The organism is Paraburkholderia sp. BR14312 (genome assembly GCF_040948675.1).
Taxonomy (GTDB): domain Bacteria; phylum Pseudomonadota; class Gammaproteobacteria; order Burkholderiales; family Burkholderiaceae; genus Paraburkholderia; species Paraburkholderia nodosa_A.
Map to the genome: position 1 here is coordinate 1 of NZ_JBFPKI010000020.1, position 57,671 is coordinate 57,671.

The window sequence follows — 57,671 nt, forward strand, 5'->3', positions numbered from 1 at the left end:
TCGCGTTATCGCCTCGCAGATTGCTTCGGCATCGGCCGCGTCGGTCTTGTTGCTCTTTACGTAAGGCCGGACGAACTGCGGGGCGATCAGTCGAACGGTGTGTCCGAGCTTGGTGAGCTCACGCCCCAGTAGTGCGACGAGGCGCACGCTTCCATGCCGATTACACACGGTTCGAGCGTAGCAAAATACCGAAGTACATTCGCGCGTCTTAGCTGTTTGCGTACAACGATTTCGCCTTGCGAATTCACTGCGTGAACCTGCATCACGCTCTTGGCCAGATCCAGTCCAACAGTCGCTATATTCATGATGAACGCTCCTTTGCCGTGGACGTCACGACTTCTCCACTTTGGCATAAACCGCTCGCTGGGTAGCGGGAGTCGTCCATCACATCAGAGCCTCTTGGCCTCGTACCCCGGCAGCATTCCTCGGGTGGCAAGCAGCGTCTGGCTCACATAAGTAAAAGGGGTGACCCGTATTTGCGAACCCTGCTGATCCACGGCGCACGCGCGGTGGTCCGGATGTGCCAGGGAATCCAGCGACGCGCCTCTACGGCGATCGATCCCTAGCTGGAACATTTATTGGCCCGCAAGCATCCTAACCAGGCAGCCGTGGCGCAGGCAAACCGGAATGCTCACATTGCGTGGGCGTTGCTCGCAGGCAACCGCGTGTACCGCTCGCCAGTTACCGCAACATGAGCAGCGTATCGAATCGTTCGAAGTCCTCTCCTCACACGACGGTTGCACAAGGCAAGCATGCATGATGGCGATATAGGTCAGACCTCGATGAGTAAAGCCTGATAGTCGGCCCGGGCATCAAGCCCGATGTTCAGATGAGGACCTCACCGGCGCATTCCATCAAGGCTAGGGCGATGCCCAATTAACGGGCCGAATATAAGGATGCAACCGATCTAACCGTCAGAATGCAAGCTCTCCTGGGCAAACGGGTGGTGCCCATATAAGGCCCGACTAACTAGTCGAGTCTGAAAAATTCGAAGAGCCCTGTGCAGCAAGGGTTTAGAGCGGAAAGTTGTTGATGGATTTGCAGGATCCTGGCAGATTATGGGTGGTTTCCTGCAAATTCTGTCGAGGTCTGGATGGGTCCGAAGACAGCGGTGAGCGAAGGCGATTTGTTCCGGCAGCCTCCGCGCGAGCAGATCAACCTGAAGCATCCGCTGGTGCGTCTGGCCGATCTGATCAACTGGGATGGATTGAATGCGTCGATGAGCGCGAGCTTCGTCTCACGCAAAGGTCGGCCGGCCACACCACCGAGGCTGATTGCTGGTTTGTTGTATCTCCAGCATGCGTTCGATCTGTCGGACGAGGAAGTGGTCTGGCAATGGGTCGAGAATCCTTATTGGCAGGTCTTCACTGGCGAAACGTTTTTGCAGACTGAGCCGCCGATTGATCCGTCGAGCCTGACGCGTTGGCGCAAGCGCCTTGGTGAAGCCGGAGTTGAGGAGTTGCTAGCCGAGACGATCGAAGCAGCGAAGCGCGCGGGCGTGATCAAGGCCTCAAGCGCGAAGCGCGTAATTGTCGATACGACGGTCATGCAAAAGGCGATCGCCCATCCAACCGATTCGCGCCTGCTCGAGCGGTGTCGCGAACATCTGGTGAAGGCTGCTGCACGGCACGGATTGAAGCTGCGGCAGAACTACAATCGCGAGGCGCCGCACCTGGCGCGTCAAATTGGCCGCTACGCGCATGCGAAGCAGTACAAGCGCATGAAGAAGGCGCTTCGCACGTTGCGCTCGCGCGTTGGGCGCGTGATGCGTGATGTGGAGCGTCAGCTTGATTCAGTCGCCGACACTGGGCGCATCGCGTTGCAGGAGTTGATCGGTCGCACGAGGCGGGTCCTGTCGCAAAAGCAGAAGGACAAAAACAAGCTGTACGCACTGCATGCGCCAGAAGTCGAATGTTTGGCGAAAGGCAAGGCTCGCACTCCCTACGAATTCGGTGTGAAAGTGTCGATCACGACGACACACAAGGAAGGGCTTGTGGTTGGCGCCCGCTCGATGCCGGGTAACCCATACGACGGTCACACGCTGGCTGAAGCGTTGGAGCAGGCGGCGATCCTGAGCGATGTGAAGCCCGAAGTCGCCATCGTGGATCGCGGTTACAAGGGTGTCGCTGTCAAGGGAGTGAAGATCTATCACCCGGGACTGCGGCGCGGTATCACGCGCCAGCTGCGCGCAATGATCCGACGACGAAGCGCAATCGAGCCTGCCATTGATCACATGAAGACGGACGGTAAACTCGATCGAAACTGGCTCAAAGGCGCGCTCGGTGATGCGATTCACGCTGTGCTGTGTGGCGCCGGCCACAACCTGCGCATGATCCTCAGAAAGCTGCGGATTTTTTGCGCCCTTGTTCTGTTCGCTTTGCTCAGCCGCTCGACCAGTGTCGTCTTCGAGGCATGAGGGCTAGCGCCGCGCAAAACGAATTATTCAGGCCGGACTAACTATGCACGGTTAATTTATGTGCATACATACGTTGCAGGATATTTGTTTTGATTTTATAAATTAAAATATTCTTTAGTTACGATATTAAAATATTAAATTTAATAGGTAATATGAATTGGTCGATGCATTTAGTTGTTGTATGATTTATTCGTGAATTGCATTTTTATTTGATAATCAATTTAGGTGAGGAGAAATGGAAAATCGAGAAATCGAAAAAGGTGAGATGCGAGGCGGTGGGGTACACAGTTTTTTGTTCTTAATCTCACTACAAATTCGTTTCCTGATGGAGCTAAAGTCACTTGGTCAAATAGTGATTCAAACGTCTCTCTTGATGTTGGCAAACTACCTCCTGGTATTTCTTCTCCGATGAAAGTTTTTTTCCGGCATCAGGGAAAAAGGATTATTGGCAGTGGTCTATGAGAGGTCGGAAATATCAAATGAATTGCTATGATTCAGATCGCTATGTTGTCGTCACTATTAGTAGCTATGGTATTGGAGTTATACCTACCGGCACGAGCCCTGACACGTGGGGGTGGTAGTTCCATTGGATTATGTTTATGAGATAAAAGGATTTCAGGATGAAGGTGTGGGCAATTTTTACTTTTCTGATAATCTATTGTGCGAGTAATGCGTTTGCGGCAATTAATGATCGCCGTGTGGTCACCTGGAATCTCCAAGGCGCTAGCGCAAGCACAGAGAGTAAATGGAATGTTAATATTCGCAATGTTTTGCTTGGAAATCAAGATGGCGGATCGGCACCCAATTCAAGGCGCATAGACGTTATGACGATCCAGGAGGCTGGATCGTTACCCGACTCTATAACGGTTAATCCTCCATTGCCATTGGATGGCCGGCTAGTAAATCCTGATGGGGTTGTTGCGCCTATAAACGAATATCTCTGGAATTTGGGTACGCGAGCAAGACCAATTAATTATTACGTTTATTTCTCTAGGGTTGATACTGGAGCTAACCGAGTAAATCTTGCGATTATTAGTAGGGATAGAGCTGATCAAGTACTGTTGCTTAGGCCCAGAGCATGGTCGGGAGCAAGGCCAATATTGGGAATAAGACTCGGGTCGGATTATTATTTTGGAGTTCATTCCCTGTCAAATGGAGGGTCGGATTCCGGAGCAATTGTTGCACGAGTTTGGGAATACTTCAATCAAAATCAAATTGCTGATCAATGGTTGATCAGTGGTGATTTTAATCGTAATCCAGATTCACTGAGAGGTCTTCTCCAGAGAAATTATCCGCAAGAATATAGGAATGTGACTTTTCAGAATCAGGACCGACCAACCCAAAGAAGTGGCGGTAATTTGGATTATGGGGTTGCTGGGCAGATTAATAATCCATCTGGTGGTCCTAATTTTAACTGCAATTTGTTTACTCCAAGCCTAATGGGTCAATTGGCATCAGATCATTCTCCTGTTTTACTTTGGCCTAAAAAGTAGGTGGCAAGATGAAAAAGAATAGATATTCAATTTTGTTTTTATTTATGGGGTACTCTTTTTCGCAGGAGAAAATTGCAGATGTTGTTTCGGTGAGTAATGTTTTCACTGGACAATTTTTAACAACTATTTATAACAGTGCTGGAGGGTATGTTTATGCATATTCGGCATGCATTTTCATATAGAAATGATAATTCTCGGCAGAATTTTACGATGACTTATTTAAATGATGGAGCCGTGAATTTCACGTATAAACCAATTGGATCATGTTTGAGTGATTATGATAATGGTTATAGTGTGGTCGATGGAAAGTGTGACGACAATTTGAGAAGAGATCAATGGGAGATACTCCCGGTTGATACTGGAGCAGTGCAGCTGAAGAATGTGTATGCCGGGAAGTGCTTGAGCGTTGATGACAGTGAAAGCAATTCATCCTTGAAATATGTGGATTGTAGTACTACGGGAAAATCTGTTCACGCGAAAGATATGTGGATTATCTCGGCTCCGCGTGGTAATGGTGCTGCCCCGTGATCCGATTGGATTGTTACGGATGTCCTATGGTATCGGTCTGCCCCAGTATTGGTCCGATTTGGGATCAGATATTTCCGGCTCCTTTGAACTCGTCGTTGCAGGCTAACGCTTGCAACGACGGGCGAATTTGGCGAACGTCTCAACTCAATGCAAGATAGATGAGATTATGATCGACAACGAAGCCTTTTCGGGTTGTGTCGCGTTAAGGACGATGCGACGATCAGGCGCCTGAGATGAAGAGGATTGCTTACATCACGAGAGAATAGAATTGTTCGGCTGCAGTCGAGGCGACGCCATCGTCACACATCTGCCCCTTGCGGATCATGTGTGCGATCTCTATGCCAGACAGGGTGATGCGCGCACAGCGGAAATCCTTGAACCCCATCATCGGTTTGATGATGCGTTTGATGGCACGGTGATCCTGCTCGACGACGTTGTTTAGGTATTTGTTTTGCCGGACCTTGATCGGCGTTAAGCGCTCGGCAATGAGCGCTTCAAGCGCAACCAGATTGGCGCCGCTCCTGTCCACGGTGATTGTCTCGGGCTCGCTGTTCTGTTCAATCGCCTTCTCGAAGTAGCGGCGCGCCGCGGCCTTGTCCCGATGGGCGCACAGCAGGAAATCCACCGTGTTGCCCGCTTTGTCCACGGCACGGTACAAATATTCCAATGGCCTTTTACCTTGACATAGGTCTCATCGACGCGCCAGTGCTTGCCGACAGGCCGTTTGCGTTTGCGGATGCTTTTTCAAACACCGGCAGCAGCTTGATAACCCACCGGTGCACGCTCGAATGGTCCACCTCGATACCCCGCTCGGCCATCATTTCTTCGAGGTTTCGTAGACTCAGTCAGTACGCCACGTACCACCGGACGCACAGCAGGATCACATCCAGCGGGTAGTGCAGCCGCTTCAGTACCTTGCCAATGCCCTACGGGCCCATCCGCCACCCTCTCGCCTTCGGTCCACTTCCCGGGTTCTCCGGTTATAGAACCTACCTTGCTCCGACGATTTCGCGCCGGGGCGAGGAGGGCTTCTCCAGTTGCTTAGCGTGTCCTTGTCATCGTGCCGTCGCTTACACACACCCCGCCGAAGTGAAGTAGCCGTATCGGTCAGATTTCGGCTACCCATGCTGCCTTCGCCTACACAGTGAGGGCTCGGCCTTCGGATCTATTGTTTTCGAGGCCACATCCGCGTTCACTTTGGTTACGGCCCGATGACTCGCGCGGCCCCCAAGGGGCCGCCTGTCGATAGGCTTCAGAGTCTTGGTTTCCCGCCACCCTGCTATTCAAGCTACGGGGCGCCTGACTTTTACCCCGGCAGGACTGGCTCCTGCTGAACACGCCAGCCTTAGCTGGACGCACGCTGCGTCACCTGATTCATCTGCACTCCATGCGACCGTACTTCCTCGGCAGACCGCATGGCAGGTCCGGTTCTGTTGCAATAGCGGAGGCTGGTATGCTGCGGGACCTTACAGGATGATGTGAATGACAATGAAAGCGCTGAGTCCAGCGGTAGCCAAAGTGCTGAAGCGGTTGCACTATCCGCTCGAGATAATGTTGGTGTGCGTGCGTTGGTACGTGGCCTACCCGCTGAGCTTGCGCAATCTTGAGGAGATGATGTCGGAACGCGGGATCGCGGTCCCGATCATTCGACCGTGCACCGGTGGGCCATCAAGCTTCTGCCGGTGCTTGAAAAGGCGTTCCGCCGCTGCAAGCGCCCGGTCGGCAAGAGCTGGCGGATGGACGAAACCTATGTGAAGGTCCGGGGTACATGGAAGTATCTCTACCGCGCCGTCGACAAGGCCGGCAACACGGTTGACTTCCTGCTGCGAGTCGAGCGGGACAAAGAGGCAGCCCGACGGTACTTCGAGAAGGCCATCGATCAGAATGGCGCGCCCGAAACGGTAACCATCGACAAAAGTGGTGCCAATCTGGCCGGGCTGCGCGCCGTGAACGCCGAGCGTGAGACGCCCATCAAGATCCGCCAGGCCAAGTATCTCAACAATATCGTGGAACAAGACCATCGGGCGATCAAGCGCCGTACCCGACTCATCTTGGGATTCAAGGAATTTCATTGTGCCCGCATCTTGTTGAGCGGCATTGAACTCATGCATATGATCGCCAAGGGGCAGATGGAAGGCGCAGGCAAACTCAAGCCATCGGCCGCCCGGCAATTCTACTCGCTGTCGATGTAAGCAATCCTCATCATATCGTTATCGTTCGCCCAAATCGCCTTACCGCGACAGAACCGGCAGCGCGAAAGACGAGACTGCTTCTCGCAGAATGACGACCTGATCCCTGAGCGAATGCGCGGCCGCAGCCGCCTACTCGACCAGTGCAGCATTCTGCTGGGTCACGTGGTCCATTTCGCCAATAGCCCGGTTCACCTGCTCGATGCCTGCACTCTGTCCGCGAGATGCATCACTGATTTCTTCCAAAATTTGTTTCACGCGCATCACCGACGCGACGATTTCCGTCATCGTCGAGCCGGCGTTGGCGACGAGCACAGCGCCTTCCTCAACGCTAGTTGTCGACGCTCCAATCAGCACCTTGATTTCCTTCGCCGCTGTTGCTGAACGTTGCGCGAGGCTTCGCACTTCTGCTGCAACGACTGCGAAGCCTCGCCCCTGCTCACCTGCACGCGCCGCTTCGACCGCGGCGTTTAGCGCGAGTATGTTGGTCTGGAATGCGATTCCGTCGATTACTCCAATGATGTCGCCGATCTGTCTTGAACTGTCCGTGATATCGTCCATTTTGCGGACCACGTCCTCGACTACGCAGCTGCCGCGGGTCGCAATGTCTGCGGCTTCGGTCGCCAGATCGGCAGCGAGGGCCGCGTTATCGGCGTTATGCTTCACATTCACGGTCATCTCATCCATGCTCGATGCAGTCTGCGTTAGTGCAGCCGCCTGTTCTTCCGTCCGCTGCGACAAATCCGCGTTGCCAGCCGCGATTTCGACTGCTCCGGCATTGATATTCTCAGCACCGTGGGACACTCGCCAGATGGCTTCGATGAGACCTCTTTGCATCATGTGGAGCGCGCGCAACAAGCTCTCTCCGTTGTGATGCATCACCGGAACAGAGGTAGCAAGATCGCCGCGCGCCATGCGCTGCGTCGCTGCGACTGCTACTTCTAGCTCACCGCCGAGTGACCGTTTTATGCTTCGTAAGATGAGCAACATCAGAACAGTGGAAACGGTTCCCAAGGCGACCGTGACTCCAATCCAGCGGATAATCTCATTGTAGAACGCTTTTTGGACGTCATCCATATACATGCCGGTGATGAGAATCCAATCCCACGCCGCGAAGCGGAGCGCGTAGCCTGTTTTCGGTACGCATGCCTCACTCCCTGGTTTGGTCCACAAATATTCGACGAATCCGCCCTTGGCGTGGCTAGCCACGTTCGCTAAATCGACGAAGAGATGCGTGCCTGCCTTATCTGTGAAGCTCGCCATGTTCTTGCCGACGAGTTCAGGCTTGAATGGGTGCATTAACGCCACCAACTGAGAATTGATGACGGTAAGGTAGCCGTCGGTGCCATACCGAATCGACGAAAGCGCTTCCAAGGCCTGCTTTTTTGCATCATCCTCGGTGACCATACGCTGCTGCGACAGCTGATGGTAGTGGCTAACGATCGAGTTGGCTTCTTCAATCAGTAAGGTGAGCTGTTCCTGACGATCCGAGATCATCATAGCCCGGTGTTGCCACGCACCGAACACGATAATCATGATGGTCCCCACCCACAGGACGAGAATCGTCGAGGTAAGTTTTCTGTTGAGAGTCATCGCGCAAGCCTCTTTCCGATTAATGGAGACGCCCTTCCTTCGTCACAGGATGAAACGCCGGACTAGTTGGGCCGCTTCACCACTGCTTACAACAACTGCATCCAAGTCGCGCAGCTCCACCTAATGCTGAGTGTGGGCTTTAGACGCTAGACAGTTCCAAAGGCATAAAACGTCACCTTCAGCGTCTCCTTCAACGCAGTACATGATCATCGATATCGGCCAATTTCTCGGAAAAGTGCTGTCATCTAATCCTGATTGTTGCGTAAGGATTCACGCAGTGGATTTGCAAGGCCACATCCTCATACGCAAACAGCTGAGGCGCACGGATGTACTTCGGTATTTCGGAACGCTCGAACCGTGTGTGATTGGCATTGAATCGTGCGGCTCGTCACACTACTGGGGCCGGCAACTCGCGAAGCTCGGACACACCGTTCGACTGATCGCCTCGCAGTTCGTCCGGCCTTACGTAAAGAGCAACAAGACCGATGCGGCTGACGCCGAGGCAATCTGCGAGGCGGTACAACGACCGCGTATGCGCTTCGTACCGGTCAAGACGCAGGCGCAACAGACGATTCTGTCGCTGCACCGTGCCGGTGCCGGGTAGGCAAGTGGTTCTGTCGCGGTAAGGCGATTTGGGCGAACGATAACGATATGATGAGGATTGCTTATATCGACAGCGAGTAGAATTGCCGGGCGGCCGATGGCTTGAGTTTGCCTGCGCCTTCCATCTGCCCCTTGGCGATCATATGCATGAGTTCAATGCCGCTCAACAAGATGCGGGCACAATGAAATTCCTTGAATCCCAAGATGAGTCGGGTACGGCGCTTGATCGCCCGATGGTCTTGTTCCACGATATTGTTGAGATACTTGGCCTGGCGGATCTTGATGGGCGTCTCAAGCTCGGCGTTCACGGCGCGCAGCCCGGCCAGATTGGCACTACTCTTGTCGATGGTTACCGTTTCGGGCGCGCCATTCTGATCGATGGCCTTCTCGAAGTACCGTCGGGCCGCCTCTTTGTCCCGCTCGACTCGCAGCAGGAAGTCAACCGTGTTGCCGGCCTTGTCGACGGCGCGGTAGAGATACTTCCATGTACCCCGGACCTTCACATAGGTTTCGTCCATCCGCCAGCTCTTGCCGACCGGGCGCTTGCAGCGGCGGAACGCCTTTTCAAGCACCGGCAAAAGCTTGATGGCCCACCGGTGCACGGTCGAATGATCGACCGCGATCCCGCGTTCCGACATCATCTCCTCGAGATTGCGCAGGCTCAGCGGGTAGGCCACGTACCAACGCACGTACACCAACATTATCTCGAGCGGATAGTGCAACCGCTTCAGCACTTTGGCTAGCGCTGGACTCAGCGCTTTCATTGTCGTTCACATCATCCTGTAAGGTCCCGCAGCATACCAGCCTCCGCTATTGCAACAGAACTCATGCGCGAGCACGATGTCGTGCTGTGCATCCAGGACGCCACGGGGCTGGACTTTAACGGACAGCAAATCAGTGGCCTGGGGCCGCTGAGCTACGAGGCGCAGCGCGGCATGTATCCGCATCCGACCTACGCCGTCACTACTGATCGCGTGGCGCTGGGCGTGATCGATGCGTGGATGTGGGCACGCGAGTCCAAGGATGCCGATGGCCGCCGTGGCGGCATCACGGAAAGCACGCGCTGGGTTGAAGGTTACGCGCGCATCGCCGAGATTGCCGCCCAGTTGCCGGGCACGCGACTAGTGTACGTGGCCGATCGCGAGGCGGATATCGCGGCGCTGATGCTGCGCGCCGACGAACTCGGGACACCTGCGGACTGGCTGATTCGTTCGTCGCACAATCGTAGCCTGGATGGTGGCGACAAGCTCTGGTCGAAGGTGCTCAAGACGAGGGGCGTGGGCGAGGTCCAGTTCATGATGGCCGCACGCGTGGGTCAGAAGGCCCGCACGGTCAGACAGGTGCTGCGCATGAAGCGCGTGACGTTGCCGTGCGGTGTGACGGTGACGTGCGTCATCGCAAAGGAAGTTGATCCGCCTGCTGGCGTCAAACCGGTCGAGTGGCGCTTGCTGACCAACCGCGCGCCGGTCGGACACGACGATCTGGTCGAACTCATCGACTGGTACAGAGCCCGGTGGGAGACAGAGATTTACTTCAACGTCCTGAAGAATGGTTGCTGCGTCGAGGAATTGCAGTTGGGCAGCGTTGAGCGGGCGCTTGCGCTGTTCATGATCGTGGCATGGCAAATTGCGTATCTGATGCGTATGGGCCGGACATGTCCCGACCTTGATGCGACGCTGTTCTTCGATCCTGACGAGATTCACGGTGCCCACCTGCTGCTGAAAATACGACGACCGTCGAAACCGCTCGGACTCAACGAAATGATCCGACTGGTGGCGCGGTGCGGTGGCTTCCTCGCTTGCAAAGGCGACGGCGAACCGGGCGCAAGGCCGATATGGCAAGGTCTGGAGCGCGTCATGACGACAGCGGAAACTCTACGCGGACTGCGCCATGAACTCGCGTAGTCCGAGATGTGTATGACGCGGTGAGCTAGATCTCCGTCAGCGGAGAAATTGCAGTCGCTTGCAGACGCTCTTGACGTCAGTCAGAGCTTTCTATTGGAAGATGACGTCGAAGCGCCCGAGCAGCATCACCTCGATGAAGCCTTGTATCGCAACTACAAGAAGCTTGACGCGGACGCAAAAGGCCGACTTCGAGAAATTCTGGATGCACTAAAAAGCTAAAATTGCCGACGGACACGTTGACGCCAGCGAGGCTCCATTTCGCTTGACTTGACCAATGTCCTGAACCAGTTCGCCACCGCGCACGGCGAACAGCGCTTCACGGTAGATGTTGAAGTGCTCGCGCAGAGCGTGCATGAGGTTTTTCAATGGACGGGAGCCTATCTCCCGCGTCGTCGGGACCGACATCCCCGGCTTTGATGGGAGCCTATCTCGGGGATGACCGTGGTTGGGCGCTTCTCTACAACAACACGATTGGTTCTCGCGGCCGCATTCGCTTCACCGAGGCACACGAACTTGGACACTATGTCCTCCTCCGGAAGTTCCAGCAGAAGTTCCAGTGCACCGACCGATGACATGGACGACTGGCAGGCCGACGGACACCGAATTGACCAAGAGGCGGACAACTTTGCGGCCAATCTGCTGATGCCACTCAATCTGCTGATGCCACTTGGTGATTTCCGCAAGCAGATATTGAACACGGTCGACTTTGGCTGAACCACGTTGAGAAGGTTCTGGTGCAAATAGGTAGACGCGTTGAGAAAGCTCATATAGGTAGGATAGCTTATTTATAGAACAGAACCGCATTCCATACGGCGGGCGCAGCGGCCTCCTTGAGGCCGAGCTTCGCGAGATCGAACTGCCCCTTGCGAATACAATGCGTCAACTCGATTCCTGCAATCGTGGTCGCTGCGCTCCCGAATCGTTTGAACCCAAGCATCACGTTCGTTCTGGACTTGATGTGGCGATGGTCTTGCTCGATCACGTTGTTCAGATATTTTGAGGACCGGACCTTCGTGTCTTCAGGCAGCAGACCATCGGCCTTCATTTCGCGCACCGCGCGGTGCGAGGCGGCATAGCCCATGTGGTTATACACAACTTGACGATTCGAAGGCGATGCTGGAATAGCAAAGTAGTCGGAAGGGGTTGTTAACGACGTGGAATTCGCGTTTACTCTCGGATTTCCGGCATGAAGATTCGAGACGACGCGGGGGCATGGGTGGACGAGGAATTCGAAACGCTGGATCTGGGTGATCCACGGCGAGACCGGCGCGCGAAGGAACTGGTCAAACGGTTTGCCAGTCGGCCGACGGCCAGTATCCCGGGCGCGTGCGAAGACTGGGCCGAGACGATGGCGGCCTATCGCTTTCTGGGCAATGAGCGCATCGACTGGCGCGACATGATGCAGCCGCATTGGGATCGCACCACCGCGCGCATGGGGCGGTTGCCGGTGGTGCTGTGTATTGCCGATACGACGGAGCTGAAATTTAACGGTCAGGACATCGAGGGTGCCGGGCCGCTCAGTTATGAAGCACAGGTGGGCATGTACCTTCACGCGACCTACGCGGTGACGCCGGATCGCGAGCCACTGGGCGTAATTAATTCGTGGATGTTTGCGCGCGAGCCACGCGATTCAAACGGCAGGCGTGGCGGCGTGAAGGAAACTGTGCGATGGATAGAAAGCTACGAGATCGTCGCCGAACAGGCGGGCAGCTTGCCTGATACGCGGCTGGTGTACGTGGCCGATCGTGAAGGCGACATCGCCGCACTCATGCAGCGTGCGCAGGAACTGGGTGAACCGGCGGACTGGCTGATCCGCTCGCAGCACAATCGCGCCTTGAAGGACGAGGAAAAGCTGTGGGACAAGGTACACGCGAGTCACGCGCTTGGCCATATCAGCTTCGTGTTGCCCGGGCGCAGTGGCCAGAAGGCGCGCGAAGTGAAGCAGGAACTGCGTAGCCAGCGCATCACGCTGCCAGGGCGAGCCGGCATCACGCTTACCTGCATCGAGGCGTATGAGGTGGAAGAAAGCGGTACCAATCTGGCTGCGCTTGATGCGCTGAACATCGCACGGACGACGCCGATCAAGGTTCGCCAGAACAAGTACCTGAACAACATCATAGAGCAGGATCATCGAGCTATAAAACGCATCGTGAGGCCGATGATGGGCTTCAAGGATTTCCGGTGCGCGCGCATCATCCTTTCGGGCATCGAGGTGATGCACATGATCCGCAAAGGGCAGTTGAACAACGGCGGTGGACTCGAACGGTTGCAGAGCAGTTCTATTCGCTGGTCATATAAGCATTCCTATCGATTAGGAATTTTCTCGACACTTCATCCTTATCGCGACACTACCGGTCGACGTGCTGCAGCGCGTGGGCCAGCACCCGGCGTCGCGCGTGCATGAACTCACGCCGCGAATGTGGAAATCGCTCTTCGCCGGCAATCCGCTGCGCGCGCCCTTCATCAGGGCGTCTGAGATTGCAAGGACGTCGGAGAATTACCGATTACGGTCAAAATGACGGCCGGCGAATAGCCCGTCCAGACTCTTCAGCTTGTTCATCGCGGCTCCTCAACTCGGTCAGGGCGACACTCTAACCGATCCTTGAGCGCTATTTGCACCACAACCTGGATCGCACTTCAAAATGAGTCAATATTAACATTTCTTAATCTCATAAAAAAAACATTTTATATCGTTACGAATGGCAATTGGTGATATCGTGTCACTTATTTTGAATGGTATACATAATTCAATTTTTTGAGCCTTGTGCGCAGCAATGAATTTGCGCAATTTGCAGCCATCCCGCCTGGCCCTTGATGGCCGTCGGTGCCGACATGGATCATGGTCGTTGACTGGTGTTTTGCTTGCAAAGAGAAAGACATGGATTTCTTTCCCGAAAATGTTCTCCGCGCTGGGTTGGTGCTATGCATTCTTTATGCAGGATCGGCTCGTGCCGATTTATCGAAAACTGTCCTGGACTCCGCCCGACCCGATGATGTATTGACCGGCAAAATATTCTATGCGGGAGCTGTCACGCTTCAAAAGACCAATGACTTGGTTTCGGCGTTGGATGAGCTGAACGTGAAATATCCGAGACTAAAATCGATATACCTTTACATCGATAGCCGAGGCGGAAAAATGAGTGTCGCGCAAATTGCGTACCGCGCAATTCAGAGCTAAAGGGTGCAGGTAGTAACAGTTACGTAATTTGGACGTGGTAATGTCGTCCGCAACGATGTTGTTTTGCGGCGCCCGGAGTCTTCTCTCCTTTCCTAGTGCGCACTTTCTTCTGCATGCGCCGAGCCGAGATTTCAGCGGCAGCATTCAGCCAGATGAGCTGACTCGCCTGCGGGAAGACGTGGGGGACGCTAGGGCGATGCTCCCGGATATTTACGGTCAGTGCACGAAGATGGATCGCAAAAAGATAAACTCAATAACCTATAGCGAAAATAATAGAGAACTTCTCGCTCCCGCGGAGGCGTCTGCCAAGGGAATGGTGACTGGAATGGCTCACGAAATTGTAGATGCGCCCATGTCCTATTACGTAAAAGACCGCGCGCAATAAAGTGAGGGGCTATGTCGGTCATCGGGCTTATGACAAGGGGCTACGTACACGCGCGAGGAGTGCGGCCACCTCGCGTTCGAATGGATCGCGGCAACGTACATCGCGCTCGTCGAGCGTGGCTTGCTGAGGGTCGTCAAATGAGCGTTCTCAGCGCCAATCGCGGGCAATGCGGGCCACTGAAAATCAGTGGCGCAAGATTGTCGCGCTGATGCTGATGAAGTTACCTGGCAAGAAGGCACGTATCACGGGGCGGGACGTCATGGAACCGCGGGGCAGTTCTGGACGGCAATGGGCGAACTTGCATGGATTCGACCACGGCTGAGCCGTGCGAGGGCGTGCGCGTCCGCGTTCTATCGGGCAACACCTACGGAGGCAGCATGACCTGCATTGTGGCGCTAACAGATGGCAAGAAGGTCTACATGGGTGCGGATTCGGCTGGATCGGGGGGGGGGCATCACCGTGCGCGCCGACCCCAAGATTTATCGGGTGGGACCGTTCCTGATCGGCTTCACCACATCCTTCAGGATGGGGCAGCTGCTGGGCCATAGTCTGACCGTCGCGCCGCACCCTGAAGGCACCGATGTGTTCGCCTTCATGTGCACGACGTTCATTGATGCGGTACGCGCTTGCTTTACCCGCGGCGGATTCGCGCGCAAGGACGGCGAACGTGAATCGGCTGGCACTTTTCTGGTTGGGTACATGGGGCGCATCTTCCAGATTGGCGGCGACTATCAGGTTGCTGAACGCGCCGTGAACTTCAATGCCTGTGGTAGCGGCGAACAGGCGGCGCTTGGCTCGCTGCATACCACCGTCGGTATGCCGATGCGGCCGGAAGTCAGGCTCGAACGCGCCTTGGCCGCGGCGGCCGAATTTTCAACGGGAGTCCGTGGCCCGTTCCGGATAGAAGTGCTGAACGATCAGAGCACTCGACGATTGAACGAAGAAGAGGTAAGCGACGTTTGATGGTTGTGGTGCAAATAGCGCTCAAGGATCGGTTAGAGTGTCGCCCTGACCTATTTGCACCGGAGCCAGTTCGCCTGCATGGCGTTCGGCGGCGCTTTCCAAACCTTACCAACCAGAGGGGACAATCTTTGAAACGCCTCGGTTTTGTGTTCATCGTGGCGTTGCTACGCACGCTTTCCGGACTTCCTTACAAATTCGTCGCAAGGCTTGGGATGGTTGTCGGCACTGCGCTGTATGCGGTTCCGAGCCGCCGCAAGCATATCGTGCTGGTGAACTTGCGTCTTTGCTTCCCCGGGAAGACCAGCAGCGAACATCAGAAGCTCGCAAGAGATCACTTCCGCCACGTTGTTCGCAGTTATCTCGAGCGCGGCATCCAGTGGTTTGGCAGTGCGCAGTCGATCCGGGATATCGTCCAGATCGAAAGCAAAATTGATCTCGACGACGACGCGGCACCGCCCACCATCTTCATGGGATTTCACTTCGTGGGCATTGAGGTCGGTTGCATGCTCTCCTCGACGCGCCTCCCGGTTGCCTCGCTGTACACGCGTATGTCAAGCACGGCTCTATGCGCGCTGGCCAAGCGGCAACGCGGGCGATTCGGGGCAGAAATGATCGAGCGCGCGACCAGCGCCAAAAAGATCGTGGCATTGTTGCGTTCCGGCAAACCCGTCATGCTCGCGGCGGACATGGACCATGGCGTCGACAGCTCTGTTTTTGTCCCTTTCTTCGGCGTTCCCGCCTGCACGCTAACGGCCGTTTCGCGTCTCGCGAGACTGGGGCGCGCGCGGGTCGTTCCGTTCGTGACTGAGGTGCTCCCGAACTATCAAGGGTATAAGTTGACGGGCTCTGTCAGGTTGATGGAGAGCGGGCGGTAGAATGACGTAATGAAGAAGACAAAACCGCTTTATCACGGCCACCGCTTCCCTGCCGTCGTCATCAGCTGCGCGGTTCGCTGGTATTTCCGGTTCAGCCTGAGCCTGCGCGACGTCGAGGAGTTGCTGCTCGAGCGTGGTGTTGTGGTCACGTATGAGACAATCCGTTGCTGGTGCGACAAGTTCGGCGCCAGATTCGCCCAGTGCGCCAAGGCGGCGCGGCGCAAGCCGGGCAGTACGTGGCACCTCGACGAGATGTTCGTGACGCTGCGCGGCGAGCCGTATCTGTTGTGGCGAGCGGTCGACGAGCATGGCGCTGAACTGGACGTGCTGGTGCAAAAGCGGCGCGACAAGGCAGCGGCAAAGCGGTTCTTCCTCAGGGTGCTGCGTTCAAACCCGGTGCCGCGCAAGATCGTGACCGACCAGCTGCGCAGCTATCCGGCGGCGAAGTTGGACATTCCTGAGCTTGCTCATGTGAAGCACGTTTTCGTCGAAGCGGCCGCACGCGTGAACAACCGTGCCGAGAACAGCCACCAGCCGACCCGCAGGCGGGAGCGCCAGATGTGCGGTTTTCGCGATGCGCGTCGCACGCAGGCGTTTCTTTCGTGCTTCGGCCCGATCCGGCAGCACTTCGCGTTGCCCAGACACCAGATGAACGCGGCATGTCATCGTACCGCGCTCCAGAAACGTTTCGCGACGTGGCATGGTTGGACTGTCACTGCGGCCGGAGACAGGGTTATCTAATCAGGATAACTACTCGTATGCCACAAAGACAGACTACATCGGCCAACCTGACAGAGCCGCAGCCGCTTGTACTTTCTCCGAGCCCACCGCATAAGCCGTAGGTCGATGTAGCTGAAGAGGCTGTGCATCGCCGTCCGATAGAACGCCCCATAGTAGTTCCACCACCCTTGTATCGTCGTGTTGCATTGCTGCGCAAGTTCATCAAGCGTCGCCGGTGTTCGTCGGTGTATGCGCCAACTCCGCACGGTATGCCTCATCCTCTTCAGGGCATCTGTTGCAGCTCGCAATTTCCGCTAGCGGTGTCCACAGAAGCGCTAGCCTGGCCATTAATTCAGCTAGCGCCTTGCCGGGGTAGCGATAGCTGCAGTCCTCGCGATAACGATTTATCGCCCTAAGTGCTGCGGCAAAATTGGCGGCATTGCGTAAAACGGACGCCGGTAACGTCTCAAGTGGCGCATGATGTACCCTGCAATAGTCCGCTGTCGGATCGAGCCATTCTCTCTTCCAACGCGGAGCGCATACATCAGCATCGTTGAGTACAAGGCAGCGGAAACAGTATGGGAGGCGTTGACGGTTCGTCATCCAACCAACCGGTGTCCCGATCGACTTCAGGCGGCCATCTTGTAAACGAGCCAGCCTCGAGAGCCGTTCGAGTGTAGACGCGTCGAGTGTCGGAAACAATATCCACCCCGCAGTGCCAAGCGTCGGCAACGCGCTCGGAACGCTCCTTTCCCAGAGCATTCGAACACTTATCTGATATCGGGCCGCAACCCGACCCAGCCAGCCACCAAACGCCTCCTCAAAAAACGGTCTCGGGGCGACCGGCCACGGAAGCACAGAATCAGGCGGCGTCTCGCGCGACATGCTCGAGATGTGACATACCAATGAACTCGTCGCCGCTGCGAATCGAGAATTCGGCCGCGTCGTTCAGAAGGGTCGATATTTCGCCCGTTAGCCCGCCGCTCGCGCTCAACACGAACTGAACGATTTCGCGTCGCGTCAGATCGGATGGCCTGCGCAGCGGAAGTACACGCTCAAACGCCGCCAGAAGGCGCCTGAGGCTATCGCTTTCCCTCCAACGTGGGATTTCAAACGGTCGGTAGCGACTATACATCTGGGCATCTGTCTGGAGGGCCAGTACAGCGTCGCGAGTGCCGACCAGAACCATGCTGATCTGCAGGTCATTCGCGAGATATTTGAGCAGATTCAGGGATGCGCGTTGCTCCCGATAGGTACCGGCAAGCAGGTGATGTACCTCATCGACAATCAGGACCCGGGGTGCCACGCGTCGCAGAATGTCACAAGCGAGCCTCTCCAGCGAAGCCAGACCAGCTGCGGGATTGTGGGGAGCGCCGAGCTCGAACAGCAGGCCCGAGTAAAACCTGTGCTGATCAGGTGTCGGAGGCATCTGCATGGCGACGACTGAACATCTTTCGACGCCGCTCCGCTCATAGAACTCGCTGGGATGCGCGCGCTTGAATTTTGCAGTGATCTTCGTCTTGCCGATGTTTGAGTCGCCGTGGATGAGCAGGCATGGCATGCGGTCACGCCGCGGCGTCTCGTGGAGACGCTCCAGGAGTTGCAGCGCTTCGCTGGCGCGAGGATAGTCAATCCACCGGTCGCGAAGAAGGCTGCGTATTCGTTCCTCGGTTCCCAACCGGGCCTGCTCTCTCGCGGTTGGGAGTAAATGTGACAACACGGCCTGCTTCATGTTGCACCTCACCATTGCTCGACGTCATAGGCTTTCACCGGAGAGTCGTAGTCGACCTGGTCTTTCTCATTCTCAGAATCCTGCTGTCTGAGAGAAAGATCGTTGAATGCCTCGATCGCCGGCAAGCGCCGCGGGCGCGGACGCCGATGTGCCCTTGTCCCGCGGGTGGCATCGGCAATTACACGACGCTGATCCTCTACTGCGCGAAAAATCATGCTCTCGGAGATCGAACGTTGCCCTTGCACCCGAATGGATTTCAGCGCGGTCCGTTGTTCGAATAGCGAGATAGACGGGCGCCGCAAGTCAGCATAACGAACCTCAAAATATTCCTTGCCTCCTCCACTCACAAAAATCCGTGAAAGATCTTCGGGATGGTACCGAACACTCACCGAGCGTCGAGTTTCTCGCCAGGCGGCGAACAACGGATGCCAGTAACGAATACGGAAGATCGTGAGGCCGTCCGCCTGTATTGTCCTTTGCGCGAAAGGCAGGAACCAGATCAGGAACCGCAACTCTGCGTCGCCTGCCGCCGGCAACTGTTGCGTATCGGCCGAATGCGAGAGTGCTCGCCAGGTATCCGATGGCGTCGCGCCCAGAAGACCACGATGAGGACTCTGGTGATATCGTCTTCCTATCTCGATCGCGAGCCATCGCTCGAATTCCCCGAGCGTTAGCGCTGCGCCCTTCTCTGCCTGCCGTGCCTTACGTCCTTTCGTAGAAGAGCCAGTCGCACCGGGCAAACCGCGAACGCGCTCCATTATTGTCCGGTTGAAACGTTCGATATGACCGCCGAAGTGCGGCCGCCCAACCGGACGATACATCAGATCGATACCGTACTCGCGACAGCCGCTTCGAAGCGCCCGGCTCTTGAACTCGGCAGCATTGTCGAGATGCAAAACGCGGGGAATACCGCGCATGGGCCACACTGCCTCGGCCCGAATCTTTGCAAGCCATGGTGTCTTGGACAATGCAACTCTTGTAAGAAGCAACCCAACCGTAGCCGCCCCCGGTCTTTCCATGCCGACGTAAAAGCCAAGTACACATCTCGTGGCAACGTCCAACGCAACCGAAAGCCACGGGCGGCCGATCACCTTTCTGTCCAGCTCACCGACCAGCAGCACATCCGCTTGTGTATGGTCGACCTGCACAATGTCCAGGGGATGGTGAGCCCGAAAAGTTCCAGGCGCAATCTGCGATTCAGGAAGTGCGGCACGCCGCAGCGCGTCCTGCTCGCAATACTCTGACCATCGCCGGGCCACAGTTGACCGGCTGGGAGGCTCCACCCCCGCGGCGACGCATCGACGTCGAATCTCAAGTACAAGATCGGTTGCAGGATGCGCTAACTGAGGCTGCGCCGGTAGCCAACTTTGCACAACCTCTTCGATTATGTTGTCGACGGCCGGACTCAAACGGCGACCGCCCGGCGTCGGACCACGGTGCTGAGGGTCGAGAGCGCTAGTCACAGGGTTCGCCAAAAATCGCTGCCGCAGCCGGTAGACAGTTGTCCAGTGGACGTCGAATAGCTGTCCGGCCCGCTTTGCCTGAACGCGCGTCAGCGGCCCCCGCCCGAGCGGCCGTAGCACTGCCGCTACCTTCTTGGCACGACTGCCTGTCTCGTCAGAGGATGCCATGGTGCCCTCGCCCGCGCGCTTGATCGCGCTAGCGGAATTAAAGGACATCGCAGGCGCGCTAGCAAAATTAGCGGGCGTCACCCGCCCGAATCGTTGCACAAATGCAACGGAGGCGTAATCGTCGGAATCGGGCTGTATTGCTTGTCCGGCGCCAAGCTCAGGCCTTTCCGTAGCTAGCAAAATCCGTGGTCATGGCTAGCAGAAACTACGAGCGCCAACAGCAACCGCCGTGCCGTAGGTCGTGTGCAGATGCACTACGCACTCCAGGTCGTGAAGCGCCTGGTGAAGCCCGCTGCATTGACTTCGAAGCGGTCGTCGTCGACGTGTCGCGGCCGACCTTCCTCGACCTGGCATTCAAGCTGATTGAGGAAGCTGAGAAAAATTGGCGCCGTATCAACGGACCGGAAAAGTTCAAGCTGTCGCTCGAGGGCATTGCCTTCAAGGACGGCGAACCGGTGCAGGACGATCGGCCGGTTCAGCAGAAACTCGCCGCTTGATATCGACCGTCACGATGCTGCCCATACACCACTCTTGACGTTAGCTCCCTTCTCTCCCGGAGACGGTTTGGGGCGACGCCCTGGTTGTCGCTTCGATCCGGGTTCAGGTGCACAGCATGTACCCGCTGCCAGTTGCGCGTGGGGCCTTTCCGTCGCAGCGGGTTGCCTTGCCGTGCAGTCTCAAAAAGCGCCACTCGTCGATCCAGAAGGTTCTGGTCACGCAACAGGCTATCCGGCGCGGCTCCTTCAGAAATGTACGCCAGCTCATTGCCAGCATTGAGCGTACCGTTGCGGGTAGCGGCGCATCCCTGCTACCCGCTGTGCAGCGTACGGTGTAGATCAATAGCTGATTGTCGAAAACAAAACAACCTCAAGCGACCTGCGCTGCCGATTACAACAGCGCCATCGATTCCGTCATGTTCTGACGCATGTAGTCGAGGAAGCGCTTCTGGAACAGCATAGTGTGCTCGTGCGCAAGCCGTTCTGCCGCCTCAGCGTCCTTGCGTGCAATCGCGTCGATCAATTCCGCGTGATCGCGCCCGAGCTTCGTCGCGGTCGGTGACGTTGCCGTGTAGTCGAAATGCAGATGCAGCAGCCGCTGCCCCTCGCCGAGCAGACGCTCGTAATAACCCACGAAGTACGGATTGTTCGCGGCATGCGCAATGGCCATGTGCAATGCCTTGTTTGTTTCCGACATCGCCTGGAAGTCACCGCTATCGACCGCCTGCATGTAGACGTCGTCGGCCTTCTGGATGCGTGCAAGGTCCGCGTCTGTGCGATGCTGGGCGGCAAGCCGGGTGACCGCCCGCTGGATCAGGTCCAGCGCGGAAATGTACTTCGGGAATTCTTCGATTTCGAACGGCGTGACGAGCGTCGTCCGGTTGGGAAGGATGGTCACAAGACCCTCGCTGATAAGCCTGGCGAGCGCATCGCGCACGGGCGAGCGCGACAGGCCGAACTGCGCGGCGAGCGACACTTCGTCCAGCGGCGCACCGGGCTTGAGCTGCAGCGTCAGGATCTGCTTTCGCAACTCTTCGTAGATGTACCGTCCGCCATGCCGGCGACCCTGTGTCTCTGTCTCGCTCGTACCTTTGCTCATCGTTTCACCGCAGTCGTCGTGGGCCCGGAAAGACGGGCGCGCGGTCAAGTTTACCATCGCGCGCATCTCCCCTCAGACCTTCGGAAAACCCGAGCCCCACGTGTCGCTGAGCATGAAACCGGCTGCCAGCGGATCGTCGGGATCGACTCCAATCTGTTGGATGCCATATATCCACGCGCGGCCGCGTACTCGCGGGAGCACCGCCGGACGGCCGCCAACCTCGGTTTTCCCCAGCAGTTCGATGTCGAACTCGCCGCCGATCGTCGAGCGCGACTTAAGCCGGCTGCCGGCATCCGCCAGGCCGCGCGCCGCGAGCGTCGCGAGGTTAGCCGAACTACCCGTCCCGCACGGCGACCGGTCGACGCGTCCCGGCGGCAGCGTCGTGCAGGTCTGGTACATCGTGTCGCTGAGCCGGTTGCGGAACATCACGTACGCGAGCTCGTTGATCTGCGGATACAGCGGATGCTGGATCCGGATCTGCCTGTTAATCACGTCCTTGAACGCAACACCAAGCTCGGCGAGCGCGCGTGCGTTTTCAGGCGCGATGCTGAGCCCAATCTGCGCCACGTCGATCAGCGCGTAATAAACGCCGCCAAAGGCGACGTCCGCCTTGATGGCTCCGAATTGCGGCGTCTCGAAAGCGAAGTCCAGTTGCTCGACGAACGCCGGCACCATATCGAGCGACACGCTCACGCAACGCCCATCCGCGCACGTTGCACGAGCCGTCACCAGACCCGCCGGCGTATCGAGCACCACAGTCGTTTCCGGCTCCTGCATCTCGACCATGCCGAGTTCGAGCAGCGCCGTGACCACGCAGATCGCGTTGCTACCCGACATCGGATGCGCCTTGTCCGTCTGCAACACGATGAAGCCGGCGTGCGCCTCGGGACGCGTCGGCGGCAGCAGCAGATTGACCGACATCTGCAGGCAGCCGCGCGGCTCGAGCACGACGAGCCTGCGCAGGCTGTCGTCGACCTCGTTGATGTAGTTCATCTTGTCGAGCATGGTCGCGCCGGGAATGCCGACGACGCCTCCCGTAATGACCTTACCTATCTCGCCCTCGCAATGCACGTCGACGAGTTGCAGCGTTTTCTTCCAGCGCATGTTCGCCTCCGACTTACCTGATGTACCAGCCCCACGGCTTGTCACTGTTGAAACGCGTGATCTGCTTGGTCTCGAGATAATTGTTCAAGCCCCACACGCCCAGTTCGCGTCCGATCCCGCTCTGCTTGTAGCCGCCCCAGGGTGCTTCCGTGAACGTGGGCTGCGAGCAGTTGATCCACACGATGCCCGCACGCAGCGCTCGCGCGACGCGTTCGCAGCGCGCGTCGTCGCGTGACATCACGGCTGCGGCAAGACCGAAGCGGGAGTCGTTCGCGGAGCGCACTGCTTCGTCTTCGGTATCGAACGGCCGTACGCACACCACGGGGCCGAAAATCTCTTCGCGCCAGATCCAGCTCTCTTCGGGCACGTCCGCGAACACGACGGGCTCCATGAAGTAGCCCGTGTCGAGATGCGCGGGCCGCGCGCCGCCCGTCACCAGCCGCGCGCCTTCCTGCTTGCCGCGCTCGACCGCTTCGCGCACCTTGTCGTACTGCCCTTTGCTGACGATCGGCCCGAGCAGCACGCCGTCATCGAGCCCGTTGCCAATGGTGATTTTGCGCGTTTCCTCGTCGAGCCGCTCGATAAGCCGCGTGTAGATGCCACGCTGCACCAGCACGCGCGACGTCGCCGAACAGACCTCGCCCTGGTTCCAGAAAATGCCGAACAGGATCCATTCGACGGCCGCGTCGATATCGCTGTCGTCGAAGACGATGAACGGCGACTTGCCGCCCAGTTCGAGGCTGACGTTCTTGATGTCCCGCGCGGCCGCCTGCATGATCCGGCTGCCCGTCGGCACGCTCCCCGTGAACGCGAGCTTGTCGATGCCGGGATGTTCGCTGAGCGGCGCGCCCGCGTCCTTGCCGAAGCCCGTAACGACGTTGAGCACGCCGGGCGGCAGGTCCGCCGCCGCCGCAATCCCGGCGAGTTCGAGCGCCGTCAGTGGCGTCAACTCGGAAGGCTTCAGCACAATCGTACATCCCGCCGCCAGCGCCGGCGCGACCTTCCATGCCGCCATCAGCATCGGGAAATTCCACGGAATGATCGCTCCCGCCACGCCGATCGGCTCCTTGCGCACGACGGACGTGAAACGGTCGTCGGACACCGCGACGGGTTGCTCGGCATTGTCGTCGAGTGTTTCGGCGAGGTTCGCGTAAAACTCGAAGCAGCCTGCCGCGTCGCCGAGATCCCACAGCGCTTCGGGCAGCGGTTTGCCGTTGTCGCGCACTTCGATTTCGGCCAGTTCGTGCAAACGATCGTGAATGCCCTTGCCGATCCGTCGCAACATAGCGGCCCGCTCGGCGCCGCGCATGCGCGGCCACGGACCTGCGTCGAATGCCTTGCGCGCCGCCTGCACGGCGAGGTCGACATCCTCTGCCGTCGCAGCGGCCACTTTGGCGAGTACCTGCTCGCTGCTGGGGTCGATGGTGTCGAAGCTGCCGTTGTGGACGGGCGCGACCCAGCGGCCGTCGATGAAAAGTCGATCGTAGGATTTCATGTTCAGTTTGAAGTTGATTGCCGCGATTTGATGAGCTTGTCGTCGACTGCTTCCCGCCATGTGTCGGCCACCGTGAAGCGCGTCTGGAAGCGGTCCGTCGGATCCACTCCGATCTGCGAAATGGCGGTGATCCACGCCTGACCGGACACGACGGGCACCACGGCCGCGTAACCGCCGACTTTCGTTGTCGCGGCGACGCTGCTTTCGAATCGCGATCCCGTGATCGATTCATGGACGAAGGTTTCGCCGACGTCGATCAGACCGCGCGCGTGCAAGACCGCGAGGCGTGCCGAGGTTCCCGTGCCGCATGGAGAACGGTCGCAACGCCCCGGCGACACGACGACGGCGTTGCGTGCAAACAGCTTGCCGTTTTCCCGCCGCAACGGGCCCATGAACTGCGTATTCGTGACGCCCTTGATCAGAGGATTGAGCGGATGCGAGAAAGGCAATTGCTCGACGGCGGCCGCCTTGATTTTCTGGCCGAGTTCGCAAAGGTCTCGCGCTTCGTCGGGTGCGATATCGAAGCCGAGCGCCTGCGTGTCGACCAGGGCATACGTCATGCCTCCGTATGCAACATCTATCGCGATGCTGCCGACACCCGCCACCTCGACATACGCATCCCGATGCGCGACAAAAGCGGGCTGGTTCGTGACCTCGACGCGCGTCACTTTGCCGTTCGAGCACTCGCATCTCACATGAATGAGTCCGGCGGGCGCTTCCAGCACCAGCTCCGTGACGGGCTCGCGCATCGGCAGAATGCCCGTTTCGAGCAGCACAGTGGCGACGCACATCGTGTTCGAGCCGGACATCGCCACGTACTCCGTCGATTCACCGATCACATAGCCCATCTGCGCACGAGGATCCGTGGCGGGCAATATGAAGTTGACGTTGTGATTCACCGAGCCGCGAGGCTCGAAGAGACAGATCCTGCGCACCTCGTCTGCGTGCTCTTCGAGATACAGCATCTTCTCGAACATCGTGCTGCCGGGCACGTCGATCAGCCCTCCCGTTACGACGTTGCCGACTTCACCTTCGGCATGGCATCCGACCATCGTGAACGTCCTGTTCCAACGCATCGTGTTCTCCGTGATGGTGACTCTAGAAGCGGTAAGCACTGAACGGCGCGAGGTCCTGTTTCGTCGGCCGTCCCGCGACGAGATCGGCAATCAGTCGTCCCGTCGTTGCGCCGAGCGTGAGGCCGAGTTGCCCATGACCGAATGCCATGAACACGTTCGACAGTCTGCGCGAACGGTCGATGATTGGCTTCGTGTCCGGCAGAAACGGGCGATAGCCGACGCCATATTCGACCTGCGATGTACGCATTTCGGGCAACACGCGTTTCGCCTTGTCGAGAATGATGTCCGCGCGCCTGAAATCCGGTTTGGCGCCGTGGCCCGCGAACTCGATCGTGCCGCCGATCTGCAGACCGCGCGTCATTGGCGTAAAGCAGAAGCCGCCGTCCGCATAGATCGTCGAGTGGCGGATTTCCACGCCCGGGTCGGAGACGACGGCCTGATATCCGGCGATGCCCGTCAACGGCACGTCGATCCCCAGTGAACGGAAGAAGCGCCGCGCGCCCGTGCCCGCGGCGACGATCACATGTCGGGCGGCAATGCGCTCGCCGTTGGCCAGCGTGACGCCTGTCGCCTGACCATTCGATTCGTCGATGCGATCCGCTTCCGTGCGAATCCGGCGGCCGCCCTGCGCGATGAAACTTGCCGTGAGCGCGGCGATGAAGCCCATCGTGTCGCTCACCGCACGCCAGTCCGGAAAGATCAGCCCGTGTGAGAACCTGCCTGCGAACGCCGGCTCCAGATCGCCGATTTCCTTCGCGTTCAGCCGCTGGGACTTGAAGCCGAGCGACTCGCGCAGATCCAGATGCGGCTGCTCGTGCGCGAGCGCGCTGGGGTCGTCGAAAACTTCGAGGATCGGCCGCTCGCCCATCAGCGTCTTGTCGTCGCAAGCGTCGAGCAGCGGCGCGAAGTCTGCGTAGACGTCGTGCGTCAGCGTCGCCATCGACTGCGCAATCTCGACGATCTTCGCGTGCCGCGCACACATCAGAAAGCGCACGAACCACGGGACGATGCCCGGCAACGCGCTGGGACGAAGCGATAGCGGTCCTTTGCGGTCGAACAGCCAGCCGGGCACTTTCATCAGCACGCCGGGCTTCGACAGCGGAATGACTTCGCTCACAGCCATCTGGCCGCAACTCCACTTCGCCGTGCTGTTGCCCGGCGCTTCCGGGTCGATCAGCGTGACGGCGTATCCGGCGCGCTGCAGATAGAGCGCGCAGCATACGCCCACGATGCCGCCGCCGATCACGACGGCAGATTCCCGGCCAGCAGGCAGCGTGTCACGCGAAACAGTGTCGCGAGGAACGGCGTTCAATTCGCGTACTCCTGCAGGCTGAAACCATGAGCATAAGGCTGGGTATCGTCGACATAATGTTCTGGCCGCCCGGTGATCCACGCACGTCCTTCGATGCTCGGGAACACCGCGTCCAGACCGTTCCCGAGTCTCGTCGTGCTTTCCACGCGGCCCGTAAAGCAACTTCCGATCAGGCTTTGATGCCGGAAAGCTTCACCTTGCGCGAGCAGTCTGCGTGCGTAGCGCTGCGCAACGCGGGCGGAGGTCCCCGTGCCGCATGGCGAGCGGTCGATCAGACTGTCGCCCGCGATCACGACCGCGCGCGCATCGGCGTCATCCGAGATGGGCGCGCCCGTCCACATCGCGTGTCTGACGCCGCGTATGGCCGGGTCGTCCGGATGGACCACGTCGAGCGTTTCGTTCACCGCCTGTTGCTGCTGGCGACCCCACATAAGCAGTTGCTCCGGCGAGAAGTGTTCGCAGCCGGGAAAGTTGGGCTGGACTTCGACGATCGGATAGAAGTTTCCGCCATATGCGATATCGATCGTGAGTCGTCCGAAATGCGGGTGCGCGATCTCGACATCGCGATGCAGCAGAAAGCTCGGCACATTCGTGAAGCGCACCGACGCTACCCGCTCGCCGTCCATCTCGTAGCGCGCGTGAAGCTTGCCCGCAGGCACGTCCACGACGACGGTGCCGGGCGACTTCGGCCGCACGATTCCCGCTTCGAGCGCGAACGAGATCGAGCCGATCGACGCATGGCCGCACATCGGCAGACATCCTGAAGTTTCGATAAACAGCAGGCTCATATCCGCGTCGGCGGAAACGGGCGGATACAGCAGCGTCCCGGACATATGCGCATGTCCGCGTGGTTCGAGCATCACTGCGCGACGAATCCAGTCGTGGGTTTCGACGAACGCCTTGCGGCGCGCGGCCATCGTCGCCCCTTCGAGGGCCGGCATGCCGTCGATCAACATGCGCACGGGCATACCTTCCGTATGTCCTTCGATGCTCACGAAACGGTGTCTGCTCATTCGATTGTCCCGAAAGAGGAAAGCCGGCGGCCTGAGCCGCCGGCACGGTCGTCAGGCCTGTACGGCTTCGAAGACAGCACGGAAGTCGGCCTTTTCTTCGTCGGTCAGCGGTTTCAGCGGCATACGCGCAGCGCCGACCTTGAAGCCGGCCAGCTCGCAGCCATACTTCACCTTCTGCACGAACTTGCCTGCTTCCATCGTCGCCATGACGGGGAACAGCGTGCGCATCACGTTCTGCGCGCCGCGAATATCGTCGGCAGCGAACCTGTTATAGAAGTCCACGACCTGCTTCACGAAGCAGTTTGCGGGACCGCAAATCCAGCTCGTCGCGCCCCACAGGAAGAAGTCGAGCGCCTGATCGTCGGAACCGCACGACAGCTGGTAGTTGCCCTTGTACTTCTCGCCGATCTCGATGGCACGCAGCAGATTGCCGCTGCTTTCCTTGATACCGACTACGCGCGGATGGTCCTTGAATGCATCGAGCACGCCGAAGCCCACTTCGACGTTGGTCCGCACCGGATAGTTGTAGAGGATCACGTTGACATCGGGCACCGCTTCGAGAATCGCCTCGTAGTGGCCGATCAGTTCTTCCTGCGACGGCAACGCGTAGTACGGCGGTGCGATGAGCACGTTCGTGTAGCCCGCATCGCGCACCAGACGTGTCTGCTCGATCACTTCGCGTGTGCTCGAACCGTTCGCGCCGCCGATCAGCGTGCCGCGTCCGCCGACCACTTCGCGCACGGTCTTCAGGATCGCGCGGCGCTCGTCGTGCGTCAGTGCATAGTATTCGCCCGTCGAACCCAACGGCACGAAGCCCGTCACGCCCGCCTTGAGCTGGAATTCGAGGATGTTGGCAAGGGTGTCGTGATCGACGGCGCCCGAGGCATTGAACGGCGTCACGAGTGCGGGCAGGATTCCCTTCATCTGCATGATTGTTTCTCCACTTAACGATGGACTGGTTGGGGTATCAGGCAAAACGCGAAAGCAGGCGTGTCTCGACCACGCCGACGAGACGCGTCAGCGGGAATGCGACAAGGAAATAAATGATCGCGACGGTGGTGAGAAACTCGACCGGCCGCGCCGTGCTGGTCGAAATGCTCTGGCCGACGAACATCAGGTCGGCGACGCCGACGGACGAAATCAACGCGCTCTCCTTGAACAGGCTCACGATGTTCGACAGCAGCGGCGGAATCGCGCGCAGCAGCGCCTGCGGAAAAATCACGTAGAGAATCTTTGCGTGCGCCGACAGACTCAACGCGATGCAGGCGTCATGCTGCTCGGCCGAAATCGACTTCAGCGCGCCGCGGAATGTTTCGCTGGTGATGGCCGCCATGTACAGCGTCAGCGAAATCACCACCGACAGATACGGCGGAATCTCGACGCGAAAAACCACGGGGAAGCAGAAATACACCCAGAAAAGCTGGATCAGCAGAGGCGTGCCGCGAAAGAACTCCACGTAGAGCGACGTCGCTGCTTTCATCCAGCGCGAAGGCGACATTCTCAACAGGCTCAGAACGAACCCCGCGAGACTTCCGATCACCGCGCAACTGCTCGTGAATGCAACCGTGAGCGCGAGCCCTTTGAGTAATACCAGCCAGTACGGCAGCACGGCGGAAAATTCGAGGTGCATGGTCTTCTCCTCAACGGCGGACGGCGAGGTCCTGACGACGCTCGATCACATGCACCAGCCGTGCTATCGGCAGTGAGAGCGCGAAGTAAATGAGTGCGACCAGCGTGTAGGTTTCGAGCGGACGATACGCTTGCGTCGCGAGGCTCTTGCCGACATACATCAGGTCCGCGACGGCCACGATGGCCACCAGCGCGCTCTGCTGCAGGCTGCCGATGCCGTTGGTCATCAGCACGGGCATCGCACTGCGCAGCGCCTGCGGCAGCACCACATAAAAAGTGCGCTGCCAGGGCTTCAGTCCGAGCGCGATGCAGGCATCGAGATGCTCTTTCGGGACTGCCTGCACACCGGCCCGATAAGCCTCGGCGTTGAAGGCCGTCAGGTTCAGGCCGAGCGCGAGCACGCCCATCATGATCGGATCGATGAAAACGTCGACCATCATCGGAATGCAGTAGAAAAACCAGACGATCTGCAGCAGCGCCGGCGTGCATCGAAAGAACTCGATAAAGAGTTGAGCGGGCCAGCGAACCGCGGTCCACCGGCTCATCGCGAGCAGACACAGGAAGAAGCCCAGCACGAGCCCCATCGCGTTGGAGGCGATGGCCAGCTCGAGCGTGACCTTGAGTCCGGCGAGCAACGCGTCCGCGCTTCCCGCCAGAAAACCGAAATCGAAGTGGTAGTTCATCGCGTGCCTCAGTCGAGATGCAGCACTTTCTCGAGGAATTCGCGGGTGCGTGCTTCCTTGGGGCACCTGAACATGTCGGCGGGTGCGCCCTGCTCCACGATTTTCCCGCTCGCGCAAAACACCACGCGCGTAGCGATATCGCGGGCGAAATGCATGTCATGCGTCACGATGATCATCGCCATCTTCTGTTCGGCGAGTTGCAGCATCACGTTCTGCACTTCGATGACCATTTCCGGGTCGAGTGCCGACGTCACTTCGTCGAATAGCATCAGCTTCGGCTCGAGCATCAGCGCACGCGCGATCGCCACACGCTGCTTCTGACCGCCCGAAAGCTGGCTCGGATACGCATGTAGCTTGCTCTCCAGACCCAGCCGCGCGAGATACATGCGGGCCCGCTCGGTGGCCTGCGCTTTGGACAGGCCGCCGACCTTCATTGGCGCGAGAACGAGATTGCCCAGCACGGACAGATGCGGAAACAGCGTGTAGTGCTGGAACACCATCCCGATCTGCTTTTGCAGCCTGGCGTCGATGCGCTTCGAGCGGCCCGAGTCCGCACCGTAGATATACGGCTTGCCCTGGAAGCCGATCCGTCCGCCCTGAATGCCTTCCAGTCCCATCATCACGCGCAGCAGCGAGCTTTTGCCGCTTCCGCTCGGGCCGATGATGACGAGCCGGTCGTCGGCGCGCATGTCGAGATTCATGTGGTCCATGACCACCAGGTTCTCGCCGTAGGACTTGTACACATCCTCGAATTGCACGAAGTCGCCCATCGTGGACGGCGTGAAGTCCATCACGGCCGGCGGCGTCTGAGATTGGGCAACCATGGTTTGCGATGACAGCATGAAGTCTCTCCAGCGGAACGCGCCTTACGCGCGCGAAGGTGAATCGAACCTTGCGACCGTCGATGTGCCGATGTCTTTGCGTCGGGAGCCGGCCACAAAAACGCAAGCCGCGATGTCAGCCGCGAGCGAGCGTTCGATCGCTCGCGACATGCCAGCAACGGTCACTTGTTCGAAGCGAGCATGGATTGAACGGACGTCTTGATGAGGCGATTGACCGCGCCGGAGCTGACCTGCTCGCTCACGTATTTGTTGAGCATCGCGATGTCCGCGGCAGGCGTGTCCCTCCTGATCCCGAACGCGACTTCCTGCTGCGCGAGCGGCGGATTCGGCTGAATGGCGACGGCCCAGTCGGGATGCGCCTCCGTCAGCACCATGTTCGTGATGTTGGCGTCGGCGAGAAGGTCGGCGCGTTTGGACATCAGTGCCAGGCGGGTTTCGTCGTTGCCCGGCAAGCGCATGATTTGCGCCTGTTTGAAGACGGCCGTGATCGCCTTGTCCTGCGCGGAACCCGACATCACCGCGACCGTCACGCCCGGCTTGTCGATGTCGGCGATGGAATGCGCGCCCTTCGCGATCTTCGGGTTGTTCCTGTTGTAGACGAACGAAACGTTGTAATCCGTTGCGGGCGCTGAAAACGAGATCGCTTTTTCCCGCTCCGGCGTGTCGTTGAGCGCCATCGACAGGTCCCATTTGTTCGATTGCAGACCCGCGACGATGTTGTCCCACGTGGTATCGACGAACTCGACTTTCACTTTGAGCACGTTTTGCCCGAAGTTGCGACACAACTCCGAGAAGAAGCCGCTGTATTCGCCCGTTTTCGGGTCTCGCGTGACGTATGGCGGCGCAACCGCGGCGCCGCAACGCAGGACGCCAGCCTTTTTCACACTTTCCCAGCCGGCTGGTCCTTCGGCATGCGACGGCGCGCTGGCAACGACGCAGCCCACCGCTACGAACGACAGGAACATTTGACGGATAAAACAGGACAGCCGAACCATGGTGACCTCTCCTTTAAGGGTTTCCGAGGACGGAAAACGTCTGCCACACATCCTTGCGTGTTTAGCTGTGTGCAACTATGTATGCATCCTAGAAAATCATAAATGGAGCTGTCAACCAGGAAATTGCCTGGTCGATATTTCATGCCGCATAGCGGCTTCGTCAGACAAAAGGAGTTCCTCCAGACCGCGCGGCCGACCTCAAGCTCATCGATTCCTTCCCATCGAGTCACGAAACTCGCTCGGCAGGCTCAAGATGAAACTGCTAATGACGATCACCGCGACTGCGGGAGAGGCGAGTAAGGAATCACTTGCGCGGCCGGAGGCGCACTGCGCGGTTTGCGGGAAGGGGCAGAACAGCGGTCGGACACCGAGTGGGATGCGGCAGCGGAACCCGCTGCCGCATCCCTTTCATGTACCTGCGAGTGCCTCTGCGCGACCGCCGCGAAGAAGTCAACCAGATTGCCGTCCGGATCCCGAACAGCAGCGAGCGATCTCCCCATGGCTGAGTGGTAGGGGCCTGTACAACGTCTTCGAGTTACCCACACCGCAACAAGCAGCTTGAGTAAAGAAGTATGTGCATCGGATCGAACCGCGAGTTTCCAAAGCCTCAACGTACTTCGCTTTAAGCGTGACGACTACTCGTCGCGCCGAGCTCTCGCGCAAGGTCGAGAAACCCCGCGATGTAAGCGATTTCCTCTTCTCCGTTCCGCACACCTACGTTGATGCATTTGCTGATACCCGGCTCGCCCAGACGAATGGCCCGTACAGGCAACCCTTCGCCCTCTTCTACTACGAGCCAGTCCGGTAACACCGCGACGCCACGTCCAGCCGCGACGAGTTGCAGCATCAGATCGGTTTGTTCGGCCGTCCGATGAAACTTCGGCTTGCAATGCGCAGGCACGAGAAACCGCGTATACACGTCGAGCCGTTCCTTGCTCACGGGAACGGTGATGAGTTCCTCATCGAGCAGATCATTTGGCAAGGCATATTCGCGCGTAGCCAGCGGGTGCGCTTCCGGCAGAACCAGCACCAACTCATAGTCAATTACCGGAAAAAAGACAACGTCCGGCACATCGATCGGGTCGGGCGTAATCAGCAGGTCGATTTCGAAACCAAGGAGCGCAGCAACGCCGTCGAATCGAAATGCTGTGCGCACGTCGAAATCGACATCGGGCCAGGCGGCGAGATAATGGGGAGTCAGTCTCGCCAACCACTTCTGGCACGGATGGCATTCCATGCCTACGCGCAACGCTCCCTGCCTGCCCAAGGCAAAATCGACGAGCGTGCGCTCCGCGTGCTCCATCTGGGGTAGCACGCGCTCAGCGAGGGCAAGCAGATATTCGCCCGCATGGGTACAGCGAAGGCCCCGGCCGTTCTTCGTCCACAACTTGACGCAATGCCGCTCTTCGAACTTTCGGACCATGTGGGAGAGCGCTGATTGTGTGACGTTCAACCGCTCGGCGGCCGCAGTCACACTGCCAAGACGCTCCACTTCCATAACGATTGAGAGGTATTGGAGGTCCAACATCGCCTGTCTCCATTATCCAGACGCGTGCGGTGCGTGCAGCGCACCGCCGCGATGAGTGCATCACTTCGCTTACTGCAACAAACTGGTGCTTCGCGATGTCAGCGCAAATGCCGCCAAACCCAGTATCGGCCCCGGCACCAGAAGCCAGGTCGCATCGAGCCCGACGCGCTCTAACAGGGTCGTCGTCGCTGCAATCGATACCACCGTAATTGCAAAGCCGATCGAGTTCTGTATTGCGAGCGCGCTTCCCACAAGGACCGGCGGGCAGGCTCTCGCAGCGAGCGCTGAAAACTGGGGCGAATCAGCAACAACGGAAGCGCCCCACACCAGGAGCACGACAACGATGACCTCGGGAGACAGGTAGCGCCAACCCAGGGCGAAGGTAAGCCCGCATAGCCCCGACATTCCGAGTGCGCCGATGGCCACCCGCGCGCTGCCAATGTGTCGCGACAGGACGCCACCGATCAGCGAGCCCAACGCGCCAATGCCGATCACGATGAACGACATGCCGGAGACGCTGACGCCCGGAAAATGCACACGTAGCGACGTTCTGGCAACCAGCAGCGGTACCGCAGTCCAGAACGCTTACAACTCCCACATGTGACCGAAGTATCCGAGTGTGGCGGCGCGAAACCGTCGAATCCGGAATGCCTCAAGAACGGCAGGCTGATGCGTTCCGCCGGCACCCTTTGTGCTCGCGTGGCGAGACCTGACGGCAACGTGTGGACCGTCTCCCAGTGCACCGACAATCAATGCCCCGCCAAGCGCCAATATCGACGAGGCGGAAATGATGAGTTGCCACGGAAAGCCAGTTCCCATCACACGCATGGCATGAGGCAGCGCCGTGCCGAGCGTAAGCATCGCAACCAGTTGCGCCAGCCCCTGCCCCGTGCGGTCCGGCGCCCAGCCCACAATCAGCTTCATCCCCATCGGATATATGCCGGCGAGGCAGACGCCTACGCCGAAGCGGAAGATGGCTCCGCTGACGAGCCAGGTTGAAAGCCATGCAAAGCAGAAGTTGAACAGCGCGCCCGCTATTGCACTGCAAACGAAAATCCTGCTCGCGCGAAAGCGGTCTGCCGCCCCGCTCAACGAGATGAAGAGCGTGCCGAGAATGAATCCGCCTTGCACAGCATTCGTCAGCCAACCGATATCGGCCGTACTGGCGTGCCAGATTCGCATCAGGTCGGCGGCGGTGCTGTTGGCGCTGAACCACAGTGCGGTTCCGAAGAGTTGTGCGATGGAGATTGCCGCAACCGGACCTATGCCATCGACGAGGAGTCTTCGCAGCCCCGTTGCTTTCACTGATACGCTCGAACTCATTGTGCTTCCAATGTTGCTTGTGTGACGCCGGCTTCAGATGCCGATTGCTCACACGCGGCACCGATTGACTCGCCGCCTACGCGGCGCGGAGCTGATTGAGCCAAAGCGTGTCCCGCGGGGACGGCCGGCGATGCAGTCGCTTGTCGAGGAGCGCGCGTGCTTTGGCGGCCTCGCCGCTACGCATCAGCGAGACTAGCAGCGTGTCTTCCACGATCTCGCGCTGAGCACCGCTTCCGCCGATGCGTACAACGTCTCCCGCAACGGGTTCGAGGATTGCAGCGCATCGCCCGTAGTCTTCCTCGGCGAATGCGAGCGCAGCGCGGCAAATTTCCGGAACGACAGACCCGGCGGGAAGGTTTCCAGCCTCGACAAGCGCGATAAGCGCATCGACGCGCTGATCAAGCGCCACCTTGTCTCCTGTCGCGGCGGCAACCAGGGCCATGTGGAAATCCGCAAACGCGAATCCTGCCTGTTTGAAATACCCCGACGCATATGTCGCGGCGGCGTCCCACATGCCCGCCGGAACCGTGTAACCGTACGCCTGCATGCGCCAAAGAAACGAAGATGTGTCGCTGACGACATTAATGGGAACACCTAACGATACTGACGGCGCAACGTGCTCTTGATAAACCTCGAGCGCGCGGTCGGTATCTCCGCGCTCCAATGCGATGAGCGCAGCATGCCACGCAATATGGCTATGCAAAATGCCGCTCTTGTCATATTCGGGCAGCCAGTTGCTAATCACGACTTCCGCTTCGTCGTTCGCGCCGGCCTCATACAACACGTGCGCGACTGCATGCGCGGCGTTCACATTGTGCCGGCGCACTTCGAGCGAGCGCTGCGTCAGGGAGCGACCCAACTGAATGTTGCCGTTCTCGCCGTGTGCCCAACCGCGATAGTTGAGAAACCACCAGTCGTCGGCCTCGAAGTGTCGCGCGTGACGCTCGCAAAGGTCGACACGCGCCTGGTTGTGATTGGCCATCCCTGAGAACGCAAAGAGACCAAATGCACCCAGAGGCAAGGACAGGATGACGATATCGCGCGGCCACCGGTCCGTGTGTGCCAATGCCCCGGCAAGCGCCTTCGGTGCCTGTCCCATGATGGCGAAAGACAGGACTTCTACGTGACTGCGCTCGCGTTCCGTCCCGTTGCGAGCCACAAGGTCCATCGCTTTCGCGATCTTTGCGCGTGCCTCGGTCACTTCGGCACGAATGGCGTGCAAACGCGCCCGTGCGGCATAGGCAAGTGCAAAATCCGGGTCGGCGGCAATCGCCTCATCGAGCGTCTGCGCGGCGCCGGGCCACAACGAAAGAAGAAGGTCGATACCGGCCTGATAGCGCTCGGCCGCCAGATCGGAGGTCGTCGAGAGCGGCAGGCTGTAGCGGTCGAGGCGAGACATAGAACAGGTGACTCCAGTGGCAATCGCGAGCTTGCGAACGTAGGCAGCCTGATGCGGCCGCCGGCTCGGTGCTCCGGTACATGGGAAACACCATTAGACCAATTTTTCCCGTGTCGGTATTTCGATGAATCGCCAAGATGTATAGAATATCTGTCAACCGAAAGTTCTGATATGCCTTGGGAAACAATCGAAGCCCCTGCTGGTGTCACGCCCCCGGCGCCGCTGAAGGTGCGCGCCCAGTCGATCCCTGCACGCCATTTTTTCCCCGAGCATTCGCACCAATGGCATCAAATGGTCTATGCGATATCCGGGGCGCTAACGGTCATATCGGAGGCGGGTTCGCTCGTCATTTCGCCGGAACAAGCCGTGTGGTTGCCGACCGGCCTGCGCCATCGAGTCGGGTCGCTGCTTGGCGCCGAATTTCGCAGCCTGTGGATTGCGGATGACACGGGGGGAGCCCTGTCAGCAGGCGGTCCGCGCGTCTTCGCGGTTTCGCCGCTGCTGAAAGCCCTCATCGTAGAGGCGGCAGAGATCGAGGGGCAGGCAGACGACGATGGATACGCCGGCCGCATCACCCATCTCATTCTTGACCAGCTTCGACGCGCTCGCCCGCTCCCTGCGGCGCTGCCGTGGCCGCGCGACGGCGCGTTGACGGTACTTTGCGAAGCGCTTTACACCGACCCGGCCGACGAGCGCGGCCCAGAAGAATGGGGGCAAGTTTTGGGGATGTCGGCACGCACCCTTGCCCGACACTTTGCCGCGGAAACCGGCATGAGCCTGCGCTCGTGGCGGCGGCGGATGCGTTTGTTCAGAGCGATTGAGTTGCTGGGCGGCGGGATGGGCGTGACGCGCACGGCGATGGAACTCGGATACGGTTCGACGTCCGCGTTCGTGTACGCATTTCGCCTCGAGATGGGGAGCAGCCCGCAGGTCTACATGCGAGGCCGCCATGACGAGCTGGCCGGTCGGGCTTCGCCTTAAGCGGGTGTTCCTGTGAAATGTAAAGAAGGGCGGGTTGCCACAGGATCCTGTGACAACCCGCCCTTGCCTCATCAAGCAAGCATGTCCTTCGGTTCGCTCGCTTCGACCACGACGCTAGTACGCGTCGCATCTTTTCTCACATAGAACTTGTAGGCGACAAAGACTATGAAGACCCATACGGCAGACACGACCAGCGAAATCCGCATGTCGGGCAGGATTGCGATTCCAGTCAATACGGCAGCCAGGAAAGCCAGCGCGATGTAATTGCTGTAGGGATAGAAAGGCATCTTGTACGTAATCTGGCTCTCCTCCCCTTTGCGCATCTTGCTCTTTCGGAACCCCATATGGCTTATCACGATTGAGCCCCACGCACAGACGAGCGCAAACACGGTCACCAAGGAGAACAGTTCGAAGGCCTGCTCCGGCATGATGTAATTCAGCAGCACGCCTGCGAACATCGTTGCGAAGACCATCAGAATGGCTCGATGCGGAACCTTGCGGCTATTCGTGACACCCAGAAACGCCGGCGCATTTTTTTGCAGGGAGAGGTTGTAGAAGGTCCGGCTGTTGGTGAAGATGCTCGCATTGACGGCAGACAGGACCGCCATGATGACGACGAGGTTCATGATGCTGGCCGCCGCCGGAATCCCGATTTTCGTGAACACTTCCACGAACGGACTGCCCTTGGTGGTCAACGAGGTCCACGGAAAGACCATCAGCAGAACAGCGATGGCGCCGACGTAGAAAATCAGCAGACGCCAGAACGTTGCGTTGACGGCCTTTGGCATCGTCGTTTTGACGTCTTTCGCTTCCCCCGCGGCCAGGCCCAGATTCTCGACCCCACCGAACGCAAAGGCGACCATGACCATCGCCCCGCAGCGCGACTATGAAGATAATTATTCTTATCACAAGGCGACTGTTTACCTATCAAACTACGCGAATTCAAAAATCGCCGGAGACGGTCCCGCGGCCCGCCCTCCGCTGAACCCGCGGGCTTGCCCGATGCCGGTGAACCCGCAATCCTCAACGCCAGCGAGATGAAAGCGCAGCGCCTGCGCTTCACGTCAGTCCAGGCGTTTGCATCTGTCAACCCTCCACGTTCGCCCCGGTAACTCGCGACGGCGTTAGAGCCGATATAAAAGAATGGTGGTTCACGAGGCGTAGAATACGCCCTTCATTCGACGCCTCCGGATCCGGGCGCGCCGCCACCAATACCCTGAAAATTCAGGCTCTGGGTGCGTCGCTGGCTGGCGAACTGGGCTAAGCGTCAGCCGGGCGAACAAACAAAGGCGTTGGCGGCCTAACGGCAAGAAAGAACGAAGCGCGCCATCTAGCCTTGTACAAGGGTGTTCTCCAAGCGGCCAGGCGTCGGGATATGGGCGTCTTGCCTGGGCGCCTCGTCAGGCGTGGGGAAGCGTGCGGTAGTACGGCACCAACTGATTAGTGAACGAAAGAAACATGCAGACCGTCGCGGTACTCGACTTCGAAACAACCGGGCTTTCGCCGAATCTGGGCGACCGCGCTACCGAGATTGCCGTCATCCTCCTGCGTGACGGCCAGATTGTTGATCGTTACCAGAGCCTGATGAACGCAGGACGGCGCATCCCGTCCGATGTCGTTGCTCTCACCGGCATCACGAACGACATGATCGCGTCGGCGCCTCCTGTATCGAAAGTCATGAGGGAAGCTGCAGCGTTTGTTGGAAACCATCCCGTGGTTGCCCACAACGCCGGTTTCGACAAGCGGTTTTGGCAGGCCGAACTGGGGCTTCTTGGAGTGCCAGCGGAGCATTCATTTGCTTGCACGATGCTCGTCGCCAGGCGGATCTACCCAGGCGCCCTGAGTCACCGCCTGTCCAGTTTGGCGGAGATGCTTCGGTTACCGAAATCGGGTCGTGCTCACCGGGCGATGGTTGACGCTGAGGTCGCCGGCCATCTATGGTGCCGATTGCAGCACGACATCGCTCAAACTTACGGGCTGAAGCGAATCGATCACGCCCTCATGGCTCAATTGCAGAAAACCAGCAAGGCGAAGGTTGCGACATTGCTGGGTTCGCTGTCTGACGACTGAGCCCGCAGCGCCGAACAGCCTGGCCGCCCCCTATCCGTGGGGGCGGCCAGGGAGGCCTTCCAGAGGCACTGTCGCGTTGTCGTGTTGATGACGCAGTCGCTGATCGAGCGCACCACCCGCTCAGGCTGGCGAGCATTTTCTCCAGTCCGTGTGAATGGCTTTGGCCATGTAGACGGCCGCCTTTTTGAGCGGATGTCCCTTGGGAGCCGGGCAGCCAACCATTCTGGGCGGCCTTTTTGTTCCGCGCGCTGCTTGAGGTGGTCCTGAGTTGCCACGTGTGTCCCGTTCGGCGAAGCCGCAAAGCGCCGTAACCTGGGTAGTTGCCCGACTTACCGATACGCAGTTGCGTGCATGCGGTGGGACTGCGCGTTTCTTCCTGTTCAGACGCGGCTCTCACGCGCGGCCGCTGCGAAATCGGACATACGTCATGGGCTTTTTTCGCTGGCGATGAAGAAACGGCTTGCCAGAAGGCGTTTTCCTGTTGCGAATCGCGAAAACCGTTGATACGCTAAGCGCCAGCTTAAGACAGTGCAGTAACGCGAGGCGTCGTGCACCGTCTTAAGCGGTTCTCAACCTGATAGAGGATTATTCATGGCAACGAAGACCGCAACGAAAGCCCCGAAGGCTGCAAAATCGCCCGCACCGAAGGCCGCAAAGCCGACCGCCAGGAAGGCCGCGCCGAAGGCTGCTGTTCCGGCGAAGAAGGCTGCGACCAATGGCGTACTCAAGCCGCTGAAGGAAACATTCACGAAGGCCTCGTTGGCAACGCACGTCGCCGAGCAAGCCGGAGTCGAGCCGAAAGCAGCCAAAGCCGTTCTGGCTGCGCTCGAGGACACGATTCTGGGCTCGGTGCATAAGAAGGGTGCAGGTGAGTTCACACTGTCGGGCCTGGTGAAAATCGGAGTCCAGGCTGTCCCGGCGAAGAAAAAGCGCTTCGGCAAGGACCCGTTCACGGGTCAAGAGCGCTGGTTCGATGCAAAGCCGGCAACGGTGAAGCTGAAGATTCGCGCGCTGAAGAAGCTGAAGGACGCCGCCGCAGCCTGAGGCCCGTTGCGACGTTGACAGGAAGCCCGCCGAGCGGGCTTTTTTTGTTTTCAGGCCGCCGCCACCGCCATCGAGGCCGATCACGACTGCTTGCGGGAATCAGCAGCACGCGTCTTGCGGATGGTGATGCTGTGGATCTTTCAGCTGGCCACCTGCGCCATTGAGTCCAAACATCCGCCCGTCCTGGACTAACTGCGCCGCGCGAAACCGCACTGGGTGCGCCACACGCACGCGTCTCACGCATTCGGCCGTAGTGCGAAACGCACCACCGTGCAGGTCAACGTGCGGCAAGCCTCCGCGTCGACGACCTCGATCTTACTGCACAGCGACGAGGTCAAACGGGCACGGCAGACGGGGGAGGTCTTCGCCAAGGCCAAGTGAGAGTCCGGCCGCACAGACTCAGTCGAGTGCCAACAAGAATAAAGCACTCGCTTGAAGATTCGCTGTCATAGGGGAAGCTGTTTTCGTACCATCAGCGATATCGCTTGATGACCTGCGAAGTCGGTGGCCGTAGGTGCCGATCATCCTTTGCTGACCGCCGTATTTTCTGACCGGCGCGTTGTTGTAGGCACTTCTAAATTAAGTACCCTGCCGCCTGACAAGCTGGTACGGAAAAAGCTCATCTGACCGGCGTCGCCAGACGGCCAGCGCGGTATCCGCGAAACGCTGCAGTTCAGCTGCATCGACCGCAAATCCAAGCTCCATCCTTTCGAACTCCAGCAGTGCGCTGAATCCGGTCCTCACGAGTCGATCGACTTTACCACGCGCCCACATTTCCTCAAGGCGTACGAGCGAATGGGTAAGTGTAATATAAGCCCGCGTAATCGGATGAGGGTGCGGCTCATCGGCCGCGGCATGATACTGCCCACCACCGTTGAGATACTGAGAGAGCCCGCGCACACCTAATACGAATGCCTCAATGAAGGATTCGATATCAATCTCTTCGACTGCCTCTTTGGCAACGACAAGCTGCGCCAGAAGGAACTGCCCGCCGTAGATGTCCGCATCTATCTCCAGCATCTGTGCCGGCAGCAGGCCGACGACATACGGTCCAGGCCAACGGGCAAAAGATACCTCGTCTTCAATCCAGCCTCGCTCCGGCAGCACTTTGTGTTTGTCCATGTAGTCCATGTGACCGCGAATGACATGGGCGGCCTCATGCCATAACGCCATGAGATAACAACAAGTCACAGCCATTCGACTGAATAGCTGGAGTGTCACATCAAGCCGATGAGCATTGCGCGCATGATACGCGGCCAAAGCGGGGAGTAGAAAATCATGACAGGGGACGAGGAGATCCAGCTCATTGAGTGTGATACGGTACCCGCCACTGGATAGTTTCTCAGTCAGGCCACGCGGCCCAAAATCGTCATCCAGTTGCAGGCACACGCGCCTCCCAGTCATTGCAGACACGATCCCCGTCATGCGCGTCGCCTCTGCCCTGCAATCATCCAGAAACTGCTGCTTCGTAAAAAGGGGTTCCACTTTTGTTTTCCGTGTAACAGGGATCATCGTTGAGCAGCTTGCAGCCGGCTATGTCGACAAGGCCTGCAGCTTGGTGATGACCTCCGAAAACGTCTCGTGCGAGGCCAAGTCAACTTCGGACGCGTCCAGCATCTTGCGATCCAGCCTCCCCTGCATGATCGCAAGATGTATCACGTACAATGCACCGCCGCCAGCCAGCACAGGGAATTCGTCAGGGATTCATGGCAAAAACGAGCTGACGAGCAGTGAGGTGTTTATCAAGGCGAGAGTCTGGGTGCTGTTTTGCCTGTTTCTTTTCCAGTTGATCCATGGCGTACTCATGAGCCTCGCCCACGGTCAGAATCGGGTTGGCGTATGAAACTGTCCGGGCCGAGGCCAGCAGTTCACCCAGATAGAGCGCGCCCTCACCGGTGTCGATCGACGATTCCCCGACACGGCACGAATAGAGCAATGCTTGCTGTTCGGCAGCTTGCATGATCCGGTCGTCGTACTTCTGCCGCACACCAGAGGCGGAGTCCAGCGCCAGTGCAGCAGCTTCCATCGATTTTTGGACGGTTTCGGTCATGAGATCGCGGCAGCAATCGTAGATATTGAGTTGCCGGGGAGCAAGCTCCTGCAGCTCGCGCTCGTCGATCAGATCCCCACTGCGGTTGATCTCTAACTGGGTGGAGCGCCGATACCCGCCGTGGCCGCTAAACATGACGACCACGTAGTCGGGCTGCGAAAGCTTCGTCTGCGTGATGGTACGTTTCAGATCCGCAAGCGATGGCCGGACCATGACCACAATCTCCCCCGGCCGCCATGCGCCTCCCCGGTTACTTTGGAGAAAGCGGCTAAAACGCTCGAGGTCGTGCTTGACCCCGGGCAGACCCGATGTATTGCCAATAAGCAGAGCCTTTCTCTTCATGAATCCATCCTGATAGGGGGCATCAACAATCTTGAGCTACCGCCCATGACGGCAGACGCACCATGGGTGGGCCTATTTCCGTCATTCCGTTTTCTGTGCGGGCCCGGCAGTCGCAGCCTCCGCCGCGGCGTCAGTTGTAGACCCGGGCTCGTTCGCAGCAGGTGTGGCAGCAGTCGCCGCCGCAACAGAGGTGTCCTGACCGGACGCGGGCGGTGGACTGGCAACGGGGTCGTTGGCAGCGCCGGATGAGCTGACCGTCGCCTTGCCCTGGGTCGAAGCCTCCCCGGTGTGGATCGCGGTATCAAACCGGCTCACGAGGCTCGGAATCACACGCTCGCTGAGGCCAGCCAGCCCCGAGAGCAGCAGTAGCGTCGGCCAGTGCCCGCTGCCTATCGCGAGCGGCGCGAGGAACAGCCTAGATTTTAGCGCCAGCACCAGGAGCGAAGCACTCGCCATGCCGACCAGTATCCGCCCGAGGGCTTCGTATCTGTGCGCCCTGGGACCTGCTACCGCGTTCAGCTTCAGGTTATTCGCCCGCACGGCGACAGACAACAGTGCACCGAGGCCGCCCGCGATCGCGCACATCAGGATCTCGAAGGCCGTCGGGCCCAGACCATGGCTGATCCATTCCGTGCGTCTGGCCAGCCACAGGGAGAAGCCTGCGATGAACGCCCCAAACCCTACCCACGCGGTCGTTCCGAAATACCAGCCGTACGACACGTCGGGGTTCTTCTGGTCCAGGATGCGCCGCGCGTACGCGAGCGCCGCATCCGCTGCCGCAGCATCCCCCGTCTGCATGACGCGTGCATAGGCCTCCCCAAGCAAGGACCGTACATGCAGGAGCGGGCGTTTCTCGCCGCTGAGAAATGACGACTCGAGTTCCAGATAGGTCACCTCGGTCTGCACCTTCCCGAACTCGGACATCGAAAGATCGTCCCGGTCGAGCAGCCACTGGACGTCATAGCGGGTATCCAAATAGACCGCCTGCTTCTCCTCGACAAAGATGATCTTTCGGACCTGCTTGTCGAGTTCGTGATCGTAGCCGCCCTCACGCAGGTAGAGAAAACCCTTTTCCTCAGCCTTCTTCGTGTCCCCGCGGGCATGACGATCTTTCACCGGCTTGCGCCGGAAAAAATTCAAGTTCATCGTTATTCTTTATTGTCCGTTTCGTTTCACCTACCGTCAGCCGAATGCACTGGACTACCATAAGAATTACTGCGCAAACGCGCTGCTTGAGTCTGGCAACGCCAAAGGAATCCCCGCGCCGGCAGTCGGCTCATCGCAACTTCATTCCAACGGCACTTCGATACAGTCAGACACGCCGCTGAAGTTCACGCAGCTCTTCGTTGTTTGCGAAGTCCTCCAATGCTTTACTTACGAGGCTCTCGAAAGTAATCCCTGTTCCGCCACCCCCTAGCTTAAGCGTTCGTATTGCACTGAACCACTGCGCACGCCCTGTACCCTGCAGACGCAAGACAGCTATATCGCCGCCAGCACGCACCCACAGTTCCTGATCCGTGGGACCGCTAGGGTAAAGGTTTGACATCAGTGCGGTCAAATGTGTCGTGATGTCTTCGCCGGAAGATCCCGTCCGGGCGACGACCTCCGGTTGCTTTGTTTTTCCGTGATACAAGGCAACGCAGAAATTCTGCTCTACCTGCGCCGCCTTGAACACGGGATGTTGCTCCCCGACAGTCTTGACTGGAACACCCTCTGATATGTAGCTGAAGAGATCGAACACGCGTACCTCACCTTCGGCCGTGGCTGCGCCGCCCCTTAGTCCATCCAGAAGCACGGAGGTGAATGCACTGTTCCTGTCTCCTGGCATGATCAACGATGTCTCACTCGGTCGAGATGAAGCCATCAAGGTGCGCCCAACGCCGTGCGCAAGTAGATCCAGGCTCGATTCTGAATAACCCAACTTCACTGCATGCTTTGCTCCTGCCTGCTTCAGTATTGCTGCCCCAGCTGCATGACAGGCATCGATGAAGACAACCAGCCTGCGCGCCGGGATCGAGTTCAGCGCAGCCGACAATTCCGTCGAACTGATCGACGTGGCGAGCAAATCGGCCATATCGCAGTCGGCAGGCAGTAGCATGCTCTCGCTCGCGTCGGCGTCATCGTCGACAAGCGCCCCATGCCCCGTGAAGTAGATGCAGACGGTATCGTCAAGTTTCGCTTTGACCGAAAGCTCCTGCAACGCTGCTAAGATTGCACTGCGTGTCGCCTTCTCGTTGGTAAGTCGGCGGACATTGCCGGGATCAAACCGACAACCGTTATGAGCCGTCAGGACTGAGACGAGGTCATCGGCGTCGTTGAGCACAGCGTCAGGAAGTGAATTAATGTATTGGTAATCTGCGATAGCGATCACCAGCGCGTGACCATTCTGAAACTTCGATGTTTGCGTCATCTTGCGTCCTGGTAGTAACAATCATCGCGACTCGCGTGCTTGTTGACCGGCAATATCGCTATCGGCAAGGAGAAAGCGAAGCTCGTCGTTACCGCCAAAATCCTTGATCATTTCTTCCAATAGACTTCGGGCCGATGGATTGTGACCAAAGCGGACTTTCTGCAGGGTCGACCGCCAGGCTGCTGCGCCGCTTGTATAACGCGGCAAATCTGCGTTGCGTCCGCCCGCACGCGCCCACAATTCTTCATCAGCAGGACCATTCGGATAAAGCTTAGCCGCGAGATGGGTAAAGAACTCCCATTTCTCATCCGAAGTCGGGGCATAGAAGGAAAGCTTCCACTTGTCCGCGTAACCGAGCATATCGCTGCATGCAGTTAGTGCTGGCTTCAGATCGTATCTACCTCGCTTATATAGCGAAAGGAGCGTGTCGCAGACGCCCTTCCAGCGTCGCGCATGCACGAGTCGGCCAAGAGCTTCGGATTGGGCCTCAGACAAGCGGAGACTTGCGGATCCAGACAGAGTAACCCAATCACGAAGACGTTCCTCGGGAAACCCCGCCAACAGCTCAATTGCACGGACCATAGCCGCGGAATCAGTCGCCCGATCTCTCAGCATCTCGGTCAGTTCAGGAAGACCAAGAATCTGATTCTGCAATCGAACGTCAGGCCTGTAGATTTCGTCGCCGTTCCTCGCTCGTTTTAACCATTCGATAGACGTAGCTTGAAGGTACCGCTCCTGCGTCTTGCCTTTCAGTCGCCCCCAGAGGCGCTCGCGCTCAGGATAGTCAGTCAGGTCCGCGAGAGGGGTTCCCGATAGCGCTTCGGCAAGTTGTGCATCTCGAGCGCCTGAGACGATGTCATCAAGGATGCGATTTCGCGTCGCAACCGGATCAGGCGGGGCAGTCCACGCCGACGTCTTCTTTACAATGGCGGCAACCCAGACCTTCTGCACTTCGACTCGCGTGTAGTCGGCACGCAGGAGAATCGCTGGATCATCCGCCACAGCCGTCGCAGCCATGTCGAGCAATCTCGGATCGGAGATATCCAGCGCACAATCCAGAACGTCCTGTTGGCTCGCGTTTCTCAATGCAGCGCGCATACCGGCGACGCTAGCCGGCGCTTGGTCTACGCCGATTTGCCGCGATACCGCCTCCGTCGGTTTGAGGAATGCCGCAAGAATGGCACCGTGCGATATCACCCATCCGCGATCCAAAGCCAGCTCGGCAAGTTCCTCAGCCTGTGTACGGTCGATATGCCTAGGTGTTGCGCTCGCCAGCCAGCAGTCTAACGCTGATTCGCGGGGCAGGAGAGCGAACAGTTCGGATGGTTTGATTTCCGTTTCCAAAAGCCATCGCCATATGGCGTTAGCAAGATCACTTGACTCTGACCGCACAGCTTGTGCAAAGCCGCGCTGAAATGCGCTCCGCCATAGCTCCACTGCACCGCCTGCCCTGACGGCCGCAACGAGCATCAAAAGATGGTGAGCATCGTCGCGAGCTCGAAATTCGTGCTTTGCTACCCATCCTTCCATCGCCAACCAAATGATCTCCGAAGAAGGGAATGCCGAGAAGGATAGATTTCTCATTGCGAGGATGCTTTCGCATGTCCCGGTCATCAGTGTGGATGAGAGCCGATTCAGGATGTCGCTTTTGGTTGCCGACCCTGTAGATGATAGGCAAATACTGTCAATGAAACGGACGGCCGTAAGCAACTCGCCAAGAACGTCACTTCGGGACAACGCCTCGATACTCTCCAAGTGACGTAGAACGCCAATATCCCCAAGTTTAACGGGCAGGTCCCGTCCGAATTCGAGCAATTTCGAAGCATCGGCACTGCCGGCAAGAATTCGTGCAGCGGTAGATTGTGGCGCCTTGTCCGAAGCTGCCGCGACCCGATAGTTCATCCATCGGCCTGCAAGCGACGACGGTGTGCATACAACGGCGGGACAGGGCATCTCGTACAGGTCGTCTGGTCCAAAGCTGAGACGAAAGGAGAAATGTTGCCTTGCTTCCGCCCACAGGTTCGCCCAAAGCGACGCAACCACCCTCTCGAACTCGTCGCAGCCAAGCCTGACAACCGGTGCAGCGCCGCGAGCCGCCAAGGCATTCGCGATTCCGCACAGTTCGGAACTGGTTTCGGGAATCGTCGGCTCCTCAATGAGTTCGAGGGCGCCAATAGGACTAGTCCACTTGCTCGTGGTGAGGAGGCGGTCGAACAGCGTACTGACATTGCGCCAGTGGCAAAGCTCGTCCAGAGGTGCGAGCAACGCGTGAGCGAAGACCATCCCGCCACGTGCCGCAGTGGGATCGGGAAAGGTACGCGCGATAACGTAATGTTTGCGAAAGGGAAAACCGCTGACAAAGGACGACCAAACCGCACCCGGTGGCGTTGCCACTGGTAGGTCCATCCGGTTTGCAATGTCTCGCGCTAACTGCTCCTGTCCACTCGCGTCGCGCAGACTGTGTGTTCCTTCCACTTCACCGTGAATCGCTTGTTCTACTCGCATTTCACCATCGCAATCGTCACGCCATCAAGAGCCGCTGCACCGGCAATGTGATATCAGTCGAGTGCGAGCCGTCGGGCAAGATTACATACCCGAAATGCTCCGGTCCCCGCGTCGCATACGCCATATCACTATCGTTCTCCGTCAGCGACTTTTCGAGTGCCGACAATCCAACAATATCTGGTACCTCCCAGGTCGACTGTAGGAACGCAAAGAGCATGGGGACGCGCTCCTTTAAAACGTCGGCCGGCTTCGTGCCCGCCGCGAGACCAAGCTCGTCCCAGCACGAAAGCAGTACCGAGAGGCCGGGTACGCTCAGCCTGGTCTCGCGTCCCAAGCCCGCCACATACAGCAAAATCTGAAGCAATTCAATCAGCCTCGCTTGATCCGACAGACGCTGCGCTTGAGCATCTGGATTTTGCTGACCCAGCGATGAGATCGGCCGGGTAAAAATATCCTCTGCCTGGCGGACCGTGTTGAGTCGAACAACGAGAATCCAGTCACTAGCTGAACTGACTCGATCTCGCCAAGGCGCCGGGATCACGCGGTTCCTTGTAAGATCCCGAATCTGCTCCCCGCCGTAGTCTGGCCAGATCATCTCGGCCTGACGTTTCTGACGGTCGACGATGGGCCAAACACTTTCGACGTAGGACCCGGCAGCTGTATGGCGTGTGGCCTTGCCTTCCGCGAGGCAGTTCATTGCATCTTCGAACGGCCGGAGATTCGTGGCGGCACCATTCATCTCGAGTTCGCAGCCCTGCACGATCAGTCGTTTGAGAAACTGGGCACCGTAGTGCGTTTTCCCGACGTTCGACTCTCCGATTAATAATATGGAGCGATGCTTTGCTTCCATGTCTACCTCCGACCAATCATGAACAGCGGGTCGACGGTAGTCGAGGTCGACTCCAGTCTCGCACCCGTACGACGCGTTTCGAGGACCCATGCAAACAGATCCTGAAAACCCACGCCTGTTTCGCCATTCTGCGCAAAAACACTGACAGAAAACTCCGACGCATCCGGGATGTCGTTCCTGACGGCACGCCGGATGGTGGATTCCATTTGCGGATCGACGTCAATGTCGCCCTTCGTCCAGACGAGCGCCACCGGCCGTCCGCGTCGGTGCGCCGCGATACGCTTTGCAAGCAACTGGAACGCATTGCGCGCCGTCCCGAGTTTCGGTCCAGAGAGCGCCTCGCGATCAGCTATCAGCAAGAAAACGTCGGCATTCTTCGCTACCCAGCGAGCACCCTCAGCGTTATCAGCGGCTTCGTCCACTGCCCAGTGCTGGAACCATTCGCCTGGTGAGTCAGCGAATACGACGTCCTTCAGACGTCCATCGCGCTTGCGGAGTGCGACGTGCAGCAGTCCCGGGGCGCGCGCGCCGCGACTCGTCGTGTGGGGAGGAAAAGTTGGCAACTGGCCCGCCGCGAAAGTCAAGCTCGAAGCAACGGTTTCCCACCCCGGAAGCGAGTAGGAACCTCCGAAATACCATTGGTCATCAAGTAACAGCCCCCTGCCGAGGAGCAGATACCAGGAGGCAAGTAGCGTCGTCTTCCCAGCGCTACCCGGCCCCGCGATTCCAACCGTCAACGGCTTCGTACGGCCGCTCACGAAATTCAGGTCGGACAGCCCCATGGCATCGCCTGACCAGGGCAGCAAAATCTCCTCGCTCGCTTCCGCAGGCGTATCGCCCGACGACGCTTTACCATTCCACGCCTCGCAATCTGACAATTGCATGCTGCCAAGTGCACAGCTCAAATCCGGCGCGAAGCAATTAGGGTGAGGACATCCCGGCGTGGTCATGCCGGCCTCCTCCGCGAACGCTTTTGGGGTGTGACAGTCGTTGCACGCGCGGCCTGCAACTCACGAAACAGCATTGAGCCCCACTCAGCTGGACCTAAGGCAGTCGTGCCTTCGATCCCAGCCAGGTCACGAACTGAGTGCGGACCAGCTAGCGTCGAGCCTCCTGCATGCCCAACGATTGCGAGCACGGGACCGTGCCCAGCGGGTTCTGCAAAGAGTTCCGACGCCACTTCCCGCAATGGGGCAGCGTTTTGGCTATCGTGTGTGAGCGTTAGCAGTTCAGATAGCGGCTTTTTCCCGCACTCGTCAACACCGGGAAGCTCAAGAATCGCTTCCTCCAGAAATGCTGCTACGCTCGCCGGCGAGAAGGTAGGTACCTGCTCGAAAAGGTCCAGTGCCATCAATGACGCCGCCTCAAACACCGGAAGACTACGATAGCTCGCGCGCACGCTCTGCGAATACAGCGCTTCCTTCCACCACAAAAGATTCGTGCGCCGCTGCAGTCCAGCGGTGGCACCTTCAAAACATGCGAGGGCTTTCTCGACATACGAAGTCACAGCAGTGGACAACCCTTTAAGCGGCTCCCCAAGATCGACTGGCTCAGTCACGACCTGCTGAACTGCGCCTTCAACGCAAGCCGCAATGACTTTGCTCATTTCCGTCGAAAATAGCTGAACCCACGCCTGAGGGTTTTGTTGCCAGTTGTGCGAATTCCGGCTGCCGCTTGCCCATGGCGATGTCGACTTTAAGATTTCGCCTTCAAGATCTTTCCGGTCGATCTCAATCTCTGGCGCGCCGTGAGCCACGAGTTCCGGAGATTGATAAGCCATTTTGGGCACTTCAATCTTCTCTGGCGTAGTCCATTCCTGTTCTGCGCGTGCATCGACCTGCTCTTCGATTTCCCGCACCGCGTCAATCCAAACCCGCTCTTCATCACCTAGTTCGACATGCGGCAGAACGTTACGCGTCGTGTTGACAAACGCGACCGCAACCGAGTCGCTTTGGCGAGCCGCCGCGACCAACGCATCTACCAGAACTGCCCTGACGACGGCTACGGGTGTAGACGAGAAGGTATTCGAGACGGTTGTCCAGTGCTTTTTGACGACGGCCATGCCGCCCGCAATGGACGGGTCGGACGCGAGTGTTCCTGGGTCGGCAGCCGCCGTAGTGAACAGCGCAACGTTTGCCGGGTCCTTGACCACTACGACGGCGATATCCTTGGCCGTGGCGCGAAGTCTGTTGAGCTTGTCATCGTCGCCATTAACGTTGACGACACCGATTTCCAAAAACCGCAAAAGATACTCTTCGCCTGCTTCAGCCATTTCGCGTCTTTTCCCGTAGTTTTTTGTTGCATCAATAATACCGGAAAAGCGCTCGCCTCTTTGGGTAGACCAAGACGCTCCAACAAGCTGGCACTGTACCGGTTTCAAGAAGCCGGTCAGATACGTCCCGCGGTTGGTCAATTGCTGGCCTGGACAACGACGGACGGCTACCGATACGAGTTCGCCGGGCAAGCATACCCCGCCGGCGCCACCGCGAATTAGCGCTTAGGGTCAAACGCGCAATCGTTTGCTTGAAACGGGGGACTTGCCCTCACGCGCAGAGATGAGCCGAATTATGCAACGCGCATATCTTGCTTGAGGAGATTCAAAGTCTTGGCATTGGCAAATATACTTGGTGGCACAACGCAACCGCGCCATTTCGAAGAAGGAGATATCGCATGGGGAATTTTACCGAGCTGCGCGCACGGCTCAATGCCGTACGCGGTCAGGAGGTCGATCGGAAAGAGCAACTTTCTGCTGTCGCGGAATCGCTGCGGCAAGCCGTGATCAAATATCACGGGTTTCCTCACGATTCGATTTCTTGGGGAAGCATGATCGGGGGTAACTTCCAGAAGGACGAAATTCCGCGCACAAGTCGCCGAACCGCGTCCGTCGACTTGGTCCTCGCAGTTCGTTTTGAAATCGGCCCCTCCGAGCCCATTGAGCTTCGGCATTTCATTCCGTTTTCGGTTCGTAGAGAGCGTCAAGCAGCACGGCCGGTCAGCGACAACTATTTTGGCCGGTCAACGGGGTAGTTGTCGTTGGGTATCAGGTCATGTTTGACGTTGCTCCTTCGTAGTTGTCGTTGCGTGATCGTGTAGTTGACGCCCACTGCTACTGCGTATCGTTGCCGTCGTCAGGCAACTGGTCGCTGAACGGATTGCTAGGGTTGTCGTCGTGTAATTGACGCCGCCGTGCATTCTGTTTGTCGCCGGCCTTGCGGCGGCGGTAGCTTTCGACATTGAGTTCGAAGATCGTCGAGTGATGCACAAGCCGGTCGATGGCGGCGACCGTCATGCCGGGGTCGGGGAACACGTCATTCCAGCCAGAGAACGGCTGGTTTGCAGTTATCAGAAGACTTTTTCGCTCATACCTCTCGGCAATCAGCTCGAACAGAACGCTGGTTTCGGCCTGGTCCTTGCGGGCATACGACAGGTCGTCGAGGATGATCAAATCGAAGCGATCGAGCTTGGCCAGCGCGGAAGGCAACTGCAGGCTTTGGCGCGCGGCCTGCAGCTTCTGGACGAGCTCGCTGGTACGCGTGAACAGCACGCGGTAGCCGACGTCGATCAATGCATGACCGATAGCCGATCCCAGGTGGCTTTTTCCGACCCCAGGCGGGCCGAACAGGAGAACCGTGGCGCCTTTCTCCAGCCATGACTCTCCGGTGGCCAGCGCTGTGACATGCGCTTTTGAGACCATCGGCACGGCGCCGAAGTCGAAGGCGGCGAGCGTCTTGGTCGGGTCCAGATGCGACTCGGTACGGTGCCGCTCGATGCGTCGCTTAGCGCGTTCGGCCAGCTCGTGCTCTAGCAGTGCGCCGAGCAGGCGTGCGGCCGGCCAGGCTTCCTTGTCCGAGCGCTCAGCGAACTCGGGCCACAACCTACCGATCGTTGGCAAACGCAGCTCGTTGAGCATCAGGGCCAGGCGGCCACCATCATTCGCGGGCGCGTTCATGCTGCCACCTTCTCGAGCAGTTCGTCATAGACGGCAACGGGCGGCATCTGAACCTCGACATCGGGACATTGCGCCTCACGGGGTGCGTATCGGTCACGCAGCGCCTTGAGATCGGGAAGCTCGCCGGTTTCCAGCATCGCATCAAGCTGCCCGGCCAGTACGGCCTGCGCGCCATGCAGGCCCGCGAGCTCAAGCAGGCCGACCATCGTCTTACATGCGTCGCGTTGTGACAGGCGGGCATCGAGTTGCTCCCAGTTTCTGCGGTACGCCTCACGCGGGAACAGTGCGTCACGAAACGCGAGTCCCTTGAATGCCTGGGGTTTGCGCTTCAGGGAGTCAATGAAGTGGCGGTAATCAAGCGCGTGGCGGGTTGTCGTGCGCACGCGAGCCCCGTGCGGTGCTGTGGACCAGCACGCCGGACAGGTAGCAGTCGAGCCGGTCGCCGTAGATGCGCACCTTCAGCCGGTGGCCAATCAGGCGCGACGGCGCACTGTAGAGGATGCCCCGCACCGTAAACATGCTGCAGCGGGTCACAGGAGCCTCTTCCTCGACGAAGTCGGTGGTGCGGTACTCCGGCAGATCCTGAAGCTGCTGGCGCTCGATACGGAACGCGGCGGCGCAGCGCCGGTTTCGGCGCATCACCTGTTCGCGGATGAATTCGTCGTAGGCGGCACGGTCACCGAAGTCGCGATGGCCACGCAGCATCAGGGCTTGATCGACTGCGTCCTTGAGATACCGGTGCGAGGATTCGACGCTCCCGTTCTCGTGGCCCAGGCCGCGATTGTTACGCGTGCCCTGCATGTCGTAGTGATCGAGCAGCGCCTTGTAACGGGTCGTGAAGTCTTCCTTCTCGCTCAGGTTCTTGAAGGCGGCTGACAGGCTGTCGGTGCGATGCTCGCGCGGGCAACCTCCCGCCTGCTACAGAGCATTCTGCAAGCCGTTGGCGAGGGCTTCGAAGCTCTCGCCGCCCTCGACCACGCAGGCGTACTCCCAGCGCGAGAATGCCAGTACGAAGTGATACAGCCGGTGCTCGAACGGTGCGCCGCCGATCGTCACGCACAGCTTGCTCATATCGGTGAAGTCGGACAGCCCGCGCACGCCGGGTTGATGTTCCTGGGGGAAGAAGATCTCCTGGCTGGGACCTTCGAGCGCCCGCCATTGAGAGATGCGTCGCTCCAGCGTGCGACGCATGCTCTCGGGATAGCAGCCCGGGTGATCATCCTGCAGCTTGCGCAGGATCGTGATGCCCATCAGATGTGGAGCGTTGCGCAGCAACGGCACGACCTCGCTGTCCCAGACATCGGCGAACGGATCGGGACGGGTGCGCCAGGAGCGCCGCGGCTTCTGGGATGGCAACGTCGCGTCACGCTCGATGCGACGTGCGCTGCGCACGCTTATTCCTGCCTTGGCGGCTGCGACTTCCTGCGGATGGTGTTTGCGCTTGTTCATATAGAGGCGAACCTGTTGGTCGGTGATGCGGGTTCCAGACATGTGCTGACCGCTTCTTCTTTAAGAATCGATCAGCCATCCTATTGCCCCGCCGACACGGCGCCGCCGGTGGTTCGTCGTCTCCGGCGGCTACGCCGCCTCCGACTCCTCACCACCGGCCAAAACAAACGTCAACGACCGGCCAACATAATTGTCGCCCCCCAGGTTCGAAATTCGCAACGTGGGGCAGAGGTGAGCGTCAGCCAGCAAGGGAATTGGTTTGGCGTTGGACTGGAGCAAAATGTCGCGCACTTCGCGATGCTCGTGTTCAACAGCGCTAACGATTGGATTGCTGCGCAAGAGCGCGATTCCTTCCTTGCGATTCGTGACGACTGACACGCCTTTGTCGATACTTGACATGCGCCGCAGAGCAGCGAAGACAGTCGCTGCCGCGCTGCCAAAGGCGAGCCCGTAGCCCACTAAGCGCTCTGGGAGGAATCAGACTGGTTAGCTGGGCTGCGGCCAAGGTATCCAATGCCGTCATCGAGTTGAACATTGGAATGAGAGCCGATATGTAAAATTATCGCAAGTCGAAGACAGCGCTTTGGAAGATACTTCCTCACCCGAGTGTCGCTGCCTGGTACCCTCCAAAGCCCATCTAGCGCGTCCTTTGTGAGTCAGCGGCTCGCGGTATGTGGATTGTTGGGAGTGAGTTTGGCGACTGCGGGGCACGAGTGGCCTTCGCCAAGCGATCCACCTCACAGGCTTCTGCACTTCGAATCCGAGAGTCGGCGGCAGCTTGTCAGCGCTTGTCGCGTCTCGCTCGCGTACGTGACTTATCCTGCCGAACTGACTTCAGCGTTAGAGCCATCTCGATTAGATCAAGCTTGTAGCTGTTTCTTCGCTGTTGTGCCAAGAGTCCGTATGCACCGGCGAAAGCAAGAAGAATGAGCGCGCAAGCGAAGAAAATTGGGCGAATGAGCGCTCCGTTGATTGGGTGGCCCGCTGTCAGAATTGGCGCAAACCAGCCAACTAGGCCTAACTGGCCGGCCATGGAAAGCAGCAGTACGCTGAGCGGAAGAATCGCAGCCGCATTGCCGAATCCATGCGCAATCCACTCTCCCGTGCGCGACGCCGTTTGCTTCAAGTAGAACCGAGCATACTCGAGCGATGGTTCCGACTGTTCCAGAAGATATTGGACATGCGCTTCATCCGTCTCCAGTCTGAGACGACTCATCGACTTCTTCTCCCTCAACTCTTTGACAGCCTTTGCCATGTCTATGCAGAATCGAATGATGAATTCAACAAACAGGAGCAGTGCGCCAATGAGGAGTGCATTCGAACTGATGTGCCCGATGATTGCCTTTTCGGCTACCGCGGCTGATCCCAACGTATCGTATTTTTCCTCGACCAGGAATACTAGACTGGTCATAAACAGAAACCAGCCGATCATCTTGGCCGCCACCAGTGCCCGGTAGCGTTGTTGCCCGTAGGGGCGGCACGTTTCGAGGTAGTCGAGGATATTACCAAGGTTGAGCATTTTTTCTTTGGTTAGCGCGGTGTTTAGTGTATCGCGGGTTCGTCTGACAAAAATCGTCGGCGAACGATACTATGTGCTTTTGTTTTTTGCTATGGCGCGGCCAAAAAATCCCACTAAGCTTTATCGTTTCTGACGCCCTGCCAGCACGTGCCTTGCTAGTTATTTTCGTCTCCGCGAGCCGAGCTCATTCGATAGAGCGCCTACCCTTCCATGCCGATGGCGCCGATTCGATCCCAGCCGCCCGCACCAAATTGGGGGCGGTCGCGCAGGACGTCCTGCATAGAACGTTATTGCAGAGCTTGCTCAACGCGTGCCAGCCCGCCTTGTCGCACACCGGGGCGACGTCAGCAGTGGGCATCGAACAAGCCTTACCGATATGTACGTTGGCACTCGCACTAGACCGACGGTCCTTCGTCCGGGCGTTCATCGACCACCAACTCTGTAGCTATCCCACTATCCGAACCGCGAGGTTGCCGGGGTGAGTCAACCTGTTCGCCCGAGCAGCCACTGCGATTCAGTCACGCGACCAACGACGTAGTTTCACTAGATTTGACATTACAGATCAAAGTTCGCGTCCCGATCGCATCTGGACCAGCTCAGTGTGACAGCCTGCGGTTGCGCTCCGCCACTGATGCTCTTCCTGTCTCCAGCAAAGGTACTCAACTATCTACGCAGGATGCCGACAGATCCTGACCGGCAGTCGCCGAATGCATAAGGGTGACCGGCTGCCCATGAGACAGGTTTTGTCCCACCTCGGTCCCACAATCACACTTCGCAGCAACAATGCAATCATCAAGCAAAACGGAGTGATGTCCACGCCCATCGAATACGTAAGCGATTCCCGCCTTGGTGTCATCGGTTCCATCGAGACCACGTCGGCCGGCACTCGAGTAGCGTACAACGAGTACCGCGAACGCCGCCGAGTCTTTGATCCGAAGTCGAACCGGACCTACGACGTATTTCGCCGGATTGCCGGCACCGGCGACCAGCTTGTCGCCCTCATCGCAAAAGCAAATCGCGAATAGAGCGGCGTCGCTCAGCACCCCTACCTCTCGCAGCCTCCAGGAGCCGGAAACCACCATGACCAGCTACCGAATTCCCGACTACAGGCGACCCTCCTCGCTCGCCCTGTCGCCCAAGGTCCGCTTGTGGATCCTGCGCCTGCTCGTTCTTCTCGGTTGCCAGAACGCGTTTGTCCAGCGTGGGGGCTTCAGTGACGATCAGCTCGCGGAAGCGCTGGGCCTCGGCGAGTGGATCGATAACGAGGACGACGGTTTCTCCGCGGCTGCGGCGCGAAAAAAGCTGCGAAAGCTGCATCTGTCGGCCGAGGCCACGCTCGACGGCACGCCCATGTCCTCACGCGCCAGCAGCAATATTCAGCGGTTGGCGGAACTCGCGGGTCTTTCAGCGGCAGATTCCAGCATTCTTGAATTTGTCGTGGCCCTGCGCACCGAGCGGCTGCTCGACGATGCGGGGGACCTGCTCGGGAGCCTCTCGTCCGGCAAAACGTTCCACGTGCTTTCTGTCTTGCTGGACCAGCCCGAAGCAGTCGTCCGCGCCGCGCTCAGTTCGCACGGCGTGCTTGCCGATACCGGACTTGTCAGCGTCGACCGTAACCGGACGACGCTGCTCGGCTCCAAGCTGCAACTGCTTTCTGACAGCTTTGCCGATCACATCGTTTCGTCGGACGCGGACCCGATCGAGCTGCTGCGCGACAGGGTGTCGACGTCCCTCCCCGCCACACTTGCGCTTGCCGATTACCACCATATTGACGGTTCCCTGTCGTTGCTTGTCCCGTACCTGCGACGGGCGGTCGCGGGTTGCAAAAAGGGCGTCAACGTATTTGTCCATGGCGCGCCGGGAACGGGCAAAACCGCACTCGCGCGCGTCCTGGCCGCTGAAACGGGCTGCGAACTTTTTGACGTCGCCAGCGAGGATGCGGAGGGCGATCCCATCAACGGAGAGCGCCGCCTGCGGGCGTTCCGCGCCGCCCAGAGCTTTCTCGGACATCGCCGCTCGATGATCCTCTTTGATGAGGCAGAGGACGTGTTCAGTGACGGCGATCGCGGCCGCAGGAGCACTGCCCAGGGCCGCAAGGCCTGGATCAACCGTGTGCTCGAGGGCAACCCCGTGCCGGCGATCTGGGTGTCGAATTCCGTTGATGGTGTCGATCCTGCCTTTGTGCGGCGCTTCGACATGGTGCTTGAGCTCCCCGTCCCGCCTCGCCATCAGCGCGCGAAGATCATTGCCGCCGCCTGTGATGGCTTGCTCGACGCCCGGGCAGTCGATCTGCTGGC

48 protein-coding genes and 12 pseudogenes (1 of these 60 running past the window's edge) are annotated in these 57,671 nt (G+C 58.7%); 22 read left to right on the forward strand and 38 right to left on the reverse strand.

The window, feature by feature from the left end; genetic code table 11:
* A pseudogene (locus AB3X98_RS38195) lies at window positions 1-305 on the reverse strand (transposase); the annotation flags it as partial.
* Window positions 306-398: 93 nt separating this feature from the next.
* Between AB3X98_RS38195 and AB3X98_RS38200 the strand changes: the two are divergent.
* The 4 genes and pseudogenes from AB3X98_RS38200 to AB3X98_RS38215 form a co-directional block, all read left to right on the forward strand.
* Window positions 399-695 (forward strand): annotated as a pseudogene (locus AB3X98_RS38200) (transposase); the annotation flags it as partial.
* A 398-nt stretch (window positions 696-1,093) separates the two neighbouring features.
* Window positions 1,094-2,416: an IS5 family transposase gene (locus tag AB3X98_RS38205; RefSeq protein ID WP_368607144.1), complete on the forward strand. Its 1,323-nt coding sequence runs from the start codon at window positions 1,094-1,096 to the stop codon at window positions 2,414-2,416.
* A 620-nt stretch (window positions 2,417-3,036) separates the two neighbouring features.
* A complete protein-coding gene (locus tag AB3X98_RS38210; RefSeq protein WP_342949929.1) occupies window positions 3,037-3,909 on the forward strand; it encodes a cytolethal distending toxin subunit B family protein in 873 nt (290 codons plus the stop codon).
* 153 nt (window positions 3,910-4,062) lie between these two features.
* Complete coding sequence (locus tag AB3X98_RS38215) at window positions 4,063-4,437, forward strand: hypothetical protein (RefSeq protein ID WP_368610416.1); 375 nt, start codon at window positions 4,063-4,065, stop codon at window positions 4,435-4,437.
* A gap of 247 nt (window positions 4,438-4,684) precedes the next feature.
* Here AB3X98_RS38215 and AB3X98_RS38220 read toward each other — a convergent pair.
* Window positions 4,685-5,360: pseudogene (locus tag AB3X98_RS38220) on the reverse strand (IS6 family transposase).
* Window positions 5,361-5,925: 565 nt separating this feature from the next.
* Between AB3X98_RS38220 and AB3X98_RS38225 the strand changes: the two are divergent.
* A protein-coding gene (locus AB3X98_RS38225) for an IS6 family transposase (RefSeq protein ID WP_368610417.1) occupies window positions 5,926-6,629 on the forward strand; the annotation gives its coding sequence in 2 pieces (ribosomal slippage) (window positions 5,926-6,075 and window positions 6,078-6,629; 702 coding nt in all).
* A gap of 39 nt (window positions 6,630-6,668) precedes the next feature.
* Here the strand turns inward: AB3X98_RS38225 and AB3X98_RS38230 are convergent.
* Window positions 6,669-8,219, reverse strand: a pseudogene (locus AB3X98_RS38230) (methyl-accepting chemotaxis protein).
* Between the two features lie 202 nt (window positions 8,220-8,421).
* Between AB3X98_RS38230 and AB3X98_RS38235 the strand changes: the two are divergent.
* Window positions 8,422-8,808, forward strand: a pseudogene (locus AB3X98_RS38235) (hypothetical protein); the annotation flags it as partial.
* 76 nt (window positions 8,809-8,884) lie between these two features.
* On the opposite strand, the gene AB3X98_RS38240 reads toward AB3X98_RS38235, so the two are convergent.
* On the reverse strand, window positions 8,885-9,586 hold the full coding sequence (locus tag AB3X98_RS38240; protein WP_368610411.1) for an IS6 family transposase: 702 nt from the start codon (window positions 9,584-9,586) through the stop codon (window positions 8,885-8,887).
* A gap of 63 nt (window positions 9,587-9,649) precedes the next feature.
* On the opposite strand from AB3X98_RS38240, the pseudogene AB3X98_RS38245 reads away from it, so the two are divergent.
* Window positions 9,650-10,726 (forward strand): annotated as a pseudogene (locus AB3X98_RS38245) (IS4 family transposase); the annotation flags it as partial.
* Between the two features lie 207 nt (window positions 10,727-10,933).
* Here the strand turns inward: AB3X98_RS38245 and AB3X98_RS38250 are convergent.
* The gene (locus tag AB3X98_RS38250) at window positions 10,934-11,092 is read right to left on the reverse strand and encodes a hypothetical protein (protein WP_368610412.1); all 159 of its coding nucleotides are present in this window, start codon (window positions 11,090-11,092) and stop codon (window positions 10,934-10,936) included.
* Window positions 11,093-11,299: 207 nt separating this feature from the next.
* Between AB3X98_RS38250 and AB3X98_RS38255 the strand changes: the two genes are divergently transcribed.
* Complete coding sequence (locus AB3X98_RS38255) at window positions 11,300-11,440, forward strand: hypothetical protein (RefSeq protein ID WP_368606270.1); 141 nt, start codon at window positions 11,300-11,302, stop codon at window positions 11,438-11,440.
* A gap of 67 nt (window positions 11,441-11,507) precedes the next feature.
* Here the strand turns inward: AB3X98_RS38255 and AB3X98_RS38260 are convergent.
* Window positions 11,508-11,804 (reverse strand): annotated as a pseudogene (locus AB3X98_RS38260) (DDE-type integrase/transposase/recombinase); the annotation flags it as partial.
* 108 nt (window positions 11,805-11,912) lie between these two features.
* Between AB3X98_RS38260 and AB3X98_RS38265 the strand changes: the two are divergent.
* The 7 genes and pseudogenes from AB3X98_RS38265 to AB3X98_RS38295 all read left to right on the forward strand — a co-directional run.
* Window positions 11,913-12,701: pseudogene (locus AB3X98_RS38265) on the forward strand (IS4 family transposase); the annotation flags it as partial.
* A 42-nt stretch (window positions 12,702-12,743) separates the two neighbouring features.
* Window positions 12,744-13,024, forward strand: a pseudogene (locus AB3X98_RS38270) (DDE-type integrase/transposase/recombinase); the annotation flags it as partial.
* Between the two features lie 580 nt (window positions 13,025-13,604).
* Window positions 13,605-13,904: a hypothetical protein gene (locus AB3X98_RS38275; RefSeq protein WP_368606269.1), complete on the forward strand. Its 300-nt coding sequence runs from the start codon at window positions 13,605-13,607 to the stop codon at window positions 13,902-13,904.
* Window positions 13,905-13,944: 40 nt separating this feature from the next.
* Window positions 13,945-14,289 (forward strand): ATP-dependent Clp protease proteolytic subunit, encoded by a 345-nt coding sequence (locus tag AB3X98_RS38280; RefSeq protein WP_368606268.1) that lies wholly within the window; start codon window positions 13,945-13,947, stop codon window positions 14,287-14,289.
* Between the two features lie 459 nt (window positions 14,290-14,748).
* On the forward strand, window positions 14,749-15,252 hold the full coding sequence (locus AB3X98_RS38285; protein ID WP_368606267.1) for a hypothetical protein: 504 nt from the start codon (window positions 14,749-14,751) through the stop codon (window positions 15,250-15,252).
* Window positions 15,253-15,380: 128 nt separating this feature from the next.
* Window positions 15,381-16,127: a lipid A biosynthesis lauroyl acyltransferase gene (locus AB3X98_RS38290; protein WP_368606266.1), complete on the forward strand. Its 747-nt coding sequence runs from the start codon at window positions 15,381-15,383 to the stop codon at window positions 16,125-16,127.
* Window positions 16,128-16,136: 9 nt separating this feature from the next.
* Window positions 16,137-16,868 carry an IS6 family transposase gene (locus tag AB3X98_RS38295; protein ID WP_368606265.1) on the forward strand — a complete coding sequence of 244 codons (732 nt, stop codon included), beginning with the start codon at window positions 16,137-16,139 and terminating at the stop codon, window positions 16,866-16,868.
* Here the strand turns inward: AB3X98_RS38295 and AB3X98_RS38300 are convergent.
* From AB3X98_RS38300 to AB3X98_RS38320, 5 genes are all read right to left on the reverse strand, one after another.
* Window positions 16,865-17,125, reverse strand: coding sequence for a group II intron maturase-specific domain-containing protein (locus tag AB3X98_RS38300; protein ID WP_368606264.1), 261 nt, complete (start codon window positions 17,123-17,125; stop codon window positions 16,865-16,867). The genes AB3X98_RS38295 and AB3X98_RS38300 overlap by 4 nt on opposite strands.
* Window positions 17,070-17,732 (reverse strand): TniQ family protein, encoded by a 663-nt coding sequence (locus AB3X98_RS38305; protein ID WP_368606263.1) that lies wholly within the window; start codon window positions 17,730-17,732, stop codon window positions 17,070-17,072. Before AB3X98_RS38305 ends, AB3X98_RS38300 begins: the two co-directional genes overlap by 56 nt.
* Complete coding sequence (locus AB3X98_RS38310; protein ID WP_368606262.1) at window positions 17,710-18,579, reverse strand: TniB family NTP-binding protein; 870 nt, start codon at window positions 18,577-18,579, stop codon at window positions 17,710-17,712. Before AB3X98_RS38310 ends, AB3X98_RS38305 begins: the two co-directional genes overlap by 23 nt.
* An 8-nt stretch (window positions 18,580-18,587) precedes the next feature.
* Window positions 18,588-20,258: a Mu transposase C-terminal domain-containing protein gene (locus tag AB3X98_RS38315; protein WP_368610413.1), complete on the reverse strand. Its 1,671-nt coding sequence runs from the start codon at window positions 20,256-20,258 to the stop codon at window positions 18,588-18,590.
* A 147-nt stretch (window positions 20,259-20,405) separates the two neighbouring features.
* On the reverse strand, window positions 20,406-20,564 hold the full coding sequence (locus AB3X98_RS38320; protein ID WP_368606260.1) for a class II aldolase/adducin family protein: 159 nt from the start codon (window positions 20,562-20,564) through the stop codon (window positions 20,406-20,408).
* Here AB3X98_RS38320 and AB3X98_RS38325 point away from each other — a divergent pair.
* Window positions 20,534-20,707 (forward strand): annotated as a pseudogene (locus AB3X98_RS38325) (IS256 family transposase); the annotation flags it as partial. The gene AB3X98_RS38320 and the pseudogene AB3X98_RS38325 overlap by 31 nt on opposite strands.
* Window positions 20,708-21,098: 391 nt before the next feature.
* On the opposite strand, the gene AB3X98_RS38330 reads toward AB3X98_RS38325, so the two are convergent.
* The 14 genes and pseudogenes from AB3X98_RS38330 to AB3X98_RS38395 form a co-directional block, all read right to left on the reverse strand.
* A complete protein-coding gene (locus AB3X98_RS38330) occupies window positions 21,099-21,806 on the reverse strand; it encodes a GntR family transcriptional regulator (protein WP_342922248.1) in 708 nt (235 codons plus the stop codon).
* Between the two features lie 72 nt (window positions 21,807-21,878).
* Window positions 21,879-22,910, reverse strand: a complete 1,032-nt coding sequence (locus tag AB3X98_RS38335) for a proline racemase family protein (protein WP_368606259.1) — start codon at window positions 22,908-22,910, stop codon at window positions 21,879-21,881.
* A gap of 13 nt (window positions 22,911-22,923) precedes the next feature.
* Window positions 22,924-24,405, reverse strand: coding sequence for an aldehyde dehydrogenase family protein (locus AB3X98_RS38340; RefSeq protein WP_368606258.1), 1,482 nt, complete (start codon window positions 24,403-24,405; stop codon window positions 22,924-22,926).
* A gap of 2 nt (window positions 24,406-24,407) precedes the next feature.
* Complete coding sequence (locus AB3X98_RS38345; protein ID WP_368606257.1) at window positions 24,408-25,481, reverse strand: proline racemase family protein; 1,074 nt, start codon at window positions 25,479-25,481, stop codon at window positions 24,408-24,410.
* 22 nt (window positions 25,482-25,503) lie between these two features.
* On the reverse strand, window positions 25,504-26,793 hold the full coding sequence (locus AB3X98_RS38350; protein ID WP_368606256.1) for an NAD(P)/FAD-dependent oxidoreductase: 1,290 nt from the start codon (window positions 26,791-26,793) through the stop codon (window positions 25,504-25,506).
* Window positions 26,790-27,806: a 4-hydroxyproline epimerase gene (locus tag AB3X98_RS38355; protein WP_368606255.1), complete on the reverse strand. Its 1,017-nt coding sequence runs from the start codon at window positions 27,804-27,806 to the stop codon at window positions 26,790-26,792. Before AB3X98_RS38355 ends, AB3X98_RS38350 begins: the two co-directional genes overlap by 4 nt.
* A 51-nt stretch (window positions 27,807-27,857) precedes the next feature.
* Window positions 27,858-28,736: a dihydrodipicolinate synthase family protein gene (locus AB3X98_RS38360; protein ID WP_223958371.1), complete on the reverse strand. Its 879-nt coding sequence runs from the start codon at window positions 28,734-28,736 to the stop codon at window positions 27,858-27,860.
* 37 nt (window positions 28,737-28,773) lie between these two features.
* Window positions 28,774-29,436, reverse strand: a complete 663-nt coding sequence (locus AB3X98_RS38365) for an amino acid ABC transporter permease (RefSeq protein ID WP_201647675.1) — start codon at window positions 29,434-29,436, stop codon at window positions 28,774-28,776.
* 10 nt (window positions 29,437-29,446) lie between these two features.
* Window positions 29,447-30,118, reverse strand: coding sequence for an amino acid ABC transporter permease (locus AB3X98_RS38370; protein ID WP_028232485.1), 672 nt, complete (start codon window positions 30,116-30,118; stop codon window positions 29,447-29,449).
* An 8-nt stretch (window positions 30,119-30,126) separates the two neighbouring features.
* Window positions 30,127-30,942, reverse strand: coding sequence for an amino acid ABC transporter ATP-binding protein (locus AB3X98_RS38375; protein ID WP_223958422.1), 816 nt, complete (start codon window positions 30,940-30,942; stop codon window positions 30,127-30,129).
* 179 nt (window positions 30,943-31,121) lie between these two features.
* Window positions 31,122-31,955 (reverse strand): transporter substrate-binding domain-containing protein, encoded by an 834-nt coding sequence (locus AB3X98_RS38380; protein ID WP_368606254.1) that lies wholly within the window; start codon window positions 31,953-31,955, stop codon window positions 31,122-31,124.
* 622 nt (window positions 31,956-32,577) lie between these two features.
* The gene (locus AB3X98_RS38385) at window positions 32,578-33,483 is read right to left on the reverse strand and encodes a LysR family transcriptional regulator (RefSeq protein WP_368606253.1); all 906 of its coding nucleotides are present in this window, start codon (window positions 33,481-33,483) and stop codon (window positions 32,578-32,580) included.
* Between the two features lie 69 nt (window positions 33,484-33,552).
* A pseudogene (locus tag AB3X98_RS38390) lies at window positions 33,553-34,806 on the reverse strand (MFS transporter).
* Window positions 34,807-34,882: 76 nt separating this feature from the next.
* Window positions 34,883-36,205: a tetratricopeptide repeat protein gene (locus AB3X98_RS38395; RefSeq protein ID WP_368606252.1), complete on the reverse strand. Its 1,323-nt coding sequence runs from the start codon at window positions 36,203-36,205 to the stop codon at window positions 34,883-34,885.
* A gap of 171 nt (window positions 36,206-36,376) precedes the next feature.
* Here AB3X98_RS38395 and AB3X98_RS38400 point away from each other — a divergent pair, with 171 nt between their 5' ends.
* Entirely contained in the window at window positions 36,377-37,186 is an 810-nt protein-coding gene (locus AB3X98_RS38400; protein ID WP_368606251.1) for a helix-turn-helix transcriptional regulator, read from the forward strand.
* Window positions 37,187-37,257: 71 nt separating this feature from the next.
* Here the strand turns inward: AB3X98_RS38400 and AB3X98_RS38405 are convergent, their stop codons facing one another.
* Window positions 37,258-38,055 carry a hypothetical protein gene (locus AB3X98_RS38405; RefSeq protein ID WP_368606250.1) on the reverse strand — a complete coding sequence of 266 codons (798 nt, stop codon included), beginning with the start codon at window positions 38,053-38,055 and terminating at the stop codon, window positions 37,258-37,260.
* Window positions 38,056-38,644: 589 nt separating this feature from the next.
* On the opposite strand from AB3X98_RS38405, the gene AB3X98_RS38410 reads away from it, so the two are divergent.
* Complete coding sequence (locus tag AB3X98_RS38410; RefSeq protein ID WP_368606249.1) at window positions 38,645-39,256, forward strand: PolC-type DNA polymerase III; 612 nt, start codon at window positions 38,645-38,647, stop codon at window positions 39,254-39,256.
* Between the two features lie 591 nt (window positions 39,257-39,847).
* Window positions 39,848-40,300, forward strand: a complete 453-nt coding sequence (locus AB3X98_RS38415) for an HU family DNA-binding protein (RefSeq protein ID WP_368606248.1) — start codon at window positions 39,848-39,850, stop codon at window positions 40,298-40,300.
* 579 nt (window positions 40,301-40,879) lie between these two features.
* Here the strand turns inward: AB3X98_RS38415 and AB3X98_RS38420 are convergent.
* The 8 genes from AB3X98_RS38420 to AB3X98_RS38455 form a co-directional block, all read right to left on the reverse strand.
* Window positions 40,880-41,785: a hypothetical protein gene (locus AB3X98_RS38420; RefSeq protein WP_368606247.1), complete on the reverse strand. Its 906-nt coding sequence runs from the start codon at window positions 41,783-41,785 to the stop codon at window positions 40,880-40,882.
* Between the two features lie 211 nt (window positions 41,786-41,996).
* The gene (locus AB3X98_RS38425; protein WP_368606246.1) at window positions 41,997-42,692 is read right to left on the reverse strand and encodes a caspase family protein; all 696 of its coding nucleotides are present in this window, start codon (window positions 42,690-42,692) and stop codon (window positions 41,997-41,999) included.
* A gap of 81 nt (window positions 42,693-42,773) precedes the next feature.
* The gene (locus AB3X98_RS38430) at window positions 42,774-43,838 is read right to left on the reverse strand and encodes a hypothetical protein (protein WP_368606245.1); all 1,065 of its coding nucleotides are present in this window, start codon (window positions 43,836-43,838) and stop codon (window positions 42,774-42,776) included.
* A gap of 166 nt (window positions 43,839-44,004) precedes the next feature.
* Complete coding sequence (locus AB3X98_RS38435) at window positions 44,005-45,102, reverse strand: caspase family protein (protein ID WP_368606244.1); 1,098 nt, start codon at window positions 45,100-45,102, stop codon at window positions 44,005-44,007.
* Between the two features lie 21 nt (window positions 45,103-45,123).
* Window positions 45,124-47,607, reverse strand: a complete 2,484-nt coding sequence (locus tag AB3X98_RS38440) for an effector-associated domain EAD1-containing protein (protein WP_368606243.1) — start codon at window positions 47,605-47,607, stop codon at window positions 45,124-45,126.
* Window positions 47,608-47,623: 16 nt separating this feature from the next.
* Window positions 47,624-48,457: a hypothetical protein gene (locus AB3X98_RS38445; RefSeq protein WP_368606242.1), complete on the reverse strand. Its 834-nt coding sequence runs from the start codon at window positions 48,455-48,457 to the stop codon at window positions 47,624-47,626.
* Between the two features lie 2 nt (window positions 48,458-48,459).
* A complete protein-coding gene (locus AB3X98_RS38450) occupies window positions 48,460-49,407 on the reverse strand; it encodes a hypothetical protein (protein WP_368606241.1) in 948 nt (315 codons plus the stop codon).
* Window positions 49,404-50,729, reverse strand: a complete 1,326-nt coding sequence (locus AB3X98_RS38455) for a GTPase-associated system all-helical protein GASH (protein WP_368610414.1) — start codon at window positions 50,727-50,729, stop codon at window positions 49,404-49,406. Before AB3X98_RS38455 ends, AB3X98_RS38450 begins: the two co-directional genes overlap by 4 nt.
* Window positions 50,730-51,127: 398 nt before the next feature.
* On the opposite strand from AB3X98_RS38455, the gene AB3X98_RS38460 reads away from it, so the two are divergent.
* Complete coding sequence (locus AB3X98_RS38460) at window positions 51,128-51,484, forward strand: hypothetical protein (protein ID WP_368606239.1); 357 nt, start codon at window positions 51,128-51,130, stop codon at window positions 51,482-51,484.
* 79 nt (window positions 51,485-51,563) lie between these two features.
* Here the strand turns inward: AB3X98_RS38460 and istB are convergent, their stop codons facing one another.
* From istB to AB3X98_RS38480, 4 genes and pseudogenes are all read right to left on the reverse strand, one after another.
* On the reverse strand, window positions 51,564-52,406 hold the full coding sequence (gene istB, locus AB3X98_RS38465; RefSeq protein ID WP_368606238.1) for an IS21-like element helper ATPase IstB: 843 nt from the start codon (window positions 52,404-52,406) through the stop codon (window positions 51,564-51,566).
* Window positions 52,403-53,897: pseudogene (gene istA, locus AB3X98_RS38470) on the reverse strand (IS21 family transposase). Before istA ends, istB begins: the two are co-directional and overlap by 4 nt.
* 87 nt (window positions 53,898-53,984) lie before the next feature.
* On the reverse strand, window positions 53,985-54,314 hold the full coding sequence (locus AB3X98_RS38475; RefSeq protein ID WP_368610415.1) for a hypothetical protein: 330 nt from the start codon (window positions 54,312-54,314) through the stop codon (window positions 53,985-53,987).
* A gap of 322 nt (window positions 54,315-54,636) precedes the next feature.
* Window positions 54,637-55,374: a hypothetical protein gene (locus tag AB3X98_RS38480; RefSeq protein WP_368606236.1), complete on the reverse strand. Its 738-nt coding sequence runs from the start codon at window positions 55,372-55,374 to the stop codon at window positions 54,637-54,639.
* Between the two features lie 809 nt (window positions 55,375-56,183).
* On the opposite strand from AB3X98_RS38480, the gene AB3X98_RS38485 reads away from it, so the two are divergent.
* Window positions 56,184-56,399 (forward strand): hypothetical protein, encoded by a 216-nt coding sequence (locus tag AB3X98_RS38485; protein ID WP_368606235.1) that lies wholly within the window; start codon window positions 56,184-56,186, stop codon window positions 56,397-56,399.
* A gap of 55 nt (window positions 56,400-56,454) precedes the next feature.
* Window positions 56,455-57,671, forward strand: the 5' portion of a protein-coding gene (locus tag AB3X98_RS38490) for an AAA family ATPase (protein WP_368606234.1). The gene runs 613 nt beyond the window's last position; the window shows 1,217 of its 1,830 coding nt (coding positions 1-1,217); the start codon lies at window positions 56,455-56,457; the stop codon falls past the right edge of the window.

Coding starts and splice junctions, on each gene's coding strand:
- AB3X98_RS38380 (WP_368606254.1), bottom strand. CDS start 31,955: ATGGTTCGGCTGTCCTGTTTTATCCGTCAAATGTTCCTGTCGTTCGTA.
- AB3X98_RS38360 (WP_223958371.1), bottom strand. CDS start 28,736: ATGCAGATGAAGGGAATCCTGCCCGCACTCGTGACGCCGTTCAATGCC.
- AB3X98_RS38415 (WP_368606248.1), top strand. CDS start 39,848: ATGGCAACGAAGACCGCAACGAAAGCCCCGAAGGCTGCAAAATCGCCC.
- AB3X98_RS38435 (WP_368606244.1), bottom strand. CDS start 45,102: ATGACGCAAACATCGAAGTTTCAGAATGGTCACGCGCTGGTGATCGCT.
- AB3X98_RS38315 (WP_368610413.1), bottom strand. CDS start 20,258: ATGTCCTTTAATTCCGCTAGCGCGATCAAGCGCGCGGGCGAGGGCACC.
- AB3X98_RS38440 (WP_368606243.1), bottom strand. CDS start 47,607: ATGCGAGTAGAACAAGCGATTCACGGTGAAGTGGAAGGAACACACAGT.
- AB3X98_RS38425 (WP_368606246.1), bottom strand. CDS start 42,692: ATGAAGAGAAAGGCTCTGCTTATTGGCAATACATCGGGTCTGCCCGGG.
- AB3X98_RS38395 (WP_368606252.1), bottom strand. CDS start 36,205: ATGTCTCGCCTCGACCGCTACAGCCTGCCGCTCTCGACGACCTCCGAT.
- AB3X98_RS38340 (WP_368606258.1), bottom strand. CDS start 24,405: ATGAAATCCTACGATCGACTTTTCATCGACGGCCGCTGGGTCGCGCCC.
- AB3X98_RS38455 (WP_368610414.1), bottom strand. CDS start 50,729: ATGGCTGAAGCAGGCGAAGAGTATCTTTTGCGGTTTTTGGAAATCGGT.
- AB3X98_RS38445 (WP_368606242.1), bottom strand. CDS start 48,457: ATGGAAGCAAAGCATCGCTCCATATTATTAATCGGAGAGTCGAACGTC.
- AB3X98_RS38305 (WP_368606263.1), bottom strand. CDS start 17,732: ATGTCGCGCGAGACGCCGCCTGATTCTGTGCTTCCGTGGCCGGTCGCC.
- AB3X98_RS38275 (WP_368606269.1), top strand. CDS start 13,605: ATGGATTTCTTTCCCGAAAATGTTCTCCGCGCTGGGTTGGTGCTATGC.
- AB3X98_RS38240 (WP_368610411.1), bottom strand. CDS start 9,586: ATGAAAGCGCTGAGTCCAGCGCTAGCCAAAGTGCTGAAGCGGTTGCAC.
- AB3X98_RS38255 (WP_368606270.1), top strand. CDS start 11,300: ATGGACGACTGGCAGGCCGACGGACACCGAATTGACCAAGAGGCGGAC.
- AB3X98_RS38210 (WP_342949929.1), top strand. CDS start 3,037: ATGAAGGTGTGGGCAATTTTTACTTTTCTGATAATCTATTGTGCGAGT.
- AB3X98_RS38405 (WP_368606250.1), bottom strand. CDS start 38,055: ATGGTCATGGTCGCCTTTGCGTTCGGTGGGGTCGAGAATCTGGGCCTG.
- AB3X98_RS38410 (WP_368606249.1), top strand. CDS start 38,645: ATGCAGACCGTCGCGGTACTCGACTTCGAAACAACCGGGCTTTCGCCG.
- AB3X98_RS38400 (WP_368606251.1), top strand. CDS start 36,377: ATGCCTTGGGAAACAATCGAAGCCCCTGCTGGTGTCACGCCCCCGGCG.
- AB3X98_RS38385 (WP_368606253.1), bottom strand. CDS start 33,483: ATGTTGGACCTCCAATACCTCTCAATCGTTATGGAAGTGGAGCGTCTT.
- AB3X98_RS38320 (WP_368606260.1), bottom strand. CDS start 20,564: ATGCCAGGTCGAGGAAGGTCGGCCGCGACACGTCGACGACGACCGCTT.
- AB3X98_RS38430 (WP_368606245.1), bottom strand. CDS start 43,838: ATGAACTTGAATTTTTTCCGGCGCAAGCCGGTGAAAGATCGTCATGCC.
- AB3X98_RS38460 (WP_368606239.1), top strand. CDS start 51,128: ATGGGGAATTTTACCGAGCTGCGCGCACGGCTCAATGCCGTACGCGGT.
- AB3X98_RS38450 (WP_368606241.1), bottom strand. CDS start 49,407: ATGACCACGCCGGGATGTCCTCACCCTAATTGCTTCGCGCCGGATTTG.
- AB3X98_RS38205 (WP_368607144.1), top strand. CDS start 1,094: ATGGGTCCGAAGACAGCGGTGAGCGAAGGCGATTTGTTCCGGCAGCCT.
- AB3X98_RS38295 (WP_368606265.1), top strand. CDS start 16,137: ATGAAGAAGACAAAACCGCTTTATCACGGCCACCGCTTCCCTGCCGTC.
- AB3X98_RS38365 (WP_201647675.1), bottom strand. CDS start 29,436: ATGCACCTCGAATTTTCCGCCGTGCTGCCGTACTGGCTGGTATTACTC.
- AB3X98_RS38375 (WP_223958422.1), bottom strand. CDS start 30,942: ATGGTTGCCCAATCTCAGACGCCGCCGGCCGTGATGGACTTCACGCCG.
- AB3X98_RS38335 (WP_368606259.1), bottom strand. CDS start 22,910: ATGCGCTGGAAGAAAACGCTGCAACTCGTCGACGTGCATTGCGAGGGC.
- AB3X98_RS38485 (WP_368606235.1), top strand. CDS start 56,184: ATGTCCACGCCCATCGAATACGTAAGCGATTCCCGCCTTGGTGTCATC.
- AB3X98_RS38300 (WP_368606264.1), bottom strand. CDS start 17,125: ATGAGGCATACCGTGCGGAGTTGGCGCATACACCGACGAACACCGGCG.
- AB3X98_RS38310 (WP_368606262.1), bottom strand. CDS start 18,579: ATGAAGCAGGCCGTGTTGTCACATTTACTCCCAACCGCGAGAGAGCAG.
- AB3X98_RS38280 (WP_368606268.1), top strand. CDS start 13,945: ATGTCGTCCGCAACGATGTTGTTTTGCGGCGCCCGGAGTCTTCTCTCC.
- AB3X98_RS38480 (WP_368606236.1), bottom strand. CDS start 55,374: ATGCTCAACCTTGGTAATATCCTCGACTACCTCGAAACGTGCCGCCCC.
- AB3X98_RS38215 (WP_368610416.1), top strand. CDS start 4,063: ATGCATATTCGGCATGCATTTTCATATAGAAATGATAATTCTCGGCAG.
- AB3X98_RS38330 (WP_342922248.1), bottom strand. CDS start 21,806: ATGAGCAAAGGTACGAGCGAGACAGAGACACAGGGTCGCCGGCATGGC.
- istB (WP_368606238.1), bottom strand. CDS start 52,406: ATGAACGCGCCCGCGAATGATGGTGGCCGCCTGGCCCTGATGCTCAAC.
- AB3X98_RS38370 (WP_028232485.1), bottom strand. CDS start 30,118: ATGAACTACCACTTCGATTTCGGTTTTCTGGCGGGAAGCGCGGACGCG.
- AB3X98_RS38345 (WP_368606257.1), bottom strand. CDS start 25,481: ATGCGTTGGAACAGGACGTTCACGATGGTCGGATGCCATGCCGAAGGT.
- AB3X98_RS38355 (WP_368606255.1), bottom strand. CDS start 27,806: ATGAGCAGACACCGTTTCGTGAGCATCGAAGGACATACGGAAGGTATG.